The sequence below is a fragment of the Olleya marilimosa CAM030 genome (assembly GCF_000518485.1).
Lineage (GTDB): Bacteria > Bacteroidota > Bacteroidia > Flavobacteriales > Flavobacteriaceae > Olleya > Olleya marilimosa.
Window position 1 is genome coordinate 1 of record NZ_JADR01000011.1, and the last position, 57,671, is coordinate 57,671.

Below are 57,671 nucleotides of genomic sequence, written 5' to 3' on the forward strand. Positions count from 1 at the left end.
TTTAAAATGTTAGGCATAGAGGCAGATATATAAAACTTACTTGGTTTGTAAAAATATAATCCAGCTCCAATATTTGGAGTAACTTCATTAATATTTTCTGAGAAAAAAGGATCATTAGCATCTATTAAATCTAATCCTGCTAACCCAATATCATGAAACGTTGCTCCTGCTTTTAATCCAAACGCTAATTTGGTGCCTGTACCTACAGGAATAGTATATGAGAAATCAACATAAGCATTAGTCTCGCTTACTGGTCCTACCTCATCACTTATTAAAGACAGTCCTAAACCTACATTTTTACCAACTGGTGAATGTAGGGTTAGTGTTCCTGTAGTTGGTGCTCCTTCTAATCCAACCCACTGACTTCTGTAAAGTGCACCTATGGCAACACCTTCTGTAGATCCAGCGTAAGCTGGATTGACCACATTCATGTTATACATGTACTGTGTGTACTGTGGGTCTTGTTGGGCTTGTACACCTATAAACACTAGGAATACGATATATATTATTTTTTTCATCTGTTGTCTTGTTGGTTTCTAGTTAGTTTATCTGTTTATATATACCCAAGAGGCTTTTGTTTTGTTTCCTTGATACTTCATTACATAGTAGTAAGTTCCAACTGGTAACTCGTCACCTGCGTTAGATTGACCTTCCCATTCGTCTACATAATTTGTTTTAGAGTAAACTAAAGTACCATTACGGTTGTATATCTCTAAACTTTGTACATCAAAACTACTTAAATCAAACTTGTCATTTAATCCTGGTGATACACCTGGAGAGATACCTTGTGGTATCGTACAGTTTTCTAACTCTACTACAGTGACAAACTCTGATTTAGAACATCCAGTCTCAGTGTATGTTACTTCAATTTCATATTCTCCTGCTGTTAAAACAGTGTTTAATGCTAATCCAGTTTGACCAACAATCTCAACACCTTCGTTATACCACTTGATACTTACTTCACTAGCTGTGTAATTCTCTGCTTGAGCAGTAATGGTTATTGGTGATGTTGCGTTTGGACAAACCTCATATGGCATGTCTAGATTAAATGTTGTTTCTGGTCGTATTCCAAACAACAAGTCAAATGATGTTGTTTCAAAACATCCAGATTCATTTTCTACTCTGATATAAATCGTATCTGATCCTGATTGGTAGTTAAATGTATCTGTTATAGCATTTGTACTAGTTTCTGCATCTGATAAATCTAAATAGTAAGTAAATACTAAATCAGTCATCCCGTTTGCTAATACTGCTTCATTTGTTGTTAAATCATATTCAGCAATACCATCTTCATTATTGTCACAGCCTAAAAGGTCTTCAGGTGTACCAAGTATTGGTTTTGGTGCTAAATCTATATTAAATGAATCTACTTTAAAGCAACCAGTAACATTATTGGTTAATCTTATATAGACAATAGTTGGAGCCGAAGTATAACTTGTTGGGTCTGTTATAGGATCTACATCGTCAATAGCATTTGCTTCAGATTCATAATAGGTTATAGTGATGTCAGATTGACTTCCTAGTATGTCGTCTTCATTAATTGTTAAATCAAATACAGTGATACCACTGTTATCGTTATCACAAGCTATAATTTCAGGAATATCTCCAGTTTCTATATCCGGATTAGGGAAAAATTCAACTAAAATTTGATCGGTATAAAAACAAGCTGTGCTTACGTCAGTAAAAGTAATATCTACTTGATATAGTCCTTGTTCTGTAACAACTAAAGAGGTTCCGTTTTCTCCAGCAATTGGTTCTGTAATTCCGTCTGCAACAGCATACCATGTTATGGTTGCGTTTGATGGTGGAGCAATTCCTAAATCTAAAGTTACACTATCGCCTTCACAAGTTGCTAATCCATTGCTAATTAATATGTCATTTCCAAGATCTATATTTCCAATATCAAAACTACTGGCTTCTAAAAATACAGCTGAGTCGTAAATCGTATCACCATCATCTGCAATAACCAATTTAATACTGTATGGATTATTTGGTATCACTACAGAGGTTGCAGTTAATGGTACTGTTCTTCCAATAAAGTTGGTTGGATTAGTAATTGCTGGTAATCCTCCTGCACCATAATAAGAATCAAATAGTGTTGGGTTGGATGAAGCACAACCATTATTATAGGCGTCGTCTCTTATTGATAGTACTGAAACTGGATCTGTTGTGCCAGGTATTACAGCAAGGTTAGTAACGATACCTGTATTTAGGTCTGTTAATAAAAATGCAAATGCATCAGAGAATCCACATTGGAAAGTTCCATATTCTTCAGCTGCAAAAATAAAATTAAAAGACAGCTGATCAATTAGCGGTGTAAATTCAAATTCTATTAATGACGCGTTGTTAGATCCTCCTGCAGGTACATCATCTCCAGGATTACCATCTAAATCTGTGTTTATAAAAGCTTCAAGATCTGCATCTCCTGGCCAAGAACCTCCACCTTCACTTAGGACACCTGTTTCTGGACCTGGTGCATTTAATACGTTTCCTGTAGTCATAACAATACCACTTTGGAAAGGGAATGAAGATCCGTTTGCTTCAAAATATCCAATACCATTAGTTGTTCCAAAGTCAGTACCAGTTGACCAAGTAACGTTGTTAATTAGTGCACAAGGCGAATTTACTAATACATCTGTCACTAATTCTTGTACTGTGTATTGTGTGTCGTTTGTTGTTATTGGTGGCGGAATTGTAAATACACATAAATCAAAGTTTACATTTTGAAATGGAATATCTCCATCGGTATAAATTCTGATATAATATGTGTTGCCAATGGTTAATCCATTTGCTATACTACTGTTTGTAGCTTCACAATAAATATTGGTTAAAGAATCACAATCAGTCCCTTCATATAAAGCATGATTTAAATTAACTGTATCTCCTATGATATTACTAATGTCAATTCCGTGATCAGTTGCTATAGCATCAAATTGAAACCAAACGTCATCATTAGCTGTTCCTGTACAAATATTAGCTTGAGCTGATGTTGTCGCTCCATATAATGTAGCACTTGTTGTATTAGTACAATTCTCGTCTGCGTTTGGTGTGACCATAATAGCATTTAAACAATCATCATTTGCTGGAGGGCAAACAGGAACATTTAAGGTGTTACTTGTAATAATACAATTAGTGTCATCCGCATTAGCTACTGTAACTATTACATCTGTATCTAAAGGATATGGTCCCATTGTTACAATACCAGTATTCATTACGTTTTGTAAAGGTGTACTTTGATTGTCAGTAATATCTAAACTTGCAGCATCTCCAATACTAGTAATATCAACATTTACAAAAAATTGATTGTTTCCTGCACTACAATCAGTGGTTGTAGAGAAAGCTACATCAGGATTAATACAAGTTGCACAATTTACTGTAACGGTTAGTGGTGTATATCCTTGAGAACCACAATCAAATATGCCATCTGATTGAACTGTAAATGAAATAGTATCTCCTGAAGACTGATAAGTCAATCCTGAAACATCTCCATTATTTCCATATGGTGTTAATACGTTAAGATCTGTTGTTCCGTCTGTGTCAAATACGATTAACTCATCCCATCCTTGTTCTACTTGACCAGAGTTAAATGTAATATTTAATGGTGTACCATCCGTAGAACTAAATGTAAAGATGTTTGTGTCATTACTTTCATAACAGTAGTTAATTGTTTGTGGTCCATCTGTTGCACAATCTAAAGTAAAGTTGAATTGTAATAATGTTGAAAAGGTAAATGGTCCTGCCCATGTGCTTGTATTTGCACCACAAACGGATTGTATATACACTTCATAATCCGTCGCAGGATTTAACCCTGTCTCTGAAATTGTTGTTGTAGTTACTAATGTGCCTGAAGTAGGTATTCCTGTTCCTGCTGGTTGTAAAACATAATTCCATTCTGATTCTGTTCCATTAGATGTCCAAGAAATATCTGCAGAAGTTTCAGTAATTGATGTTGCAGTTATGTTACTTGGTGCTATGCAAAAGTTTCCACATGCTTCTACTCGAACTTGATCGATTGCCATGTCACTTTCAAAAATATCACCAGTACCTACATAGCTTATTTCAATATAAATAACTTGACCTAAATACGCATCTAAATTAACTCCAATTGGTACCCAAGCTTCATCTGCAGTTGTTTGATAATCACCTGTCCATGTGTATTCTGAAGTAAATGGACCAGTTTGTGAGGTGCTAACACCAATATTTAAGGTTCCCATATTATCTCCAAATGCATGCATCCAAAAGGATAATTCTGCACCATCAACAGCTGTAGATAAGTCTATAGCTGGAGTAATTGCTGAGGCTACGTTAGTTGTATTACCTGATCCTTCATATTCAAGGTGTGTCCCTGCATTTCCGTCCCATGTAATATTAGGGCCTGTTCCTGTAGAATTTCCATTTACAGTTGTAATATCCCAATTTCCATTGGTGTCTGCAAAAGTCGTTCCTGTCCATCCTGAAGGCACATAGTTAGTGTCATTACCAAAATCTTCTGTAAATATAAAAGTAGATCCTCCAGTACTACATGTTACACCAACTGGAGCAGGTGGAGGCGTATTTAATGTTGTAAAGTTTATTGGTCCAGCCCAAACACTAAGTCCGTTTCCGCAATCTGCAAGAATATAAACTTCGTTATCTGTACTTGCTGTCAAACCAGTTATAGTGTAAGGATTGGTTGTAATAGCTGTTCCTGATCCTGTTGGAGTACCTGTTCCTGCTGGTTGAACTACGATTTCCCAATTGGTTTCTCCATTATTAGCAGTCCATGATATGTCTGCAGTTGTGTCTGTAACTGCATCAACAGTTAAGCCCGTAGGTGCAACGCAAAAATTACCGCATGTTTCAACTCTAACTTGGTCAATTGCCATATCACTTTCAAAAGTATCTCCTGTGCCTACGTAGCTTATTTCAATGTAAATTACTTGACCTAAATACGCATCTAAGTTGACACCAATTGGTACCCAAGCTTCATCTGCTGTTGACTGATAGTCTCCTATCCAAGTATACTCTGAAGTAAAAGGACCAGTTTGTGAGGTGCTAACACCAATATTTAAGGTTCCCATATTATCTCCAAATGCATGCATCCAAAAAGATAGTTCTGCACCATCTACTGCTGTAGATAAGTCTATAGCTGGAGTAATTGCTGAGGCTACGTTAGTTGTATTACCTGATCCTTCATATTCAAGGTGTGTTCCTGCATTTCCGTCCCACGTAATATTTGGGCCAGTTCCAGTAGAGTTTCCGTTAACGGTTGTAATGTCCCAATTACCATTGGTGTCTGCAAAAGTAGTTCCTGTCCATCCTGATGGCACATAATTAGTATCATTACCAAAATCTTCAGTAAATATAAATGTAGATGTTCCACTTGCACATGTTACACCAACTGGAGCAGGTGGAGGTGTATTTAATGTTGTAAAGTTAACTGGTCCAATCCAAATACTATAACCTTCCGTTCCGCAATTTGCTCTTACATAAACTTCATAAGGTGTACTTGGTGTTAATCCAGTAGCCTGATAAGGTGCGTTTGTGGATGTAATTACTCCATCTGTTGTTGGTTCTCCAGTTCCTGCTGGTTGTACCCAAATTTGCCATTCTGTTTCTGTTGCTCCAGCATCCCATGTAATATCTGCAGTTGAGTCTCCAGTTGCAGTAGCTACTACAGCTAAAGGCTCTGGGCAAGAAGGTATAGCTCTTACTTGAAAATTATCAACAAAAACATCGTTATCGTTAGTATCATCAACAGTTCCCTCTGAAGCTCTAATACCAAACTGAGCAGTTGTTCCTGCATAAGCAGTTAAATCTTGTACTACATGTGTTCCTGATGCAGGAATAACTGAAGTAGAATCAAACGTTTCTAATACAGTCCAAGTTGTACCACCATCTGTGGTAATTAATAGTTCTACAGTGTCATCTGATCCTAACGTTCCAGCAGTAGTAGTACTACCAAATGTCATTACAGCAAAATCAAATTCTACTTGATAAGGAACACCAGTTAAATCAAATTCAGGGCTTAATAACCAATCGCTTTTTGCTGCTAACCATAAGTTAATTTTATAAGCTCCTGTAAATCCGTTATTAATAAAACCATCATTAACCCAAGAAGAAGTACCTAAGTCTGTAGGACCTGTTGTTGCGTCTCCATTATCTGCAACATCCCAACAGTTAGCTGGAATAGTTGTAAAATCTTGTAAGTAATCAGGTGTAAATATTGCACAGTCCGTAGTAAAAGTTATTGGGCCTGTCCAAATGCTAAAATCTGAACCACAATTTGCTCTAACATAAACTTCATAATCTGTTGCAGGTGATAAAGTGCTATCAATATATCCTGTATTTGTTGATGTAGCTGCTCCTGAACCTGTTGGAACTCCTGTTCCTGCTGGTTGAATTGCTACTTCCCATGCGTTTTCTGTTCCGCCAATGGTCCAAGATAAATCTACAGATGTTGCTGTTGCAGCATTGATAATAAGGCCAGAAGGGTTAGGGCAACTAGCATTATATATGGTTATATTATCAATTAACCAGTACCATGCCCAATCATCAGCATCGTTGTAAATAAACCTTACTTGCATGTTAGCATTAGCATAGGCTGTAATATCTATGTGTTGTTGGTCAGGTGTATTAAAATTACCTGCTGACGCTGTTTGATTTAATACTTCAATCCATGCTGCACCATCATAAACTTCTACGATTGCATTGTCTGCTCCAATGTTTCTATAATATTGATCAAAATCTAAAAAAAGTGTTGTTGCAGCAGAAGCATCAAAAGCAGGAGTTGTTAAAGTTTCTAATAATAACGTACCGTTTCCGTTTGCATCACTATCTACAATTGCTACATTACTTCCGTTTAAGCTATTGCCTGTTCCTTGTTGTCCAGAAATCCATGAATCACCAGTTGCACCACCAGCATCTGTAATGGTCCAAGTCGCTGGAATGGAGGTGTCAAAATTCTCTTGTAAATAAATCTGTGAATTAGCTTGCCATCCTATTACAAAAAATAGCAATGCTAAAATGAACGTAGTTTTTTTCATTTTAATGAGATTGGGTGTTAGTTTAATTTTTAGAAAAATCTTGCGAAAAACACAAGTTGGTCATTTAAAGGTATACTTTTATTAAGAACATTTTAACACAGATAGATATAATGCATTTTTTTTCGATGAAAAGCGCATTAATTGTTAAAATTGTAGGATTTGTATATGGTTTTTAAATTTTTATTTAGAAATTATTACATTTCTTTTGATTTCGTTGCCATATTCATCGATAACAACTAGCAAATGTTCTCCAATTTCAGGCTTAATTGCGATATCATGAATATCTGTAGTTTGACCTATGTACGTTTTGTCGATATACCAAAAAAGAGTGCTATTTTTTTTAGAATGTGCAACTTTTAAAACTAGTTCGTTTATAGTTTCATTAAAGTCTTTAGGTAAATAAATAATGCTTTCATTTTTAGGATAAATAAATTGCATTGTGACTTCATTTTCACCTAAACAGTCAAATCTAAAATTAGGAAGAGATTTATAAAAAGGATTCTTTTTTTTATAATAGTATTCCATTAAAGGAGGTAGTGTAAACCAAGACTGAGTGTTAATGTCATTTAGATCCTCACAAGAGGTATTAACTTGATAGGTGTTTGTTTTATCTAAGTGTATTAATTTATGATAAGGACAAGGTTTTGTTTTTAGACCACTTAATTGTACATGTTGAAGTTGTGTATCAAAACAATTGACTGATGCCCTGTAACCGCTAAGACTACATATTTTAATTTCTTGCATTTCATCAAAGGGTTTTTTAAACCATTGGCTATTTGGAAGCGCATCAAAAACATCAAATAAAATTGGAGCTGCAGATTGTACACCTACTAAACCAGGTCTGCCTTCTCCATCTGCATTACCTACCCAAACACCAACAACATAATCTTTAGTTGTGCCAATTGCCCAAGCATCTCTAAAACCGTAGCTAGTACCTGTTTTCCAGGCGATTTGTTTTGAATTGTCAAAAAACTCCCAATTGTCATCGCCTTCTGGTCTGTTTACTTCTTTTAAGCTTTGATAGGTTAGATAAATTGAAGCTGCATCAAAAAGTTTTTTTTCAGTTGACTTTTTACCAAAATCAATGGTTTGCGAGTCATAAAAAGTGGGTTCGCAAAATTCATTAGAAAAATACTCGCTTGAAGTGTCGTTAAAATGATTAATGGTCGAAGAAAATGCTGCATAACTTTTACATAAATCCCATAAATTACTTTCGGCTCCACCTAAAATAAGTGATAATCCATAATGATTAGCGTTATAGGTTATGTCTTTTAGTTTTAAATCTTTTAGATAATGATGAAACCTATCTAATCCAAATTCTTGTAGCATCCTAACTGCAGGAACGTTTAAAGATCGAGATAAGGCACGTTTAGCTGGAACTGCTCCATCAAATTCTTTATTAAAATTTTCTGGTGAATAATTACCAAATTGAGATGGAATATCTGCTACTAATGTGTTAGGTAAAATATCTCCTGCATCTAGCATTGCAGCATATAAAAAAGGTTTTAAAATACTACCAGTACTTCTTGGTTTATTAATTATATCTACATTTTTTTGATGAGCTTTATCTGTTGGACTATTGCCTACATAGGATAAAACCTTTCTTGTTTTAACGTCTAATACTAAGACTGAAATGTTGTAAATTTCATTTTGCTTTAACACGTTATAGTGATTGGAAACAATAGCGTTTACTTGTTCCTGAAGTTGTTTGTTTATTGTTGTTTTAACCCGTTCACCCTTGTTTGTTTTGGATATAGTTTGTAATAAGTGAGGTGCTGTTTGTGGTAATGCATATGGTTTTTGTGGTAAGCCTTCAGCTAAAGAAAGATTATAGGTTAAAGAGTCAATGCTTTTATTATCTAATAATTTTTTTAATAGCCTATTGCGTTTTGCTAATAATTGTTTTTGATTTTTACCTGGATAAATTAGACTTGGTGCATTGGGTAATACAGCTAAAGTTGCACTTTCTGCCCAAGATAAATCATTAGCATTTCTATTATAATAACGCCAAGAAGCAGCATCAATACCAACTACATTTCCTCCAAAAGGTGCGTGACTTGCGTAAAGCGTTAATATTTTTTCTTTACTATATCTAAATTCTAGTCTAGTTGCTAAAATAATTTCTTTAAGCTTTTCTAGATAGGTTCTTGATTGTCCTTTTCTTGATAATCTAATAACTTGTTGGGTGATTGTGCTTCCGCCTCGTTTTATGTCTCCAGAATTTAAATTTTCTTTTAAAGCTTTAATAATAGATATAGGATTAAATCCAGGATGTTTATAAAAATAATCATCCTCAAAAGCAATGATACATGTTTTAAATTTTCCCGGAATACTATCGCTTTCCGGAAAACGCCACTGTCCATCTTTTGCTATTTGAGCTCCTAATAGTACATTGGTATTACTTGTTATAACTGTTGCTGTGGGATCTTTAAAAAGAGTTTTTGGTAAACAAAAAATATAAGCAACTAATAGCGCAAAAAGGACTGTTAATTTTTTAAAATGAGTTTTAACCAAAGGTTTAATCCTATACATGAGCAATACAAAAAGTGTTTAGTTGCTTTAATAATTGTGAATTTAAAAAAATACATCTATACTTGATAATATTATCTTAATTTTAAACGTGAAAAACAACCGTCTTACTGCTACTACCATTATATTTTTATCTGTATTTTTTTTAACTCAAAAAGCTATAGGGCAATTAGGGTTTTGTAATGGAAATTCGGGAGATGCTATTTTTAATGAAACCTTTGGAATAGGAACAGGTCAAAGTGCACTGCCTATAGGAACTACAACGTATACCTATGCTAATGGATCAGAGCCTGAAGATGGTTTTTATACTGTTAGCAATACCTCTAATTTTTTTGATTGGTTTATTTTAGAAGATCATACCGAAGGAGATACTAACGGGAAAATGTTAGTAATAAATTCTGATTTTACATCTGGCGAATTTTATAGAACAACAATTAGTGGGCTATGCGTTAATACATCTTATGAATTTTCTTCATGGTTAGTAAATTTAACACCATCCACAGGGTTTTGTGGTGCAGGAGCCATACCTATAAATGTGAGTTTTGAGATTTGGGATAGTACAGATTCTAATTTATTAGCTTCTGGTAGTACTGGAAATCTAGGTAGTTTACCAGCTCCAGAATGGTTACAATATGGATTAGTTTTTCAAACACTTCCAGGTCAAACCTCTGTTATTTTAAAAATGAAAAATAATGGTGTTGGTGGATGCGGAAATGATTTAGCTATTGATGATATTGTTTTTAAAAGTTGTGGTGATAATATATCAATAGCAGATCCATTAACAAATAACATGGTAAGTTTATGTAGTAGTCAAACACCTTATAGCACGTCTTTATCAGTAACGCCAGATAATAGTGTTTTCAGTACGCATTTTTATCAATGGGAAGAAAGTATAGACGGAATTACATGGACAGATATTATTGACGAAACCACTCAAAATATAACTATAAATGGTATAACAGATACTAGGTATTATAGAAGTAAAGTCGCTGAGTCTTTTGCAAACTTAAATAATGACTTATGCAATATTGTGTCAGAAGTTTTTCAGGTAGAGGTAACACCATTGCCACCAACTCCAACACTTGCGTGTTGGGAAACTGCTACAATAAATAATACAACTTGTTCATGGGATATAGTTGGTACGCAACCAATTCAGCCTATTGTAGCATGCTGGGAAACAGCGATATTTGACACTACAACTTGCACTTGGGAAGTTTCTGGTACGCAACCATTACAGCCTTCAGGATTACAATGTTGGGAAACCACTACATTTAATACTACTACATGCGAATGGGATATTATTGGTGACCAACCATTTAATGAGGAGGCTGAATTTGTAATTTTATGTCAAAATGAAACGATTACTTTACAAGCCACCACAGATATAATTAGTCCAACATATACTTGGGATACAGGTCAAACGACTTCGTTTTTAGAAGTAGATGCTTCTGGCATTTATACAGTAGAAGCAACAGATGGTTGTTTAACTACCATTATAACTTTTACTGTAGCGCAATTAGAAACACCATTAATTGAGTCTGTTACTTCCAGTGGAAACGATATTGTGGTAAACACAGGCAATACTGGTGATTTTGAATATTCTATAGATGGTATTAACTATCAAAATACAAATGTATTTTTTAATGTTGAAGGTGGCTTGTATACTATTTATATTAAAGCCAATGGATGTAATGATATAGTGACAACATTATTTTTACACTTTTACATACCACAATTTTTTACACCAAATAACGATACAAATAATGATACCTTCGATTTAAAAGTAATCCAATATTTTGAGTCTTCAGAAGTATATATATATGATCGTTTTGGTAAGCTTTTAAAAAGCTCAAAAAATAAACCCTTTTCTTGGGATGGTACATTTAACGGAAGTCCAATGCCTACATCAGATTATTGGTATGTTATAATAATAAATGGTCAGCGTCGAGTTGGACATTTTACTTTAAAACGGTAAGGGTTTCTGCGAAAGCAGTATTATAAATTTAAAGTTTTTAATACAGATTTAAGTTCGGTTTCTTTTTGCGTGCCAATAATAAATTTACTTCCATTTTTAAGTGTGATGGAAAGTCCTTTGTTGCCTTTTATATTATAAACTGTCCCGTATTTAGTCCATAGTCTAATTCCCCAACCACCAACAAAACCATAGTTTACAACTTCCATGGTTTTAACATCTTTTAATTTAATCTTCTTTTTTACAAAAGGAATAAAAGACATTCTAATTTCGGAGTGGTCTATTTCTGTTTTCAAACGAATTAATCCAAAAAGCCCAATGACCAAAAAAAAGATTATTGTAAATGTAATTAGACCTTGATTAGATAAAGGTTTGTCACCAAAACTTTGACCAATAATTAGTTGTTTATAAACACCATATACTGGTATTAATCCAATACCAATTAGTAATACCCAAAGCCACCATTGGTTAAATTTTTGTACTTCTTTAAATTTCATAATACTAGTTTTAGGTATTAAAATATTCCCACTTTTGTGGGAATATTCTATTTTTCAACTTCAATCCATTGACCTTTATTTCTTACAAAAAACTTGTTGTCATACATTGCTTCTGCTTGTAATCCTGGTAAATAATATTGACCTAAATACGAAGCATTAAGCATAACATTAAATGTGTTAGTTTTTTTAGGACCCAAGTCAAAATAAAAATTAACACGATCGTCTCTAATATCTGTAAACCTAGCTTGACTTGAAGTTGAAGCTCCAAAATCTGTAAAACGTGTATTTACAATTTCCCAACCTGACGGAAAAATTTGTGTTAAAGCAATATCATTAACGTTATAGTCTTTAGTATTAGTTATTTGTACTGTTGCAACAAAATCTTGACCTTGTTGTAATTTAGAAACATCAATTTTGTTGCCTTTTAAATCCTTGTATATTACACTTGTAGTAAGACCTCTTTGTTCTGCTAATTCTTGTCCTAATGGTAGCTTACCAGAATTTAATACACGCACGTAAACTATGTTTTCTTTGTTGTTTTTAACGGTTATACTGTTACTACCATAATTAACTCTTAAAGTACGTTGTGCAATAGCATTTTTAGTATCTATTGTTTCGGTTTTACCATTAATTGTGTAGCTTAATTTCATTGCTTTTCCGCCATTAGCATTAACCATTTTAGCCATAGCTAACAAACTGTAAGCAGTAGTTTGAGTACTCATCCAACGTTGACTAGAAAGGTCTTTTGCAATAGTTTCAGATAAATCTTTAACACGTTTGTCTTTGGTTAAAATCATAGTTTCTAAAGCCATAGCTCTGTTTCTGTCAACAGATCCATAGGTGTAATAATTATATTTTTGTGGCTTAAAGTTAATATTTGCAGTACTTGACACTTGGTTACTGGCTTCGGTTTGACCAGCTAAAGCATAAGCAGCAGCTAAACGCCATTTGGCTTCGTTAGAAATTTCTGAAAATTCGCGTAAGCGATTCATAGCACTTAAATCTGGACTTCCTGCTAGCGCTAATGTGTATAAACGATAGGCTTGTGCTAAGTCCGAGTTGTAAGTTCTGTAACTTGGTCTCCAACTTTGTGCAGCTTGTTTTTGGTATTTTATCCAGTTACTTTTAAAGGTTAATGGTAATACAAAACCTTTTTTCTCTGCTTCTAATAAGAAATGTCCAGCATAACTAGTTCCCCAATCATTAGCGCTATTTTCTCCAATCCAATAGCTCATACCTCCATTTGGTCTTTGAAAATGACCTAAACGTTTGATTCCGTTTTCTATGTTAGTTTGTATTTCTTGTTTTTTATTGAAAGATAAATCAAAGATGTCTTGCAAGAATAACTGCGGAAATACACTTGATGTGGTTTGCTCTACACAACCATGAGGATATTGGACTAAGTATTGTAGTCTTCTAGTAAAATCCATTGGAGGTAATGTTGAAAACTCTACACTAGCGCTATTGGTTCCTGCCACACCAAAAGTACTAAAGTCTATGGTTTTAGTGGCATTTGGATCTAGCGTCGCATCTAAACTTGTCGATGAGATTGGATTTACGTTTTCAACATCAATTTCTACTTTATAAGTTGAAGATTCACCATTTCCAGTTGCAATGACTTCAACAGTATTGATACCTTTTGCTTTGCTAACATCTAACTCAAAATAAGCCATTTGCTCATCTGGACGTGCAAAGGTTAGCGCTTTAGTTTGGTCTCCAACAACTGTAATTCCGCTGCTTAATTTTAATTTAACAGAAACGTTTTTTACATTAGGTTCCATTGTAAAAACAGTAACAGGTAGTGTTACCTTTTCTCCTGGACTTAATTTTCTTGGAAGCGTTGCTAAAACCATTAATGGTTTTTTGACTTGTACAGATTTGTCAGTGCTTCCGTATGCTTCAGTTGTGTTATTACCTGCAACAACCATTGTTCTAACTGCGCCAACGTAATTAGGCATTTTTATTTTATGTGTTTTTCTTCCGCCAGCTTCTAACTTAAATGGTCCTAAAAATTTAACTACAGGTTTAAATCTGTTAGCTTTTTTGTTTTTTCCATCAGCTGCACTTCCATCTCCTCCAATAGCAAAAACTTGTTCTATACTTCCGCTATATGCACCAACAACATCATCAAAAACGTCCCAAGTTTTAACGCCTAAAGCCTCTCTAGCATAAAAGGATTGCCATGCGTTTGGTGTTTTAAAACGTGTTAAGTCTAAAAGACCTTCTTCCACCATAGCAATAGTATAAGTCATGGCTTTGTTATTTTTTTCTGAAACAAATACTTCAAATTCTTGTTCAGGTTTTAATACGCTTGGCATTCTTATTTCTGGCTCTAATTTGGTATTTGGATCTTCAACCAATAACGGAATTACACCAAATAAGCGTAACGGTAAATCGTTAGCAGTAGATGCATGTGGTTGTAACAATGAGATATTAATAAATACGTTTGGAGCCATCTGTTTAGTAATTGGAATGTCTACAGTCGTTTCTCCTTTTTTAGTTTTTACCCATTTAGTTTGTAAGACTTCAGATCCGTTTTCTATACTAACTAATGCGCGACCTTCTGTACCTGATGGGAATGTGATTTTTGCAGTTTCGCCAACATTATAGTGTTCTTTATCTGCAGCAAACACTAACATTTTTGCAGCTTCCTTATCTCCAGAAGGTTGGCGTTTCCACCAGTCTTTATAAAAGTATGCAGTGCGACCAGTCATGTGACCAGATACAGGGTCTTTTATGGTAATATAATAACGACCACCTTCGTTTTCTGGAACTTTAATATTAAAGGATGCTTTACCGCTTGCATTGGTATTTACCTTACTGTTTAAAAACGGTTTATGGTAGCTGCTTGATGTATATTGTGATAGGTTGTCGTAAGACGAGTTCCACCACCAACGCCATTCTATTTTATAGACTTTAATTTCTAAATTATTGCGCTTAATTGGTTTGCCTTGATCGTTTACGGTTACTAAATCAAACGTATGATTTTCGTCTGTAAAAAAGGAGCCATAAGCTTTTCCTTTAGGTGATTTTAAACCAACAAATGAGTTGTATGGAGCGTAAGGCTTGGTGAAAGCATCCATTGAAAAATCGCCTCCGTTTTCAAAAGCGCGAATTAAAAATTGTGCATTAAGCATACCTGGAGCCTCTTGACCAATATTTAAGTTTTTAGTGATATCTGCTAAACCTTCGGTATCCACATTACCTTCAAAGATAGTAACCTCTTCTGTACTAAAGTTTTTGGATGGATCTATAAATTGATAGTCTTCGTAATTTTTAAAACTAGAATAAGAGGTGCTAAATTTTGCTTTAATTTCGGCTTTTACATTTTTAGCAGGTGCACCATGTAGCCAGTTTACAGCTAGTTTTCCGTTTAAAGGTGAATTGGATTTAAGTATATCGTCTTCAAAGTCTATTTTAATTTTAAGTCTATTTGGTTTTACAGTTTCGACTTTAAGTCCTTTATAAAATGTTGCTCCTCCAACGCTAATTTTTGCATTCCAGTTTCCTGTTTTGTCTTCAGTTGCTGTTGGAATGTTAAATTGGTAAAAATTATTAACACCTTGATTGCTTATGTTTTTATAGGCTAGTTTACCGTTAGCATCGGTTACTTCTAATTTTACTGGATGTCCTTTTGGTAGCTTGTTTGCTATGTCATTTAGCATAAAAGTTAAATGAATAGAATCTCCTGGTCGCCAAACACCTCTTTCGGTATAAATATAACCTTTTAGTCCACGTTGTAATGTTGCTCCTGAAACATCAAATTTACTGAGTGATAGCGAGTTTCCGTCGCGTAATTTCACGTAAGTGTTATTATTACCTTTAGACACTATTGCAAAAGCAGCTAACTTATCTGTTTTTATTTTTGCTAATCCATCGTTATCGGTATTAGTGGTTGCTAATTCTTGTTGTTGGAAATTATATAATATCACTTTTGCAGCAGGTTCTGGATTAGTGCTAAGTATATTTGTTACTGCAAAATGGTAGGTGTTACCAGCTCCTTTTTTTACTATAGCACCTAGATTAGAACCAATTAAGTTTTGCGAAATAACCTTGTTATTGTAATAGGCATCGTGGCATGGATTGTTGCGCTCTCTCCAATTATAATTATTGTCGCGATAGCTGTAAGTGATATTGTCCCAATATTCTTCTTCTTTTAAATCTTCATCTTCTGTGGATGTGTAAGTATAATCTCCACCACCATAATAATAGTCGTCTTCATAATAGTAGTCATCCTCATAATAGTCCTCTTCATCATTGTTACTGATATTTGCATTAGCATCACAGTCGTACAACGAGTATGCTTTTTTATAATCCAACTCTACGCGATAAATTGCGCCTGGATCTGATTTTATATATTTAGAAAGATCAATACTATAGGTTTTCCATTTTCCATCATTTTCTATTGGGTTTTCAATTAGTTTTATGGTGTGTTTAGCAATACGACGACCAACACGTCTTATTTGGTTTTGATTATTACTTTCAAGAGTATTGTCCTGTAAGAATTGTAAGATATTATCTTCAAAAATTTTAATTATTCTAACATCTACAGCGCTTAAGTTTACAGCTTCAAAATTGAATTTTAACTCTTGCGAATCTGGTAAAATTACACCACTATTAATTAGTTTAACTTGAGGTTTGACGTCTTCAAAAGCAATAGTCTCGCTAAATGGTGTTTTTAGTTTGTAATCGTCCACGTTTTTTATGCCTTGAAAAACATCGACTTGCACATTACCTGTAATTTTAGATTCTGGATAGGCTTTTAACACGTTTCCGTTTACAATAAACTTAGGGTTTTTGCTATTTTGGATGGTGACTAAACCATCAAAATTTTGTTGCTTTTTAATTGGGTCAGAAAAGTTAATTGATAAATATTGTTCTGGTGTCTGAATAACGTTTACAGACATGATTTTAAAATTGTTTTTTCCAGGAATTGGAAATGTATTTTCTCCAGAGTTGTCTGCTTTTATTGCTTTACCATTCCATTTAATTAAGATTTCAGAATCATCAACTAAACGGTTAATACTATCTATTTTAAATTCAAAATATTTTGAAGGTTGACTCTTTTCGTTCCATTCAATTTTTAAGTCTTTTCCTTTTTGCGTTGCGCTAATTAGTTGTTTGGCTTGTTGTAACGTAATAATGTCAGATGCTTTTGCTACACCTAAAAGATATTGCCACTCTTTAGAGTAAGATTGTAAATCGTTAGTTTCAATAACAAAATTTGGAGTAATAGTTTTAAACTGAAACGTATAGCTGCTAAATTGTTTTGGAAGGTCTTTGTATAATTCGCCTAAACTAATTGTCGCTGCATATTCTGTATCTGGTTTCAGGTTTTCATCAGGAACAAATCTTAAGGAGTGATCGTTTATTACAACAATTTTTCCTTCAACGTAAGGTGAAATTTTAAACACATTTTTATCTAGCACTTGGTCAGGCTCCCAACCGTCTACCACTTTTGCTAAATTAATATTAATATTATCTGCTACAGACACACGACCCGAAGTTGTATAACTTATATAATCTCTAAATTTAAAAAGGTTATCCGTTTCAGTGACTTCTTTTTTACAAGAAGCAGCTAGAATAAACACAAAAAATAAGATTGATAGCGATTTTAATTTCATGGTAAACAGTATTATGTATCGTTTTATAGATGTAAGATCAGTTTTTGAGAAAAAAACGTGATATTTGGTTTTTATATCAAAAACTGATGTTAAAGTTATATCAAATTTTGAATTTTAAGGCATTAACCACACACAATTATTAATTAATTTTCGTCTCTTTTTTTTGAATAAAAGCTTAACAGTATTATAAGACAGGACGTATTTTAAAACGAAGAAATATTAGTATATTCGCTAAAAATTAAATAATTCGTAAAAATTAAAGAAATATGCAAGCAGTTTCAACTGATTTCGGAATAAAAGAAGCTTTACAACAGTTAGGCTTAAAAGATATAAATGAAGGGACTTCAACTGGGTCTAATAATTTTGGAAGTGGAGATTTAATCGCTTCATATTCTCCTACTGATGGTAAATTAATAGGAAAAGTGTCTACAACAACTAAGGAAGATTACGAAAAAGTAATCACGACAGCTACTGAGGCTTTTAAAAGTTTTAGAGCAATGCCTGCACCACAAAGAGGTGAGATTGTAAGACAATTTGGTAATAAATTAAGAGAATTAAAAGAACCTTTAGGGAAGTTAGTCTCTTACGAGATGGGTAAATCTTTACAAGAAGGATATGGAGAAGTACAAGAAATGATTGACATCTGCGATTTTGCAGTAGGATTATCAAGACAACTTAATGGACAAACAATTCCGTCTGAACGTCCAGGACACGTAATGCGCGAACAATGGCACTCTTTAGGTGTTGTTGGTATAATCTCAGCATTTAACTTTCCTGTAGCAGTTTGGGCCTGGAACACAGCTTTAGCATGGGTTTGTGGTGATGTATGTATCTGGAAAGGATCAGAAAAAGCACCACTTTGCTCTGTAGCTTGTCAAAATATAATTGCAGAAGTTTTAAAAGACAACAATTTACCAGAAGGTATTTCTTGTATTATTAATGGAGACTACAAAGTAGGAGAATTTATGACAACAGATCATAGAATACCATTAATATCTGCAACAGGATCTACTAGAATGGGACGTATTGTTGGAGCAACAGTAGCAGAGCGTTTTGGAAAATCTTTATTAGAATTAGGAGGAAACAACGCAATCATTATTACACCAACAGCAGATTTAAAAGTAGTTGTTCCAGGTGCTGTATTTGGTGCAGTTGGTACTTGTGGTCAACGTTGTACATCAACTAGAAGACTAATTATTCACGAATCGGTTTACGATAAAGTAAGAGATGCAATTGTTGGAGCTTACGGTCAATTAACAATTGGTAATCCTTTAGATGAAAAAAATCATATTGGACCATTAATAGACAAAGACTCAGTAAATACGTATTTAGCTGCAATCGAAAAAGCAAAAGCTGAAGGAGGTAACGTACTAGTTGAAGGTGGTGTTTTAGAAGGTGAAGGTTATGAGTCTGGTTGTTATGTTAAGCCAGCTATCATTGAAGCAGAAAATAGTTTTGAAATTGTACAGCACGAAACATTTGCACCAATTTTATATTTAATGAAATATTCTGGTGAGGTAGAGAACGCAATTGCTGTTCAAAACGGAGTAGCACAAGGTTTATCTTCTGCAATCATGACTAACGAAATGAAAGAAGCAGAAAAATTCTTATCATTTGCAGGATCTGATTGTGGTATTGCAAATGTAAACATTGGGACTTCTGGAGCAGAAATTGGTGGTGCTTTTGGAGGAGAAAAAGAAACAGGTGGTGGACGTGAGTCTGGATCTGATGCTTGGAAAGTATACATGAGAAGACAAACAAACACAGTAAATTATTCTGACGAATTACCTTTAGCTCAAGGTATTAAGTTTGATTTATAATAAATAGGTTTTCGCTTTCGCGGAAATTAAGCCACATCGAAAGATGTGGCTTTTTTTTTGTTTTAAGCTAACTTTTTACGTCGTTGGTCGATTTTTAATGGTCTATATTTCATTTAGTTAAGATAAATGTTAAAAGATTTTTAATTTTTTAATAACTTGATAGTCATTAACTTAAAACCAAACCATAATGAGTAAAAAAACCGGTTATCTTCTGGGTATTTTGCTGACTATTATCTTGGGTACAATTTTGTGCTGGTATTTATGTTGTAAACCATGTCTTGAAGCAGATAAAGTTGCTATAGATAATACAACAAATACAGAAGATGTTTCAGTAAAAACAGATCAAAAAACAGCAACCATTAATGCATTTACAATAAAAGATGTTAATGGTGATTTAGATTTTCAAATTAATGATAATTTAAACTTTAAAACCTCAAGCCCTTTAATTATTGATTCTATCACATCCACTGTGGATGAAGGCGCAAGTAAACTTATCGCATATTACAACAGTAATCCTGATAAATTATTAAACATCTATGGTCATTATCGTAGTGATGAGGTTAATAACTCTGTATTTCCAAATTTAGGTTTAGCACGTGCCAATGCTGCAAAAAATTATTTTGTATCAAAAGGGATGGCTTCAAAAATTATAAACACCTATAGTACATTGGACGATGACTTTAATGCAGATACAAATGGTGTAATGTATGGACCATTAAGCTATGAGGTTAAGACTATTACAGCTGGAGACACAAGTATAGCAGATGATATTAAAAATTTAGGAGACGCTATAAAGGCAAATCCTTTGATTTTATATTTTGATACTGCTCAAGCCACAATAAACCTGTCGGATGATCAAAAACAAAAAGTATCAGATATGGTAAGGTATACAGACAAGGTTGATGGTGCATTAATTAATGTCACTGGATTTACTGATAATACTGGAAGTCGATCTACTAATATAAAATTAGGTCAAGGTCGAGCCGACTTTACAAAACAATATTTAATACAAAACGGAATTGATAGTAGTAAAATACAATCTTTTTCAAAGGGACCAGATTTACCAATTGCTGATAATGCAACTGAAGACGGTCGCGCAAAAAACAGAAGAGTAGAAGTAACCATTAACTAACAAAAAAATAAAATTATGAATGTATTATTAGCTTTAAGTATTCCTTGCTGGTTAATACCATTATTAGTAGGAGTGATATGCGCAATTTTGGGCTATTTATTAGGACGCTTATTAGGTGGAGGCAGTCAACAAAACAACACAGATTTAAATGTTTATAAAAACCGAATTAGCAAATTAGAAACCGATTTGGCAGCTTGTAAAGCAAGTAAAGATAGCGTGTCACGATCGTCTGGAGCAGGCAATACTGCAACTTCATTTACCTCAAACCCACCAGCATCAACAACTACTACTAAAAAAGAAGCTACAACTAGTGTTACACCAGTAGTAACTAATCTGACTGACGCGTCTAAAGCGTCTGCAATTACTTTTGATGCAGCAGCTGCTAAATTAGCATTAGGTAAAAAAATAAAGGAGGACGATTTAACTGTAGTTGAAGGTATTGGACCAAAAATTAAAGAGTTATTCCATAGTCATAACATTACTACCTGGACTGCTTTAGCAGGTTGTACAGTCGAAAAATGTCAAGAGGTACTTAAAAGTGGAGGGAAACGATTTGAAATACACAAACCAGGCACTTGGCCTAAACAAGCAGATTTGGCTGCAAAGGGATTGTGGCAAGAGTTAAAAGATTGGCAAGACCAATTAGATGGAGGAAAATAATAATTGTCTTAATAAATCAAAAAAGCCAATATTTACAATTGTAAATATTGGCTTTTAAAGTAATTTAAAACCTTATTCAATGCCGAAACTTTATCGGGAGAATCAAGGTTTTTGTGTTAATTAATGGGTTTGCTATTGCATAATAGCTGTATTAATTAACTATTTATAGTTATTATTTAAGTATACTTTAAACAACAACTTTAATCTTAATTGTATTTTACTTTGCGTAAAATACGCAAGACGTCTTTGTACTTTCTGTATATTTCTGGAAGCGGTTTTAAATAAGGTTTTGCCTCATTTAATTTGTCCAAAGCTTCGTGAAATAAATTCAGATAACATATAAGATACGTATCAGGTAGGTTGTTTAGATCTTTTGTTTCGTTATTATTTAAAATTTGTCCTTTTTTTAGTTTTTCTAAAATCGAATTGTTGCTATTGTATATGTGGTGTAACACCTTTTTATCAAATTGTGGTGGGTTAAAAATTAGGGTAGACTCTATGTTATAACTAGCATTGTCATTAAAATTAATAACTGTTTTTTCTAAAGGATAATATTTATAAGAATTTTGAAGTCCTAGTTTTAAGTATTCAATAATTGTAAAAGAATCTTGACTAAATGTAATTGAAACCTCATCTAAAGTTGAAAAAAATAAACGGACTTGCTCATTAATAAGTTCGATGTCTACTCTAGAGTAAAATGTTTCATCTTTAATTTGTTTTTTTTCGCCAGACCAACACAGTACAAAGTATTCTTTAAAAACAATATAATTAGGGTTGTAGTCTTGGCGTTTTTTCATAAAATCAAAAACTCCATCTAAAGTATATTGTATGTTGTTTTGTGCGTGATTCTCAATAGCTTCTACAATCTTAGAGTTTACATCTTGTATTTTGCTGTTAAATACTTTAGGCATACTAATGCTACCATCTCTAAAAAACACTGATCCACCGTAATATTTCCAGATGTTTTTTCTAAGTGATGTCAAACCATTATTGGCACGTATAGTAACTAAGCCTACGACTTTATGGTCGGGAAGATGTGGAAACGGAATATTTTCGTATTGTACAATTGGAGGATTGGTTAAATAAGCGTTGATTAAGTTTTGGATTTTAGAATCGTCAAAAAAATCAACGCCAATTATTGTATTGTCTTCATCCTCTACACCTATAACTATGTACGAGTTGTTTTTTGGGTTAGAATTGGATAAGGCGCAAACGTGCTTTAAAAATTTGGCTTTACCTTCTTTTTGATTAATATCAATTTTTCGCTTTTTATCATAAAAACTATTCTCGTCGTTATGCGCAAGTAAGTTTTTAATAAGTAAGCGTTTATTAATCATGATTTATTCTTTTTTTACAATTGTTGAGGTTGCTTGAGCTGTACAAAACATTAAAACATCTGCAATATTAACATGTGCTGGACGTGATACTGCAAAATAAATGACTTCTGCTAAATCCTCTGGTTGTAAAGCTTTGTAACCTTTGTAAACACTATCGGCTTTGGCGTCTCCTTTAAATCTTACTTTGGAGAATTCTGTCTCGACCAAACCAGGATTTATGGCTGTGACTTTAATGCCAAAAGGATTTAGGTCAATACGCATGCCTTCTGTAAGTGCAACAACAGCGTGTTTGCTGGCACAATACACATTGCCCTTAGGGTAGACTTCTTTTCCTGCAGAAGACCCTATGTTAATAATATGTCCTGATTGGCGTGCTGTCATTTGTGGTATAATGGCTTTGCTAACGTATAGCAATCCTTTTACATTAATGTCCATCATAGCATCCCAATCGTCTAAATCACCATCTTGTATTGGGTCTAATCCATGCGCATTTCCTGCGTTATTTACTAATATGTCAATATGTTTAAATGTTTCTGGTAAGCTGTTAATAGCATCAAAAACAGCTGTTTTATCACTAACGTCAAAATTTAAAGTGTGTACATTAGTTTGTTTTTCTAAAGCTTTTTCAATGGTGTCTAATCTTTCTTGACGACGTCCGCAAAGAATTAAGTTAATGCCTTGTTTTGCAAATTCATGAGCTGTTGCACGACCTATTCCGCTTGTGGCTCCAGTTATTAATGCTGTTTTATTCATGTAATAATGTCTTGTTAAGCAATTATTTGTTTTAGTTTTTTGATCTTGTTTTAAGGTACTTTATGTCCTTGACTAGCGACTAAAATTAAAAACCAATCTTCTAATTCTAGATTTATGTTAGTTGCTGCTATTGCGTCAGATAACCTTTGGCTGTTTGTTGTGCCAACTACAGGTGTAATATTTGCAGGATGTTTTAATATCCAAGATAAAAGTAATTGGTCTTCTGATGCATTGTATTTTTGCGATAAAGCTCCTAATTGTTTATGTATACGTCTTGTTTGTTCTGTGTCTTCTTTAAATGTTATACCTAATGGAGACCAACACATTGGTTTAATATTATGTAATTGCATATGGTCCAATGTGCCATCATGCATTGCTGTGTGTTGGGTTAAAGAAAACTCGATTTGGTTTACAGCAACGTCAACTTTTTTTGAAAGTAAATTGATTTGTGATGGTGTAAAATTAGAGACTCCAAATTCTTTTATTTTACCTTGTTGTTTAAGCTTTTTAACAGCTTCTTCTACTTCTTCAATTTGCATTAAAGGACTTGGTCTGTGTAATAATAATAAATCTAAATAGTCCGTTTTTAAGTTTTTTAAGGATTGCTCTGCAGACCAAATTATGTAGTCTTTACTGTAATTGTAATGTTTTACTTTTAATTGTGGACGTGCATTGCCAAGGTATTCGATTCCGCATTTGGATATTAACTGTATTTGATCTCTGTTTATATTACTTTCCGCGAAAGCGTTACCAAACTCAGCTTCTGTTGTGTAATCGCCATAAATATCTGCATGGTCAAATGTAGTAATCTGATTATTAATACAATGGTGCATTAATTTGATGTATTCAGTGTTACTTAATTGTTTTCCCCATTTTCCCCAAGTCATGGTGCCTGCAATTACTTGAGAGTACTTGTTTTTTGTCATAGTTTAAAATCTTCAATAAAAGTAAAGCATAAATTACTCTTAAAAGTCTAATAAACACCCTATTTTTAACCAATTATTAACACGATTGCAATAAAAAAATTAACAATTTGCAACACTTGAATTAAATCATAGATAGTTCATTGCCTTTAAAAATATTACATAATGGAACAAACAAGTACGATTGATATAAAATCGATTAACGAGAAAATTGAAAAGGAAAGTGCATTTGTAGATTTACTAATGCTTGAAATGAATAAAGTTATCGTTGGACAAAAACATATGGTCGAGCGATTATTGATTGGACTATTAGGACAAGGTCACATTTTATTAGAAGGTGTACCTGGTTTAGCAAAAACATTAGCTATTAATACATTATCTCAGGCTATTGATGCTAGTTTTAGTCGTATACAATTTACACCAGATTTATTACCCTCTGATGTTGTTGGTACCTTAATTTTTAATATGAAAGAGAATGATTTCTCTATCAAGAAAGGACCAATCTTTGCTAATTTTGTGTTAGCAGATGAGATTAACAGAGCACCTGCAAAAGTACAATCTGCTTTGTTAGAAGCTATGCAAGAAAAGCAAGTGACTATTGGAGACGAAACGTTTAAGTTAGATAAACCATTTTTAGTAATGGCAACTCAAAACCCAGTTGAGCAAGAAGGGACTTATACATTGCCTGAAGCACAAGTGGACCGTTTTATGCTTAAAACAGTTATAGATTACCCAAAACAAGCCGAAGAGCAGTTAATTATGCGTGCTAATTTAAAAGGTAATTGGGACAAAGTTAATCCTGTAGTGTCTGTTGCACAAATCTTAAAAGCTCAAGAAGCAGTTAGAGAAGTTTATATGGACGAAAAAATTGAAAAATATATCCTAGATATCATTTTTGCGACACGTTATCCAGAAAATTATAAACTAGCAGATTTAAAACCATTAATTAGTTTTGGTGCTTCACCACGTGGAAGTATTAATCTAGCAACAGCTGCAAAATGTTATGCATTTATTAAGCGTCGTGGTTATGTAATACCAGAAGATGTGCGTGCTGTAGTGCATGATGTGTTACGTCACAGAGTTGGAATTACCTATGAGGCTGAAGCCGAAAATGTAACCTCTGTAGATATTATTAATAAAATAGTTAACGAAATTGAAGTTCCATAATGGAGTTATTACTATTTTTTTAATTGTAAACTCAAGACTGCACACTGCATACTTAAAAAATGGATACTAAAGAATTACTAAAAAAAGTACGAAAAATAGAGATTAAGACACGTCGTTTGTCTGATCATATATTTGGAGGAGAGTACCACTCGACCTTTAAAGGTCGTGGTATGACTTTTTCTGAAGTAAGACAATACCAATATGGTGATGATGTAAGAAACATAGATTGGAATGTTACTGCACGTACCAATCAACCACACATTAAGGTTTTTGAAGAAGAAAGAGAATTAACCATGATGTTAATGGTTGATGTCTCTGGATCAGAGTTATTTGGTACAGAAAACCAATTTAAAAGTGAAATTGTTACCGAAATTGCTGCAACCTTAGCCTTTTCTGCTACTCAAAATAATGATAAAATTGGATTGATTTTATTTTCCGATCAAGTCGAATTATATATACCACCCAAAAAAGGACGTTCTCACGTTTTACGAATCATTAGAGACTTAATAGAATTTGAGCCTAAAAGCAAACAAACTAATATTGTTGAAGCTTTAAAGTTTTTACGTAGCGTGATGAAAAAAAAGGCGATTGTTTTTATAATGAGCGATTTTATTGCAGACGACTATCAGCAAACGCTTAAAATAGCTGCTGGAAAGCACGATATTACTGGGATTAGAGTTTTTGATAAACATGAGGCTAGTATTCCTAATTTAGGAATGGTGCAGATGGAAGATGAAGAAACAGGCGAGTTAATGTTGGTTAATACAGGATCAAAAACAGTAAGACATAATTACGCCAAATTTTATAACCAGAAAGTAAATTACTATAAAGATAGTTTTGCTAAATCTGGAGCAGGTACTTTAGCTTGCAGAACAGATGAGAGTTACGTAAAAAAACTATTAGGCTATTTTAAAACTAGAGGATAATTAATTATAGTAAAGTAAAAACTAGAAAGTGAATACAAAAATAAATTATAATAGGTTTGGTACAATAAAGGCTGTAAGTATAGGTCTTATTGCTTTTACCTTTTTGCTTTTCCCATTCATTTCTTTTTCACAAGTTAAAGCGTCAATTGACTCTACGTCAATTAAAATTGGCCAACAGATTACTTACAAGATTGAGGTAGAAACAGACACTGTAAATAGTGTGGTGTTTCCGGTTGGTCAAAGTTTTATGCCTTTAGAAATGATTGAGGCCTATAAAACAGATACAACAAAACAACAAGATAAATATACACTGATAAAAAAATATGGCTTAACCCAATTTGATTCTGGTCGATATGTCATTCCTAAACAAAAGGTAATTATAGCAGGAAAACAATACATTACAGACTCGTTGTTAGTTAATGTTAATAATATAGTTGTAGACACTACCAAGCAAAAACTATACGACATCAAACCAATGATAGCTGTGCAAAAACCAGCAAGTGATTGGTGGAAGTATTTGCTATTAGGGATATTAATTTTAAGTCTTATAGGTTTTATTATTTATTGGTTTGTTTGGCGTAAAAAACCACTAACAGAAGAGGAGCAAATTGCGTTATTACTACCTTATGACAGAGCAAAATTAGCATTACAAAAACTAGACGAAAGCAATTATTTAGCTTACGATAAGTACAAAGAATATTACTCAGAGTTAACCTTAGCTATTCGTAAATATTTAGACGAAAAAGTGTATGACAGAGCGTTAGAAAGCACTACTGACGAGCTAATAACCCGTTTAGAAATTTTAAGCGATGGTAATCAAATAGAATTAACTAAAGACCACATTAAAAAAATCGAATCGGTTTTAAAACGTGCCGATTTAGTAAAGTTTGCTAAATCTGCTCCAGATGTAGAGTTGGCAAAAATTGACAGAACAGTTATAGATCAAGAAATTGATTATGTTAAAGAGGCATTGCCAGAAGCTTCAGAAGAAGAAAAACTTTTAGATATAGAATATAAGAAACAACAAGAAAAAAAAGAGTTTCGTCAAAAAGTATGGGTTACAATAGCTGCTATTGTTTTTATGTTAGGACTAACATTTGCTGCTTTTAGCTACAGATACGGTTTTAATTATGTTGTGGATACCATTTTTCAAAAGGACACAAAACAATTATTAGAAGGTGGTTGGGTTGACAGTGACTACGGTTTTCCACCAATTACAATATCTACTCCAGAAGTTTTAAAGCGTGAAGAAGTAGCAATACCAGACGATTTAATCGATAAAATAAAGGTTTCTAATTTTGGATATCAGTTAGAAGATAAATTTACAATTGCTATTACTTCTACAGTGTTAAAAAGTGCGCCAGATCAAGAAAATGCACCTTCACCAGAAAACAATGTATTAAAGGCTATTGAAGATAATTTAAAAGCTATTGAAGCAACAGGAGGAAGAAATATAATTTCTAATAAAGATAAATTTAAAACACCAAATGGAGCAGAAGGTGTTAAAACATCCGGAACCTTTGACTATCCAATTGATGATGATAAACAGGATTATGTTAATGGACAATTTGTAATTTTAAGTTTTGCTAATAAAGATGTGACACAGCAAATACTAATAACCTATTTAAAGGATGATATTTATTTAGACCAAGTTGTAGAGCGCATTGTTGCGTCTATAGAACTTAATCAAAAAGAAGACTAATGTTAGACGGAATTACATTTTTAAATAAAGAATTTTTCTGGCTGTTACTAGCGTTACCACTGGCTATAGTTTGGTATGTATTTAAACACAAACAGCAAAACGCAGAACTAAAAATATCAAGTCTTAAAGGATTTAAAATTACTAATTCTTGGCTTCCAAAATTAAAGCATCTATTATTTGCTTTGCGTCTATTGGCTTTAGGTATTTTAATAGTTGCATTAGCAAGACCACGTACATCAGAGACTAACACAAAAACAAAAACGACTAGAGGTATTGATATTGTTATGGCAATAGATGTATCTGCAAGTATGTTAGCAAAAGACCTAAAGCCTAATAGGTTAGAAGCACTAAAAAATGTGGCTTCAAAATTTATAAAAGGAAGACCAAATGATAGGATTGGTTTGGTGGAATATGCAGGAGAAAGCTACACTAAAACACCAATTACTAGCGACAAATCCATTGTGTTAAACTCTCTAGATGATATTAAATACAATACCATTATAGAAGGTGGTACAGCAATTGGAATGGGATTAGCAACAGCTGTTAACAGACTAAAAGATAGCAAAGCTAAAAGTAAAGTCATTATATTATTAACAGACGGAGTCAATAACTCTGGTGTGTTAAATCCTAAAATTGCTAGCGAGCTGGCTGTAGAGTTTAAAATTAAAGTGTACACCATTGGTATAGGTACTAATGGTATGGCTTTATCACCTGTGTCTACGTTGTCAAATGGTAGATTTCAATATGACAGAGTACAAGTAGAAATTGATGAAGACCTACTTAAAGACATTGCAAAAGTTACAGGAGGACAGTATTTTAGAGCGACTAATAATCAAAAATTAGAGCAAATTTATACTGAGATTAATAAACTTGAAAAAACTGAAATTGACGAAATTAAATTCACAACTTATCAAGAACATTTTAGACCCTTTGTTTGGATTGCAGGACTAATATTGTTAATTGAGTTTTTAGTTAGAATAACACTTTTTAGAAGCTTTGTTTAAGCATAAATAATAAAGTAAAGTTGTCAAATAAAATTAAAATAGAAGTATAGTCTGTTTATCAATTAATGTAAACTAGCTTAAAACAAAAATAAATGTTTCAATTAGAAGAAAAAATATGGTTTTGGACACTACTGGTAATTCCGGTATTAGTGCTCTTCTTTTTATTGCTACTATTATGGAAAAAGCAAACGCAAAAAAGATTTGCAAACGCAACGCTTTTAAAACGTCTTAGTCCTAATAAATCAGTATTTAAGTCTGTATTAAAATTAGTTGTATTATGCTTAGCTTTTGCTAGTTTAACTTTAGCTTTAGTAAACCCTAAGGTAGGTACAAGTCTTGAGACAGTTAAACGCGAAGGTGTAGATATTGTTTTTGCAGTAGACGTATCTAAAAGTATGTTGGCAGAAGATATTAAACCAAATAGGTTAGAAAAATCACAACAATTAGTATCAAGAATTATTGATAAATTGGGTAGTGATCGTGTTGGTATTATTGCTTACGCAGGAAAAGCATTTCCGCAGTTACCAATTACAACAGACTACTCTGCAGCAAAAATGTTTTTGCAAAACCTAAATACAGATATGTTATCTTCTCAAGGTACAGCAATTAATGAGGCCATTAACCTAGCCAAAACATATTACGATGATGACCAACAAACCAATCGTGTATTAGTAATATTGTCAGATGGAGAGGACCATAGTGAAGCTGCTGTGCAAGTAGCAGAAGAGGCTAGTAAAGAAGGTATCAAAATATTTACAATAGGTGTTGGAGACGTCAATGGTGGTCCAATCCCATTAAGAAGAAACGGAGTGTTGCTAAATTATAAAAAAGATAAGCAAGGCGAAACCGTTATTACAAAACTAGACGAGGAAACATTAAAAAACATTGCTAGTCAAGCAAATGGAGTATATATAAATGGTGCTATTACAGACAAGGTGGTAAGTCAAATGTCAGACATTTTAAATAAAATGGATAAAACCGAATTTGAAGCTAAGCAAGTGGCTAATTTTGAAAGTAGGTTTCAATGGTTTCTAGGTTTAGCTATCTTGCTACTTTTTATAGATATTTTCTTATTAGAAAGAAAAACAGCTTGGCTGAAAAAATTAAATCTATTTAACGAGAATTTATAAAACCCTTAACATCAACAATTGCAAGCCTTTAGTATATTTGCGAGTTATTTAATTTCAATGAAACACTTTTTAACATATATATTTTTATTGGCATCCATAGCAATCTTTGCTCAAGATAATACGGAAGATAAGGCCCTAATTAAACAAAAGTTAGAAGCACAAGGTTTTACTGCTCAAGCTAATGATTTGGCAAATAATGATGATTTTGTAGCTGCCGAAATGGAATACCGTAAAGCACTATCTTTACAACCAAAACAAGCAGCAGGAGCCTATAATTTAGGAACTCAGTATTTCAAAAAAGGAGATTTTGACGAAGCTTTATACAGACATCAGCAAGCAGCTAAAAATGCTACGTCTAAAGAAGAAAAACACAAAGCTTTTCATAATATAGGAAACATCCTAATGGAAGAAAAAAAGTGCAAAGAAGCGGTTGAAGCATACAAAAGCGCTTTAAGAAACAATCCGTCAGATGATGAAACACGATATAACTTTGCATTAGCAAAGGAGTGTGCAAAACAGCAAGAGGACGACAAGCCTCAGGAAGACGATAAAGACGGAGAAAACAACAAGGATAAAGATCAAAATAAAGACGAAGATCAAAAAGAAAATAACGAGAAAGAGCAAGAAGATAAAAATAAAGAGGATCAAGGAGAGCAAGACAAAAAAGAAGGAGATCAAGATAAGGATGAAGATGGCAATCCTAAAGATGATCAACAAAACGATCCAAAAGAAGGTGACCAAAAAAACGAACAAAATCAACCACAACCAGGTCAAATGTCACCACAGCAAATTAAAAACTTGCTTGAAGCCATGAATAACCAAGAGCAAAAAGTACAAGAAAAAATTAATGCAGAAAAGGTTAAAGGCGTAAAACAACAAACAGATAAAGATTGGTAACTAACATTTTATATTGTATTAAATAAATGAAATTACTGAAACACATATGTATCCTTTTATTAGCCTGTACAACAAGTTTTACTTTTGCACAAGATGAAGATACGGTTCAGTTTCAAGCAAAAGTTAGCAAGAAAAAATTAGGCTTAAACGAGCGTTTACGTGTTGACTTTCAAATGAATAAAGATGGTGATAATTTTGTACCACCTAGTTTTTCAGATTTTATTGTGGTTGGAGGACCAAATCAATCGGTTAGTAACTCTTGGAATGGTAAAACAAGACGTTTTACTAAAATTTACAGCTACTTTTTGGCACCTAAACAAATGGGTACCTTTTCCATAAATCAAGCTAAAATTGAGATTGATGGGCAAGAGTATAAAACATCACCAATAAGTATTACAGTTACAAAAGCTATTGAAAAACCTGAAGATCCAAACGATCCAGATTATATTCTACAAGAGCACATTCATTTAGTAGCAGAGGTTTCAAATACTAATCCTTATTTAAATCAACCTATAAGCGTAGTTTATAAATTATACGTTTCGCCAACCGTTGGAATTAGTAATTACAGAGAGATACAAAGTCCAGTGTACAATGGTTTTTGGAGCCAAAGTATGGATGACCAAAGGATAAAAGCCCAAAACGGAACTTATAAAGGCGAAGATTATAGATTTGTAACATTACGTAAAACAGTATTATATCCTCAAAAAACTGGAAAATTAGTTTTAGAGCCATTAAGTTTAGATCTAACCATTGATGTGCCAACCAATAGGCGTGACATATTTGGTAATCGTATCATGACTCAAGCACACAGAACAATTACTGCAAATGTTAGAACAATAAATGTGAAGCCTTTACCAGAAGAGGGTAAACCAGATAATTTTACAGGAGCAGTGGGAGACTTTGTTTTTAATTTGTCAACAACAAAAAACAGTCTTAATGCTACCGAGTCTTTACAGGCTAAAATTGAAGTTTCTGGTCAAGGTAATTTAAAATTATTTGAGTTGCCAAAGTTAACAACGCCAAGCACTTTAGAGGTTTACGAGCCAGAACACCAAGAAAATGTTAGGACAAACATGGCAGGTATGCAAGGTAAAATTTCAGACCTATATACTATTGTGCCTCAATATAAAGGTAAGTTTCCGATACCTTCAGTTAGTTTTTCTTATTTCGACTTAAAAACCGAGACTTATAAACAAATTACCTCTGATGAAATAGTAATAAATGTATTAGAAGGACCAGTTTATGCAGAAGCGGATAATAAATTACCTGTATCTAGTAATGGTAAGCAACCAGTAGTTTTAAACGAAAATCAATTCGCATTTATTAAAACAGATTCAAACTTCACAACTATTCAAAACGATACTTTTTTAAATTCGACTGTATTTTGGACAAGTCTTTTAGGTCCTTTACTAGCTATTCCATTAGCATTATTTTACAGAAGAAAAAGAGAAGAGCGTTTTGCAGATGTAACAGGAAACAAAAAACGTAAAGCAGATAAATTAGCTAAAAAATATTTAAGCGAAGCTAAAAAAGCATTAGGTCAAAAAGAAGCCTTTTATGTTGCGCTAGAAAAAGCATTGCACAACTATCTTAAAGGACGACTTAATATTGAAACCTCTGATTTAAGTAAAGAAAAAATAGCAAATTTACTATCAGAAAGACAAGTAGATAATCAAGTTATTCTTGCGTTTGAAGCGATTTTAGAAAATTGTGAATTAGCAAGGTATACGCCAATTACAAACGTTACAATGCAGCAAGATTATGACAAAGCAGCAACAACAATTAATTTAATAGACAAACAGATCAAGTAAAATTAGCAGTTAATTAAATCTGATGTTTAAAAATTATTAAAGGCATAAAATATTAAGGCAGAAAGAGATTAAATGAAACACTTACTTTACATATTATTTTTTTTCATAGGAAACTTAGTTGCTCAAAATCAATCCACTTTTGAGCAAGCCAATGCATTATATACAGAAGGTAAGTTTGAAGACGCAATAACAAAGTATCAGTCCATCTTAGATACTAAGCAACACTCAGCAGAGTTATATTATAATTTAGCCAATGCACATTATAAGTTAAATAACATTGCACCAAGTATTTATTATTACGAAAAAGCACTACAGCTTAAACCTAACGATAGCGAAATATTAAACAATATTGCCTACGCAAAAAACATGACAGTTGATGCTATACAAGAGGTTCCGCAATTAGGCTTGTCAAGGATTTTTAATAAACTTACTAATGCATTTGCATATGACGATTGGGCTAAAATATCTATCGCGTTTATTGTAATTTTTGTGTTATTATTTTTAGTGTATTACTTTATGGATAGTACATCTCAAAAAAGAGCAGCTTTTAGTGGTAGTATAGTATTTTTGTTTTTATCCTTAATTAGTTTAGGGTTGGCGTTTCAAAAACAGTCATTAGATAATAAAGACAATCCAGCGATTGTATTCGCTCAAAAAAGTGAGGTAAAGACAGAGCCTAACAGTAGTGGATCTGAGGCTTTCGTATTACATGAAGGCACAAAAGTGCAAGTGTTAGATACAATTAACGACTGGAAAAAAATTAAATTAGCAGACGGTAAAACCGGTTGGATTATGTCTAACGACATAAAGTTGTTAAACAATTTTTAAATATTCCTTAACAATAAAATCGTTCTTTAGTTATATATTTGTCTTTCTTAGTTAGATAAATATGCACAAAAAGATAATTTCCATCTTCTTTACAGTATTATTTTTGGCGCTTATAACAGCTCCATCAATAATTATTGCTATGGATGATACTGTGGATGTCTCTGTGTTTTATAGTTTATCAGAAGAAGAGGAAGAACACAAAAACTTAAATTTAGCTTTTGTATTAGAAGACATGGAAGATGCCTTTTATGAAGCCTTAAGTATCAATAAAAATTTAGGGTACCACTTTAAAACTTATCCTAAGCCACACCTTAATTTAATTTCTCCACCTCCCGAATTCATTTAATAATTAATTAGTCGGACAATTTGTCCATTTAAAAAAATTATTAAAATATTACCATTAAAAGCGTTTAATGGTACAAATGAATTTATTTATGTTTAAAACATTAAAAAATGACTTGCCAGCGAGTATAGTCGTGTTTTTTGTAGCATTACCTTTATGTTTAGGTATTGCTCTAGCAAGTGGTGCGCCACTTTTTTCTGGTTTAATAGCTGGAATAGTTGGTGGAGTTGTAGTAGGAGCTTTAAGTGGTTCTAAAATTGGTGTAAGTGGTCCTGCAGCAGGATTAGCAGCTATAGTATTAACAGCAATTGGAACTTTAGGAGGTTATCAAAACTTTTTAGTTGCAGTTGTATTAGGAGGAATTATTCAAATAGTATTTGGTCTTTTAAAGGCAGGAATTATTGGATATTATTTTCCGTCTTCAGTAATTAAAGGGATGTTAACAGGTATTGGAATAATTATAATTTTAAAACAAATCCCTCACTTTTTTGGTTACGACGCAGAGCCTGAAGGAGCTGATAGTTTTATTGAAACTTCAGGAGAAAACACCTTTTCTGCAATATTAAATATTACAGATAATATAACTATGGGATCAATGGTTATTGGTTTAATAGGTTTAGCCATTTTGTTATTATGGGACAAAGTATTATCTAAAAAAGGTAAAATATTTCAAATAATACAAGGACCATTAGTAGCAGTAGTATTAGGTATTATATTTTATGTAGTTACACAAGGATCTAATTTAGGTATAGCACAAACACATCTAGTTAGTGTGCCAATTCCGGAGGACTTAGACTCGTTTATTGGGCAATTTAGCTTTCCAAATTTTGCTGCAATAACAGATTCGCAAGTATGGATTGTTGCTTTTACAATTGCATTAGTAGCAAGTTTAGAAACCTTATTATGTGTTGAAGCAACAGACAAAATCGATCCAAATAAAAACGTAACACCAACAAATAGAGAGTTGTTAGCTCAAGGAACAGGAAACATTATTTCTGGTTTAATTGGTGGACTTCCAATTACACAGGTAATTGTACGTAGTTCTGCAAACATCCAATCAGGAGGTCGCAGCAAAATGTCTGCTATTATTCATGGTTTTTTATTACTAATATCAGTAGTATTAATTCCTAAGTTGTTAAACATGATCCCTTTATCTGTTTTGGCAGCAATACTATTAATTGTAGGTTATAAACTAGCAAAACCAGGGTTGTTCAAAAAAATGTATGATATGGGATGGAAGCAATTTGTACCATTTGTGGTAACAGTTGCAGGTATTGTTTTTATTGATTTGTTATGGGGAATTGGTTTAGGATTATTAGTTGGTATAGTAGTAATATTAATTAAAAGCTACCAAAACTCACACTTTTTACATATTGAAGATAAAAGTAATGGAAAACATAAAATTAAAATGACTTTTGCCGAAGAAGTAACCTTCTTTAATAAAGGAGCAATTTTAAAAGAATTAGAGAGCTTACCTAAGGATACTTATTTAGAGTTAGATGTAAGAAAAACTAGATATTTAGATAACGATATTATCGAAATTTTAGAAGATTTTGCTTTTAAAGCTAAAGAAAGAAACATTGATATTCAATTAATATCAGAACGTGGTACTGTTGAAAATCCAGATAGTTTTATCGAGTTTTTTAAATTAAGACCAAAATCTGCTTAAATTTTAAATCATGAAAAACAATAAATATAAAATATTGTTGCTTTCAGATTTAAATAAGTCGGCAACATCAGAACTGATAAGTACAGTAAGTTTAGCAAAAATGTTAGATGGAGACATCACTTTATTTCACGTTAAAAAACCGACTGACATTGTAGAAAGAGAGAGCCAGTTATCTGCTATGCGATCTATTAATGAAGAACATATTTTAACCAATAAAGCTATTGAAAACCTAATTAAACCTATTAGTCAGGATTATCAATTAAATATTGGATATGATGTTGCTATCGGTAATATTAAACACGAAATTGAAGCATATATCAAAAACTATCAACCAGATATCATAGTTTTAGGAAAAAGAAAATCCAAAACGATTAACTTTATGGGAGATAATATTACAGATTATGTATTAAAAACACATAAAGGTTCAATTATGATTGTTGCACAAAACCAGTCTTTGCAACCAAATCAGGACGCAATGTTGGGTGTTTTAAATACAAGCGATCAAGCAGTAGATACTAATTTTATAAAGGAATTGATTGGTAAAACCAATCAACCTATAAAAGCTTTTAAAATCGTATCACAATTAGCACCAACACAAACTGTAGTTGATAATAAAACTATAGAATATGTTTTTGAAAAAGGAGATAATGCAGTAGACAATGTTTCAAAGTATGCATTAAAAAGCAATATTAATTTAATGTGTTTTGATAATGCAAAACAGCAAAACTCTAATACAAATATTAAAAATGTAATAAGTAAACTTAACGTTTCACTTTTACTAACAGGACAACAATCAACAATTCTACATAAGTAGTAATTAATAATATAAAAATATACAATAATGAAAGCACATACTAGAGAGACACAAGCAACAATGACGCCTCAAAAGGCAATAGATTTTTTAAAAGAAGGTAACCAAAGATTTCAAAATAATTTAAAAGCTAACCGTAACCTTTTAGAGCAGGTAAACGATACTAGTGATGGTCAATTTCCGTTTGCTACAATCCTTAGTTGTATAGATTCACGTGTGTCTGCCGAGTTGGTTTTTGATCAAGGTTTAGGAGATATATTTAGTGTTCGTATTGCAGGAAACTTTGTAAACGAAGACATTTTAGGTAGTATGGAATTTGCTTGTAAATTAGCAGGAACTAAAGTAATCGTAGTATTAGGTCACACTAGTTGTGGTGCTGTTAAAGGTGCTTGTGATCATGCCGAAATGGGTAACTTAACTAAGTTAATCCAAAAAATCACACCAGCTGTAAATGCAGTAACAGAGCCAAAAGACGAAAGTTTACGTACCTCTAAAAACTTAGAGTTTGTAGATGAGGTATCAAAGAAAAACGTGCATTTAACAATCGATAGAATACATGCTGAAAGCCCAATATTAGCAGAAATGGAAAAAAATGGCGAAATAAAAATCGTTGGTGCTATGTATGATATTAATACAGGAGCAGTAGATTTTTACTAGACAAATAATTTTTATGAGGATATTGAAAATGAAAAGGAATAAAATAATAGCAACACTAACATTTATGTTAGTGTTGCCTTTTTATGGACTAAGCCAAAATAGTGATTTAGGTAACTGGTTAATCTATATTGGTAGTAAAGAGCTTAAAAATGGATGGAATATTCATAACGAAGTACAATACCGTAATTACGATGCTGTAGGAGATTTAGAACAATTATTGTTAAGAACTGGATTAGGTTATAACCTAACCGAAAACAATAACAACCTACTACTTGGTTATGGGTATATATTATCAGAAAATTATGTTGGAGAAACAGATCAAAAAGTATCTGTAAACGAACATAGAATTTTTCAACAGTTTACAACAAAGCAAAAAGTAGGTGTGCTTAATTTAAGTCACCGTTACAGGTTTGAGCAACGTTTTGTAGAAGACGATTTTAAAATGCGATTTAGATATTTTTTAGGTTTAAAAATTCCGTTGCAAAATAAGGCTGATGGAAATAATCCATTGTACCTTTCAGCATATAACGAGATTTTTTTAAATACTAAAAGTGAAATCTTTGACAGAAACCGTTTATATGGAGGATTAGGGTATCAGTTTTCTAAACAACTAAGATTAGAATTAGGATATATGAATCAGTTTTTTGAAACCTCAGGTAGAGATCAAATCAATATTATGGCGTTTGTTAATTTTTAAAACTCACAATTTACTGTTAATAATGGCTGATAGAATAGGCTAAACTTTTATTGTTAAGAAAAAATGTTAATTTAGTATAAACCCAACTATAAAGCTATGAAGAATTTTTTTGCCAACTTTAAAGGAGATGCATTTGGAGGTATTACAGCAGGTATTGTTGCTTTACCGTTAGCATTAGCATTTGGTGTTTCATCTGGTTTAGGACCTAGTGCAGGTTTATATGGAGCTATCTTTATCAGTTTTTTTGCAGCTTTTTTTGGCGGTACACCAACGCAAATTTCTGGTCCAACAGCACCAATGACAGCAGTAAGTATGGTTGTAATAGCTAGTATTATTGCAACGCATGATGGTGACGTTAATAAAGCACTACCATATATATTAACGGTTTTTTTATTAGCAGGTTTAGTACAAGTAGGATTAGGTGTTTTAGGCTTTGGAAAATATATTAAATACATACCATATCCTGTTGTGTCTGGTTTTATGACAGCTATTGGTGTTATAATATTAGTAACACAAATCTTACCATCAATTGGTTATTACCCAAAAGAAGATATAGAGTACGTAAACCAATTTAAGCCACAAGCCGAAGAGTTAATTTTAGAAAATATACTTAGGGAAGAGGCAGGAGAAGGCATTTTAGTTTTAGAAGATTTTAAAGAAACGATCAAAAGAGCTGGAGAGTTACAACCGGAAGACATTGCAAAAGAGTCTAAAACACTTGCTAAAACCGAAGCTTCAGGTGTGTTAGGTACTTTAAAAGTATTACCAAGAGCCATCCAAAATATTAATTGGTTAGAGCTTGTTTTAGCACTAGCTACCATTTTTATTGTATATGGTTTTAAACGCATAACCACTAAAATACCAAGTGCTTTGGTCGCTTTAGTTGTAGTGTCTGGAGTAGCCTATGGTTTTGGTTTAGGTTATCGTCCCATTGAAGAGATTCCATCAGGACTGCCTATACCTAATTTTGAAATTATTACAGGGTTTAGTTTTGCTAATATTTCACCCTATATTTTTACAGCTATAACATTAGCGTTATTAGGTGCAATTGACTCATTACTTACTAGTGTCGTAGCAGATAATATGACAAAAACCAAGCACAATCCAAATAAAGAATTAATTGGACAAGGTGTAGGTAATAGTATCGCTTCAATTTTTGGAGGTATTCCAGGAGCAGGAGCAACTATCAGGACTGTAGTAAACATTAACGCAGGTGGACGTACCAAATTATCTGGTATGATTGCAGGTGTAATGTTACTGTTTATCTTATTAGCATTAGGACCAGTTGCTTCAAAAATTCCAGCAGCAGTATTAGCGGGTATTTTAATAACAGTAGGTATTGGTGTTATGGATTATAAAGGTTTAAAAGCTATTCCTGCATTACCAAAGGATATGAAGATTGGACCATTAAAAGTTAGTTCTGAAGTATTAATAATGCTTGTTGTATTAGTCCTTTCTAGCGTTTGGGATTTAATTTATGCAGTAGGTATTGGTTTGGTTATCGCATCCCTATTGTTCATGAAAAAAATTGGAGACTTAACAGCACAACGTTCAGACGTTAAACCGTTAAAGGAAGAGGCTTGGTCAGACGAGACTAATTTCCCTGTAGCCTTAAAAGAAGAGGTGTTTATCAAACACATTAAAGGACCATTGTTTTTTGGCTCAACATCAGACTTTCAGCAATTAGCAAAACAAATTCCTAACACTGCAAAAACCGTAGTTATTAGATTAGGACGTATGCAGTATATGGACCAATCCGGATTATATGCAATGGAAGACGTTTTAGTAGATTTAAAAAAACAAAACATAAATGTACTGTTTGTTAACCTGTTAAAACAACCAAGATACATGATGGAACGTATTGGTATTATCCCAGAATTAATACCTACAGAGCATATTTTTAAAGACTTTAATTCATGCTTACATTGGATTAAAACTAATGTAAAAGATAAATATTAAGATAGTTAATAATGGATATCAAAAAAGTATTTGAAAATAATCAAAAGTTTGTAAAAGATAAATTATCCACAGATAAAGACTATTTTGAAAATTTAGGAAAAGGACAAAATCCAGAGTTATTATATATTGGTTGTAGTGATAGTCGTGTAACTGCCGAGGATTTAATGGGCTTAGGTCCAGGAGAGGTTTTTGTGCATCGTAATATAGCAAATATGGTATCAGGTAATGACCTAAGTGCCATGTCAGTTGTAGAGTATGCAGTTGTGCACTTAAAAGTCAATCATGTTGTGGTTTGTGGGCATTATGCATGTGGAGGCGTAAAAGCAGCTATGCAATCTGCAGATTTAGGCGTTTTAAACTCATGGTTACGTAACATACGTGACGTATATCGCATCCATAAAGACGAGTTAAATGCAATACAAGACGACGAAAAAAAATACGATCGCTTAGTAGAGCTTAACGTCAAGGAGCAGTGCGTAAATCTATTAAAAACAGCTGCAGTACAAAAAGCTTACAGAGATAGAGATCTAAAAGTACATGGTTGGGTATTTGATGTACACACAGGTAATCTTATTGACCTAAAAATAGATTTTGACCATTACCTACAAGATATAATGGAAATTTATCACTTAGATTAAACTCTAAACTTCAGATTCAGTAGTCGGTTCCTCTGGGTCAATTATAGGCTCTTCCAATAAAGGATCATCAGACTTAATAATACTAGGAAAAATCATTGGAGCTAATGATTTAACAGGAGCATACAAAACAGAATCCTCTATATCCTCCTCTTGCACAAAAGGGATAGTATTATTCATTTTATCAAAAACAATCAATAAAACACTCAAAATTAAACCAATTTTAAGCGCGCCAAAAGCAGCACCTAAAAGCTTGTTTAAAATCCCTAAAGACGCAAAATCTGCTAACTTTGTTAAAGCTTTACCAGCTAGACTAATCGTTAAAATTATAATTACAAAAGTAATGGCAAATGCAGTAGTATTTATGGTTTTTTCATTCCAGGACGTTTTATCCATCAAAAACTCGGCAACAAAATAACTAAAATGGATGGCACCATAAACACCAGCAATTAAAGCCACAATGGAGGCAAGCTCAACAAAAAGCCCTTTAAATAATCCACGTACTAAACCAAATAAAAGTAAAGCACCTAAAACAATATCAATTACAGCCATAAAGTTAGATTTTAGACAAATATAAATTAACTTTGCGACTTTAAAATTATTATGGCAAGAGACGAACAGTTAAAAGAGAGATGGCAGGAGATAGTTACTAAACTATCCAACCAATTTGCAGATGGAGACACACTAGACTTAGATGCAATAATTTATTTAATAGGTGTACAAGAATTAGGACAATTAGACCGTAAATTTAAAAAAGACCATAAGTTAGACCTTATGCATATTGCAATCTGTAAACTGCTAACACCTTATGGGTATTATGAGTTTGATTATGTAGACCAAGACGGTTGGCCACACTATATAGCAAAAGAAGAATTACCAAACCTAAAAGCAGGAGAACAAAGCATCTTAATGAAAGAAGCCATAGTAAACTACTTTCTAGAGACCGATTATATTAAATAAATTTTGGGCGTTACCCAAGGGTCGCGCTCTCGGCAGTCGCTTTTAATTTGCTTTAAGGCAAATAAAAGAGCTTCAACAAATGCCTCCATCGCTAACGCAAATCACGATAAAATTCATAAATTTGCCAATCATTTAGAAGATCATGATAGACAAGATAAAAGAACTTATAGCAGAAGCAGAAGCCTTTAAGGCACAAACCAAAGAAGAGGTTGAAGCGTTTCGTATAAAGTATTTAGGAAAAAAAGGATTACTTAATGACTATTTTGCCGAATTTAAAAACGTGGCAAACGACCAGAAAAAAGAATTTGGTCAAGTAATTAATACCCTTAAAACTACAGCTCAAAATAAAGTTAATGCTTTAAAAGAAGAGCTAGACAACAATACACAAGACGCAGGTATAAGTGGAGATTTATCAAGACCAGGAGAACCAATAACCATTGGATCGCGTCACCCAATATCTATAGTTAAAAATCAAATTATAGATATCTTTTCAAACATTGGATTTAATGTAAGCGAAGGTCCAGAAATAGAAGACGATTGGCACAACTTTACAGCACTTAACTTGCCAGAATACCATCCAGCAAGAGACATGCAAGACACGTTTTTTGTGCAAACCAATCCAGATATCCTATTACGTACGCACACAAGTTCTGTACAAGTACGATATATGGAAAACAATAAACCACCAATACGTACAATATCTCCAGGACGTGTATATCGTAACGAAGCAATATCTGCACGTTCACACTGTTTTTTCCATCAAGTAGAAGGATTATATATAGATAAAGACGTTAGTTTTGCAGATTTAAAGCAAACCTTACAATACTTTACTACAGAGCTTTTTGGTAAATCTAAAATTAGATTACGTCCATCATACTTTCCATTTACTGAGCCTAGCGCAGAAATTGATGTGTATTGGGGACTAGAAACAGAAACAGATTATAAAATCACCAAAGGAACCGGTTGGTTAGAAATTGGAGGTTGTGGTATGGTAGATCCAAATGTCCTTACTAATTGCGGTATAAATGCAGAAGAGTATTCAGGATTTGCATTTGGTGTAGGTATTGATCGTATAGCAATGTTATTACATCAGATAGGTGATATTCGTTTGTTAAGTGAAAACGACGTTAGATTCTTAGAGCAGTTCAAATCTGCCTTATAATAATTACTAAAAATGTTTAAAAGCCGACTGTTAATAGTCGGCTTTTTTTTATTTAACAACAATTTAACTTCGATTAGTTCGGTTTGTTCCGAACCAATAATATATTTGCATTATAAATTTTAAAGTTTAGATATGACTAAAGAAATCTGTAACAAAAAAATGGAGCTTGTAGAAAGACTAGGCGTTCATTTAGAAAGTAAAGATAGTTTAGCACCTGTTGCAGCACGTATAATGGCTTATGTGATTTTAACAGGGAAACGAGGAGCAACTTTTGATGAAATGGTAGAGGTATTATGCGCAAGTAAAAGCACCATTTCTACACATTTAAACCACTTACAAGACTTAAAAAAAATAGAATACTTTACCAAAACGGGCGACCGTAAAAAGTATTTTGTCATTAATAAAGATTCGGTATTAAATCATATTGATAATATGATTCAAGAATGGGAAATAGTAGAGGTACTACATCTTGAAATGAAAGCTTATAAAGAAGCCATAAACGAACATGTTACAGACGACGATGAGAAATTCGATTTAACATTTCATAACAATTATCTCAAATTTATTTCAAGTGCTTCTGCATCAATGAAAGAACTAAAAGACAACCTAATTAAAAATAAATTCAACCTTTAAAATAATGAAAATAAATAAAATAATTTCAATATTATCAATAGCTAGTATTTTTCTAGTTGTGATTAGCTGTGGTAATAATGAGAAAGCGCAAGCAGCTTCAGCACAACAGCAACAGGTTTTACCTTTTCCTGTAACACAATTACAAACAAAAACTGTAACAGGTTTTACTGAGTATCCTACAACTATTGAAGGTAAAGTAAATAGTGATGTAAGAGCAAAAACCTCTGGATATATAGAAAAGGTATACGTTGACGAAGGACAAAAAGTACGTAAAGGTCAAACCTTATTTAAACTAGAAACACAATCGTTAAGCCAAGATGCAGGTGCAGCTAAAGCACGAGTAAATGTGGCACAAGTTGAGGTTGATAAACTAGTTCCTTTAGTAGAAAAAAACATTATTAGTCCAGTACAATTAGAAACTGCTAAAGCAAATTTAGCTCAAGCTAAAGCTAATTATAGTGGTGTAACAGCAAATATTGGTTATGCGACAATTAAAAGTCCAATAGACGGTTTTGTTGGTGCCATTAATTTTAGAGAAGGTGCTTTAATTAGCCCAAATGATGCAACACCATTAACAACAGTTAGTCAAATAGATCAAGTATATGCTTTTTTTAGTTTTAATGAAGCACAATATATAGATCATTTACAACGCTCTGAAGGTCAAAACAAAGCAGAGCGTATTAAAAATTCGCCAGACTTAACTTTAGTGTTAGCTAACGGAAAAGAGTATTCCGAAAAAGGACGTATTCAAACCAGTACAGGACAGATTAACCAAAGTACAGGAACGATACAAATTAGAGCTGCTTTTGATAATCCAAACGAAATTTTAACCAACGGAAACAGTGGTAAAATTAAATTTCCAATAGAGTATAAAGATGCTATTGTTGTACCACAAACAGCAACTTTTGAGCAGCAAGGTAATATTATGATTTTTAAATTAGGAGCAGACAATAAAGTGGAAACTTCAATTTTAAAAGTTAAAGGAAAAGTAGATAATTTATATGTTGTTGAGTCTGGTTTAGAAGCTAACGATAAAATTATTATTTCAGGAGTAGGGAAGTTAAGAAACGGTATGGCAATTGCACCTCAGGACACGTCTTTTGAGGAAGCTATTAAACCAGTTCCAACTTTATTTAGAAATTAGATAACCACCAAACATATTTATCATGTTAAAAACATTTATTGAAAGACCAGTGCTTTCGACAGTAATCTCTATTATCATAGTTTTGCTAGGTGTTATTAGTATAACTAGCTTACCAATAGAGGAATATCCAGATATTGCACCACCTACTATAAAGGTGTCGGCAAATTATACAGGAGCCAATGCCGAGACTGTTTTAGAGAGTGTAATTGTACCTATCGAAGAGCAAATTAATGGTGTAGAAGGAATGACTTACATTACTTCTACAGCATCAAATACAGGTACAGCCGAAATTACAGTATATTTTGATCAAGAAACAGATGCAGATATTGCTGCGGTAAACGTTCAAAATCGTGTGGCTAGAGCGACACCTTTATTACCTTCAGAGGTAACTCAAACAGGAGTTGTAACGCAAAAACAAGAAACCAGTGCGTTGATGTTTATCTCAATGTATTCTGAAAACGAAAATTACGACGCTACTTTTATTCAAAATTACCTAAAAATTAATGTTATTCCTGCAGTACAGCGTATTAGTGGAGTTGGAGACGTTAATGTCTTTTCGCAACAAGATTACGCGATGCGTATTTGGTTAAATCCAGAAAAATTAGCGTCTTACGGTTTAATACCTTCTGATGTTTCTGCAGCTTTAGCTGAACAAAACTTAGAAGCAGCTGCTGGATCTTTAGGTCAAAATAATGGTGAATCTTTTTCATACACTTTAACGTATAGTGGTCGTTTTAAAGATGAAGCACAATACAGCAATATTATTATCAAAGCTTTAGGAAACGGAGAGTTTTTAAGACTTAAAGATATTGCAACCATAGAGTTAGATGCGCAATCTTATGCATCTAATGCCATGACCTTAGGAAAACCTGCGGTGTTTATGGGAATTTTTCAAACTAAAGGCTCTAATGCTCAAGAAATTATAGAAAACATTAAAACAACTTTTCAATCTATAGAGAAAGACCTTCCTGAAGGATTACATATTTCAATACCGTATGATACAAGTTTATTTTTAAACGCGTCTATAGAAAAAGTAATAAGCACTTTAATTGAAGCCTTTCTACTGGTATTTTTAGTGGTATTTATATTCCTTCAAGATTTTAGATCTACATTAATTCCTGCAATTGCAGTACCTGTATCTATTATTGGTACCTTCTTTTTCTTAAATGTGTTTGGGTACTCTATCAACCTATTAACGCTATTTGCTTTAGTACTCGCAATTGGTATTGTGGTAGATGATGCAATTGTAGTTGTAGAAGCGGTTCATGCTAAAATGGATGAAGGTGAACATAACCCTAAAAAAGCAACAATAACTGCCATGAATGAGATTTCTGGAGCTATTATTTCTATTACCTTAGTAATGGCTGCAGTATTTATTCCTGTTACATTTATTACAGGACCAACAGGAGTATTTTACGAGCAGTTTGGTGTCACGCTAATTATTGCCATATTAATTTCGGCTGTAAATGCCTTAACCTTAAGTCCTGCATTGTGTGCTTTATTATTAAAAGAACATAAAGAAGATGAGGAGTTGAAAGGTAAAGGACCATTAAAACGTTTTTACGCTTTATTCAATCGTGGTTTTAATGCAACGATTGATAGATACGGAAAATCACTACAATTACTATACAAAAGAAAATGGATTTCTGGTTTACTATTAGTATTAGCCATAATTGGTATTTTTTATGCAGCCAAAACAACACCTACAGGTTTTGTACCAAATGAAGATAGAGGAATTATTTTTGCTAATATAGAATTACCAGCAGGAGCCTCTTTAGACAGAACTAATGCAGTAGCTAATGAATTGTACGAAAAAACAAAAGATTTACCTGGAGTTACTGGAGTTTCTTTTATTAAAGGTAGTAGCTTATTAAGTGGTGCAGGTAGTAATTTTAGTATTGGATTTTTTGAATTAGAAGATTGGGACGACCGTAAAGATCCATCATTAGCATCTCAAGCCATTATTGGAAAATTGTTTGGTATTGCGGCTACCATACCAGAAGCAAATATTATTTTCTTTGCGCCTCCAAGTATTCGTGGTTTTGGTAACTCATCTGGTTTTGAAGTTAATTTATTAGATAAATTTGGAGGCGAGTTTACAGACTTGGATAAAGCCAATAAAGAATTTTCTATGGCTTTAATGAAACATCCAGAAATTAAATATGCAACATCGGCTTTTAACACCAATTATCCGCAGTATGAAATGGAGGTTAATGTGCCTTTAGCAAAAGAAAAAGGTGTTCCAATTAATAGTATTTTTTCAACATTACAAGGATATATTGGAGGTGTATACGCTTCAGATTTTTCTAAATATGGAAAACAATTTAGAGTCTATATTCAAGCTTTACCAGAAGACAGAGCAGATAAAGATGCTTTAAATAGTATGTATGTTCGCACAAATTCTGGCGAAATGACACCAATTACACAGTTTGTAACCTTAGAGCGTGTCTATGGACCTCAATCGGTAACACGTTTCAACCTTTTTAATTCAACCACAATAACAGGTGCAACAAACGAAGGTTTCAGTACAGGTGATGCCATTCGAGTGATTGAAGAAGAAGTTGCAAAATTACCAAGTAACTATACGGTTGCATATTCTGGTTTGACTAGAGAAGAGGTTAATGCAGGAAACCAAACGACGTTTATCTTTATACTAAGTATCTTATTTGTATACTTTTTATTAAGTGCGCAATACGAAAGTTACTTACTGCCATTTGCTGTAATATTTTCATTACCATTTGGTGTCTTTGGAGCTTATATTACTACTAAGTTTTTAGGATTAGAAAACAATATATATTTCCAAATTGCCTTAATCATGCTTATTGGTCTATTGGCTAAAAATGCCATACTTATTGTCGAGTTTGCTTTAGCCAGACGAAAAAATGGCGAGAGTATTGTAGACGCAGCAATCCATGGAGCCAAAGCGCGTTTACGTCCAATTTTAATGACCTCTTTTGCTTTTATTTTAGGATTAATGCCTTTAGCATTAGCTTCAGGTGTTGGGTCTGAAGGAAACAATTCGATTGGTTCTGGAGCAGCAGGAGGAATGTTAATTGGTACCATTTTAGGAGTATTTGTTATTCCAATCTTATTTATATTATTCCAATGGTTACAAGAAAAAGTTTCAAGTAAACCAGCAGTACAAACTATTGAAGATTAAAACAATGAAATCAATATTAAAACATAGAAACTTTAGTAAAGGCGCATTAATACTAGTAGTTGCATTAACATTACAAAGTTGTTTTGTAGCTAAAGATTATGTGAGACCAGATTTAGATGCTGAAACGCAAGCACTTTACAGAACCGATAATTTACCAACAGATAGCGTATCTATAGCAGATGTATCTTGGAAAAATTTATTTACAGACCAATACCTTCAACAATACATAGAAGAAGGTTTGCAAAATAATATGGATGTACGTATTGCTTTGCAGCAAATTTTAGCTGCTCAAGCTTATGCAAAACAAGGTAAAGCTGGTTATTTACCATCTGTAAGTGTTGGTGCAAATGCAACACACCAAGAGTTGTCAGAAAATAGTCAATTTGGAGCTTTATTTAGTGGTGGAATTGATACTTATGATATTACAGCTAACTTATCTTGGGAAGCAGATATTTGGGGAAAAATAAGAAGCAATAAGCGTGCAACACAAGCTGCTTACTTACAAAGTGTCGCAGGACATCAAGCAGTAAAAACACAATTAATTTCTAGTATTGCGAATACGTATTATAATTTATTAGCCTTAGATGCTCAATTAGAAGTGACTAAGCAAACTATTATAACTAGAGAAAGTGGTGTAAAAACCATTAAAGCTTTAAAAGATGCTGGACAAGTAACACAAGTTGCAGTAGACCAAAACATCGCACAATACAACAGTGCTAAAGCATTACAAGTAGATATTGAAGTTGCTATTTTTAAAACTGAAAACACGCTAAGTATTTTATTAGGAAAAACACCTCAAACTTTTGAAAGAAGTAGTTTAGATATCCAAAATATAGATCAAGATATAGTATTGGGTGTTCCTGCAACATTGTTAAGTAACAGGCCTGATGTCATGGCTGCAGAGTATGGTTTAATAAATTCGTTTGAGTTAACTAACGTCGCTAAAAGTAATTTATATCCTTCATTAACATTAACCGCTTCTGGTGGTTTAGAAAGCTTAGATGTAGACAATTTAATTAATGCCAATTCGATTTTTGCAAATATCATAGGTGGAATTACGCAACCTATTTTTAATCAACGAAAGTTAAAAACTCAAAGAGAAGTTGCTTTTGCACAACAAGAACAAGCGTTACTTAGATTTAAACAAACGTTGTTAGTAGCAGGAAGTGAAGTGTCTAATGCGTTATATACATATAAATCTGAAACTAAAAAGTTTGAGTTTAGAAAAAATGAAGTGGAAGCTTTACGTACAGCCGAAGCTAATTCTAACGAGTTACTTAAAAATGGTTACGCTAACTACTTAGACTTATTAACAGCTAGAGAAAGCGCTTTAAATGCGGAACTTAATATTATTAACAGCCAATTACAGCAACTAGTGTCTATCGTAGATTTATACGAAGCACTTGGTGGTGGATGGAGATAATGTTTTAATCTTAATGAAATGATAACCAAAGCAGAATTGTTAAAATGCGCTATCACTAAGTTTACCCAATGTGGTAGTAAACATGTGACTTTAGACGATTTAGCAAGTACGCTTGGAATTTCTAAAAAAACAATTTATACTTTTTTTAAAAACAAAGAAGACTTAGTTACTGCTAGTCTAGAGAGTTTGTTAAACGAGTATAAAAACGATATAAATAGGATTGTTAATAGCAATGGTAAAGATCCTATTTTGTGTGTTATATTAATTTACCAAAGAGGGTTTGAGTACTTAAAATATTTTAAGCCCTCTTTTTTATTTGGTCTAGAAAAATACTATCCAAAAGCTAATCTTTTATTTAATAATTTTATTGAACAATTATCTAATAAAACGGTTTATAATTTATTTAAACAAGCCCAAGATATTGGAAGTATAAAGCCAGATATAAATATAGAATTAGTTGTAAAAATCTACTTTTTTAGAGTGGATAATCTGCTTTTCAAGACAAACAACTTATTTGACTTATATCCTAAAGAAGAATTATTTAATCATTTAGTCATTTATAACATTAAAGGAATAGTAAGTGATGAATATTATAATCCTTATTTTGAATAACAAATAAAAAAAGCCTTAACAATTATGTTAAGGCTTTTTAATGTTTAGACTAAAACGGAGATTATTGTAATAAACTATAAACAAATTCTGGATAACCACGCTCTCCTGCGTTATTAGTTAAGGCTAAAAACTGTAACTTATAAAGGTTTCCATTTGCATCATTTACTATGTAAAATACATTTTCTTTTAATGAAGGAGAACTACTTGGTCCACCACTGTTTCTCCAGCTACTTCCAATGCTTCTTTGGTCTTCTGAGAATTGTGTATTGTCTACATCTGCAAGCGTAAAATTTTCATATGTTAACTCTGATTGCGTTTCAGTATCTATTACATATGCTTTAGTGCTTTGTTTTGCATTAGTAACAACAAAATCAGAATAAAAATATGGACCATAACTATCTGCACCTATAAATACTTCATCTGTAAACGTTGTAAAACTTAAGTCCCATGCTTCTTTTGTTGGTTCAATATTAATTTCGCTATTGGCATCAAAGCTAAAAAAGGTATAATTATAAGTTGTGTTTTTTGCAATGGTAACTTCCTGGTGTGTTGTATCATCTAAATCAGCATATTGTAAGATATAGTTTGTGCCATCTTGCAATACTCTAACTTTTTTCCAACCTCTCTCGTCATCTGTAGTGTCAATACTTCCTGTTGCAGGAGTTTCTGTTCCGACAGTATAACCCAAGTTTACTAGGTATACTGGATTATTTGCATCTGTTGCTGTAATAGCAGAAAATGCAGTACCATTTAACGCTCCATTTGGCGCATCAACATATTGCATGCTTGCTTGGTTATAAGTATTGGTTTTAACCATAGGTTGTAAATCTATAACTTCTTGACTTGTAGAAGTTACAGCATCAATATCTGTAGTTGATAATTGAGCAGCTGCCATTGCTATTGTTCCATTTATAACCACTCTAAATTCTGTACCAGAGTAAAAACCTAAATCCCAAGAGTCACGTTGTACGCTTGTGGTTGTATTTGTACTTAAATCTACAAACACTTGATTTTGTTGGTTTGGACCACCAACTGTTGGTGCTATTGCTGCTCCTTCTATAACAACGTTTATTGGTTGTAATGGTGTATTATCGTCATCGCTACTACAATTAGTAAAGACTAATGCTGTCATGCAAAGGGCTAAAGTAAAAAGTCTGTTTTTCATTTTATTGGTTTTTTAAAAATTTAAATTATATAATAGTTTTAGGTAATATGATCGACCGTAACCTAGTAATAGGCTACTGTTATTTGTACTATGTGCTCCTGTTGTATTTGCACCATTAATAGCAACGCTAGTGACATCCAATAGGTTTCTACCACCAACTGTAGCTTGTAGTTTGTTATTAAAAAAGGATTTTTTTATGGACGCATCCATCCAACTGTAAGCAGCTGTGTTATATTTTTTAAAGGTGTTATTTCCGTTAGTATCTGTTCCCTCTGCTATATAGTTTTGTTGTTTTCCGTTATGTTTTAATAGGACGGTTAAAGCAGTGTCCCATGTTTTTATTAAATAGGTAGCACTTGTGTTAAGTTGTAAGGCATATAAAAAGTCGTTTTCAGCATTGACTTCATCATTCATTATTCTAGACACGCCTTGTAATGTTGCACCTAAATTAAAGGTCCAATGGTCTTGTTTTATAGTGTTTTCTGTTGTTATTCCAAATAATTTATAGGCATCAATATTGATATATTGGTATTGTAGTGGAGAAGGATTGACTAAGGCTAGTTCAATCTTGTCTTTTAGCTCTATGTAACTTAATTTTAAATTGTTAGTAAGTGTTGTGTTTCCAAACCAACTACGCTTTTTAAGATTTAAAAAAGTAGAATAACCTTGTTCAGGATTTAGGTTTTGGTTACCTCTTACGTCGTGATTAGAATCTACAAAATAGTAGTATAATTCTTCAAAATTTGGAGTTCTGTAAGACGATCCAATACTGGCTCTTAATTCATAACCTCTATTTAGCAAATATCTTGCACTAAATGACCCTAGAAATTGCGATTTAAATTTTGAATTATACTCATAACGCAACCCAGGACGTAAGGACAATTTGTTTGTTAATTTAAATTCTGAAGAAGAAAACACTGCATAATTGTTTTGCTTTTGGGTTTTATCTTGCTGTGTTACGTCACCTGTAGCTTGTGTGTCAAACCCTTTTATAAATCTAGCTTCATAACCCAATTGATAATTATAGAAGTCATGTTTTGAAAGGTTGTTTATGGTTCCTTTGGAGAAAAGGACATTGCTAGATTGATAGGTTTCATCCGTTTCATTATTTTTATTTTTAGTTAAAATAAAGTAGTTAAATTGGTTTAAATCGCGTTTTTGTGTTTGATAAGATATGGACGCATTGTAATTTGCACCAGAGTTTAATGATCCAATAATATTGAAATTGTTTACAAAACGGTTGGTTGTAAATATTTTATCTGTTGCAGATGGATTGCTAGTTTGTGATTGCACATTAATATTGGCTCTAACTGCAGCATCGTAGTAGTTTAAATCTTCATTAAAAAACTCAAATTTGTAAAATAATCTAAATTTATCGGCAGTATAATTAATACTAGCCTTAGAGGTTAATTGTGTTTTTGGTAACCAATCATACCCTCTTAATCCATCATTGATATAGTGGTTTTGACCTTTTTTATTATTAAAAAAACCAGCAAATTGGTTGCGGTTAAATCCAATTTTTGCAGACCATTTTTCGTTAAAATTATGTCCAATATTTAATCCTTGGATATGTCTACCTTCATCAAACAAAGTGTATTCATCGCTAACGGTTTCTTCTTGTATAAACGTTTGTATTTCCCAGTTATGGTTAACCGTTTTTTTTGTAATTATATTAATTACACCAGACACAGCGTTAGCACCATATTCTACTCCCATTGCACCTTCAACGATCTCAATACGTTCAATATCGTCTAAATTTATTTGCGTTAAATCAATATTATTACCAACACCATTATCGCTTACTAAAGGTATATTATCCACAAGAATATTAAAATACTGAGCATCTAAACCAAAAAAGGAGATTGTTGATCGTCCAGTCTGTGCACTTGGTATGATGTTTAGATTAAGGTTAAAATTTAACAAGTCTGCTAAATTATTTGCAGCTTGCTGATCTATTTTTTTTCTATCAATAACAATAACGTTATGCACAGATTTTTTAATCGATTGTGGATTGTATTGACCTGTAATGACAACTTCATCAAGCTTTTGGACTATTGTGGTGTCGTTGACAATAGCTTTGTTTTTTTGTGCAGTTGTTATTCCAACTAAAAAAAAAGAAAAATAAACCGTTAAATATTTTTTATTTAGAATCATTCTTGATTAAATTTGCTGCAAATATAAACGTTATTTTAATTCAGTCTAAATAAGAACAATCTTTTTTCAAATAAAAAAAACAACCCATTTAAAATGAAACATTTAACAATTTTATCTATAATATTTTTAGTATTTACGGTTACAATCAATGCTCAAAACAAAAAAAAGCAAGACCAAGAAGCAATTAAAAGCATGTGTGGCTGTTATGAAGTAACCTTTAATTTTGCAGAGACTTTTAACTTTAGTCAAGACTCACTATATAAACCCTCAGAAACTAAAGTAGATAAAGGTTTAGAATGGGCTCAATTAGTAGAGGATAGTGATAACAAAATTTCGATTCAGCATTTATTACAGGTTGGAAGCCCAGAGTCTCCATATATTGTAAAACATTGGAGACAAGATTGGTTATTTGAAAACACAGATTTTTATATGTATAATGGTGACAATAAATGGACTTATGTGTCAAAGCCTAAGAAGGAAGTTAAAAATCAATGGACACAAAAAGTATATCAAGTAGATGATAGTCCACGTTATGAAGGCTCTGCAACTTGGGTACATGTTGATGGGAAAAGTTTTTGGGAAAATACAACAACAGCACCTTTACCAAGAAGAGAATACACAAAAAGAAGTGATTATAACATCACTTTAAGAGGTAATAGACACGAAATAACAAACACTGGTTGGGTACACGACCAAGATAATGATAAAGTGTTAAGAGAAGAAGGTAAAGAAGACGTCACTTTAGCTAAAGAAAAAGGTTATAACACTTATGTAAAGGTAGACGATAGTAAATGCCAAGCAGCACAAGATTGGTGGAAAGCTAATAGTGCAAAATGGGTTAAAGTCCGCACAAAATGGGAATCTGTTTTTGCAAGACATCAAGATTTAGCTTTACAAGTTAAAGTGGATAATAAAGTATTATATAAGTATTTATTTGATGATGAAAACTATTCTACATCAGACCAAATAAATCCATTAATCGAAAGTTTTATAATAAAGTAAAATATAATTTAAATGAAAAAAGTAATTACAGTTTGCCTACTACTAATTAGTATGACGCTTAGTGCTCAGGACAATGTTTTTTTAGGTAGAGGTTTTTGGGGACCATCAGTAACTATTCAAGATGTTAAAACTAAAATAGCAGAAGGAAATAACCCAGCACAATTAAATGAAAATAGTTTTGATCCAGTAGTTTACGCTATCTTACAATCTGCACCAAATGATGTTATTAAATACATACAATCATTGGATGGTAACGATGTTAATAAGTTAACACATGATGGTCGTACGTATATTTTTTGGGCAGCGTATATTGGTAATGACGCTATAATGGAATACTTTATTAGCAAAGGTGCTAAAACAGATATTTTGGACAACCATGGATATACACCTTTAAATTTTGCTGCTAATGCAGGACAAACAAACATCAAAGTCTATGAGCTTTGTATAGCAAATGGTGCAAACTTAAAAAAAGATTTAGACCATAATGGTGCTAATGCTTTACTATTAGCAGCTCCAACCAACATTACATTAACCAATTACTTTGTGTCTAAAGGCTTAAGTCTAAAAAGTGTAGATAATAATGGTAACGGAATTTTTAATTATGTTGCTAAAACTGGTGATATAGAATTGCTAAAAGGCTTAATGGAAAAAGGATTAAAAGGTACAGATCAAGCTTTTATTTTTGCAAGCCAAGGGACTAGAGGTAAAACTAATGGATTGCCTGTTTATAATTATCTAGAAGGTATAGGTTTAAACCCAAATACTAATTCTCCAGATGATGTATCACCTTTACATAATGTAGCAGCAAGAAGTAAAGATTTAGAGGTTTTAAATTATTTTATTGAAAAAGGAAATAGTGTAAACGCTGCAGATAAAAGCGGTAACACACCTTTTTTAGATGCAGTTAGACAAAATAATATCGAAGTAATATCTGTGCTTTTACCACAAGTTAAGAATATTAATTATGCTAATAAAAAAGGAGAAACAGCTTTAATGCTAGCCCTTCAAAATAATACTGCAGACGTGGTAAAATTAATATTGTCTAAAGATGCTAGAACAGATCTTGTGGATACCTACGGAAACAATTTGGCTTATTATTTAATTCAATCTTTTAGCCCAAGTAAAGAGAAAGATTTTACAGCTAAATTACAGCTTTTAGAAACTAAAGGATTTGAGTTTACAACACCTCAAAAAGATGGTAATACATTATTCCATTTAGCTTTAGATAAAAATAATGTAGACTTTTTAAAACAAATCAATCAGTTTGATGTGGATGTAAATACTGCAAATAACGAAGGGTACACACCTTTACATTTAGCAGCAATGAAGGCTAAGGATAATACGCTTTTAAAGTATTTAATAGCTATTGGAGCAAATAAAAAAGCAACCACAGGTTTTGAAGAAACTGCATTTGATTTAGCCTCAGAAAACGAAATTTTAAAGAACAAAAAAGTAGCATTAGACTTCTTAAAATAAGATATAATGAAAAACATAAAACTAATTTTCAGCATAGCTATTCTTAGCATAGCCTTGTTTTCTTTTACAACAATAAATACATCTACTAAGTACAAATGCATGGTGCAAATGACCAATTATGTTGGCGAAGGTGCTTATGTAGTCATCTCTTTAATAAATCCTGATGGGCAATATGAAAAAACATTATATGTTCAAGGAGATGATGAGGAGTGGTATAATGACATTACAGAATGGTGGAAATTTCAAGGTAAAGTCAGAGCAGATATTGATGCCTTAACAGGAGCTACAATTTCTGGAGGAGAACGTGCTATAAGTGTAATCCAAATCGAAGATTCTAAAATAGATGCAGGTTACAGTATACGTTTTGAGACTGCAGTAGAGGATCAAGAATATTACACAAAAGATGTCCAGTTTTTACTAACTTCAGAAAGTGTAAAAAGTAAAACAGAAGGCTCAGGATTTATACGTTACGTACGTTTAATGCCAAATTAAACCCATATTTATGACCCTTTCTATTTGGAGATATAGTCACCTTACACTAGCTATAGCCTCATTTGTATTTGTTTTTCTGGCAACAATAACTGGTATTGTTCTTGCATTTCAGCCAATATCAGAGCAGATGCAACCCTTTAAAATAGAAAGTGTTAATCAGTTGGATGTAGACCAAACGATAACGACGTTTAAGAATAAATATCCCGAAATTATTAATATAGAAGTAGATGCAAATCAGTTTGTGTCTGCTTCTGTAATTACTGCAGATGGTACCTCGTTAAATGGTTATTTTAATCCAAAAACCGCTGCTTTTTTAGGCGAAAAACCTGAAATTTCAACCTTTTTTAAATTTACTACCAATTTACATCGTTCGTTATTTTTAAAAGGAATAGGACGCTTTTTTGTAGGTTTAGGCTCGTTTTTACTATTCTTAATAGCAATTACAGGTTCTATTTTAATTATTAAACGTCAAAGCGGAATTAAGCGCTTTTTCGCAAAAGTGGTTAACGAGAATTTTTCGCAATATTGGCATGTGGTTTTAGGAAGATTATCCTTAATTCCTATTATAATTATCACGTTAACAGGTGTGTATTTGTCACTGCTTAAATTTGATTTAATATCAGAAAAAAAGCAAAAACACACTGTTGATTTTCAAACTACAGCTTTCGCTGAAAAGCAGCCTGATACAAATATTTTTAATACCACACGATTAACTGAAGTTGTCAATTTAGAGTTCCCTTTTTCCGAAGATGAAGAAGACTACTACATCTTAAAGTTAAAAGATAAAGAAGTCTTGGTCCATCAATATTCTGGACAAGTTTTAAGTCAGGTAGACTATCCGATGGTTACATTTTTATCTAACCTAAGTCTAACATGGCATACAGGTAAAGGTAGTATCGTTTGGTCTATAGTATTATTGATTGCCTGTCTTAATATTTTATTTTTTATCTATTCTGGATTTAAAATGACCATTGAAAGAAGAAAAAACAAAGCATTGCCTAAAAATAAATTTACTAAGGATAAAGCTGAGGTTATAATCCTGGTAGGCTCAGAAACAGGACAGTCTTATACTTTAGCTACAGCGTTTTATAAGGGAGTAATAGCTAGTGGTAAAACGGTTTACATATCAGATTTAAATAGCTATACTACGTATAAAAACGCCAAGCAACTTGTTGTATTTACTTCCACATATGGCGAAGGTGAAGCACCTATTAACGCTAAAAATTTTATTACGCTTTTAAAAAGTGCGCCACAAGAGCAAACTATAAATTATGCAGTTGTTGGTTTTGGGTCTTTAAAGTATAAAGCATATTGTAAATATGCCCAAATGGTGGATGCTAGTTTGCAATTACACCCCAATTTTACACCTAATCTGCAATTGCAAAAAATCCATAACCAATCGCAATCTATTTTTAAAGATTGGTTACAACAATGGAATACAGTAGTTGGTACAAATGTTAGTCTAGTACTAGATAATCCAGCAATAAAAACTAAAAAGCAACAAACATTTAAAGTCATAAATAAAACGTTATTAAATGTTGACAATACGTTTGTATTACAGCTAAAACCTACCAAGAAAATTAATTTTAAATCTGGTGATTTGTTAGCTGTGTACCCAAAACAAGATGGAATAGAAAGGCTTTACTCGATAGGTAAAATGGACAATCAAATTGTTATAAGTGTCAAAAAACACGAGTTTGGTGTGTGTTCTACTTACTTTAATACATTACAAAAAGAGGACGTGGTTAATGCCATAATAAAACCTAATCCTACTTTTAAC

41 protein-coding genes (1 of these 41 running past the window's edge) are annotated in these 57,671 nt (G+C 32.8%); 30 read left to right on the forward strand and 11 right to left on the reverse strand.

The annotated features are described in order from the left end of the window. The 3 genes from M890_RS0112890 to pbpC all read right to left on the reverse strand — a co-directional run. On the reverse strand, positions 1-518 hold a 518-nt coding region (locus tag M890_RS0112890; RefSeq protein WP_028283933.1), incomplete at its 3' end, for a PorP/SprF family type IX secretion system membrane protein. Between the two features lie 27 nt (positions 519-545). Beyond that, a complete protein-coding gene (locus M890_RS0112895; RefSeq protein ID WP_028283934.1) occupies positions 546-7,025 on the reverse strand; it encodes a choice-of-anchor L domain-containing protein in 6,480 nt (2,159 codons plus the stop codon). Positions 7,026-7,205: 180 nt separating this feature from the next. Further along, the gene (pbpC, locus tag M890_RS0112900) at positions 7,206-9,557 is read right to left on the reverse strand and encodes a penicillin-binding protein 1C (RefSeq protein WP_028283935.1); all 2,352 of its coding nucleotides are present in this window, start codon (positions 9,555-9,557) and stop codon (positions 7,206-7,208) included. Between the two features lie 88 nt (positions 9,558-9,645). Between pbpC and M890_RS16165 the strand changes: the two genes are divergently transcribed. Then, on the forward strand, positions 9,646-11,529 hold the full coding sequence (locus M890_RS16165; protein ID WP_051437533.1) for a T9SS type B sorting domain-containing protein: 1,884 nt from the start codon (positions 9,646-9,648) through the stop codon (positions 11,527-11,529). Positions 11,530-11,549: 20 nt separating this feature from the next. On the opposite strand, the gene M890_RS0112910 is transcribed toward M890_RS16165, so the two are convergent. Further along, complete coding sequence (locus M890_RS0112910) at positions 11,550-12,023, reverse strand: hypothetical protein (RefSeq protein WP_028283936.1); 474 nt, start codon at positions 12,021-12,023, stop codon at positions 11,550-11,552. A gap of 47 nt (positions 12,024-12,070) precedes the next feature. Then, positions 12,071-17,647: an alpha-2-macroglobulin family protein gene (locus M890_RS0112915; RefSeq protein WP_028283937.1), complete on the reverse strand. Its 5,577-nt coding sequence runs from the start codon at positions 17,645-17,647 to the stop codon at positions 12,071-12,073. Positions 17,648-17,913: 266 nt separating this feature from the next. Between M890_RS0112915 and amaB the strand changes: the two genes are divergently transcribed. The 3 genes from amaB (at position 17,914) to M890_RS0112930 (ending at position 21,259) form a co-directional block, all read left to right on the forward strand. Continuing rightward, positions 17,914-19,467, forward strand: a complete 1,554-nt coding sequence (amaB, locus tag M890_RS0112920; RefSeq protein ID WP_028283938.1) for an L-piperidine-6-carboxylate dehydrogenase — start codon at positions 17,914-17,916, stop codon at positions 19,465-19,467. A 187-nt stretch (positions 19,468-19,654) separates the two neighbouring features. Next, positions 19,655-20,599 (forward strand): OmpA family protein, encoded by a 945-nt coding sequence (locus M890_RS0112925; RefSeq protein WP_028283939.1) that lies wholly within the window; start codon positions 19,655-19,657, stop codon positions 20,597-20,599. Positions 20,600-20,614: 15 nt separating this feature from the next. Continuing rightward, positions 20,615-21,259 (forward strand): helix-hairpin-helix domain-containing protein, encoded by a 645-nt coding sequence (locus M890_RS0112930; RefSeq protein WP_028283940.1) that lies wholly within the window; start codon positions 20,615-20,617, stop codon positions 21,257-21,259. A gap of 206 nt (positions 21,260-21,465) precedes the next feature. Here the strand turns inward: M890_RS0112930 and M890_RS0112935 are convergent, their stop codons facing one another. The 3 genes from M890_RS0112935 to M890_RS0112945 are packed head-to-tail and all read right to left on the reverse strand — an operon-like array spanning position 21,466 to position 24,275. Beyond that, positions 21,466-22,596 carry an ATP-binding protein gene (locus tag M890_RS0112935; RefSeq protein ID WP_028283941.1) on the reverse strand — a complete coding sequence of 377 codons (1,131 nt, stop codon included), beginning with the start codon at positions 22,594-22,596 and terminating at the stop codon, positions 21,466-21,468. Between the two features lie 3 nt (positions 22,597-22,599). Next, positions 22,600-23,349, reverse strand: coding sequence for an SDR family NAD(P)-dependent oxidoreductase (locus M890_RS0112940; protein ID WP_028283942.1), 750 nt, complete (start codon positions 23,347-23,349; stop codon positions 22,600-22,602). Positions 23,350-23,399: 50 nt separating this feature from the next. Further along, positions 23,400-24,275, reverse strand: a complete 876-nt coding sequence (locus M890_RS0112945) for an aldo/keto reductase (RefSeq protein WP_028283943.1) — start codon at positions 24,273-24,275, stop codon at positions 23,400-23,402. Positions 24,276-24,437: 162 nt separating this feature from the next. Between M890_RS0112945 and M890_RS0112950 the strand changes: the two genes are divergently transcribed. From M890_RS0112950 to M890_RS0113020, 15 genes are all read left to right on the forward strand, one after another. Next, the gene (locus M890_RS0112950; protein ID WP_028283944.1) at positions 24,438-25,439 is read left to right on the forward strand and encodes an AAA family ATPase; all 1,002 of its coding nucleotides are present in this window, start codon (positions 24,438-24,440) and stop codon (positions 25,437-25,439) included. 59 nt (positions 25,440-25,498) lie between these two features. After that, a complete protein-coding gene (locus M890_RS0112955) occupies positions 25,499-26,365 on the forward strand; it encodes a DUF58 domain-containing protein (protein ID WP_028283945.1) in 867 nt (288 codons plus the stop codon). 28 nt (positions 26,366-26,393) lie between these two features. Next, positions 26,394-28,067 (forward strand): BatD family protein, encoded by a 1,674-nt coding sequence (locus tag M890_RS0112960; RefSeq protein ID WP_232219153.1) that lies wholly within the window; start codon positions 26,394-26,396, stop codon positions 28,065-28,067. Further along, on the forward strand, positions 28,067-29,071 hold the full coding sequence (locus tag M890_RS0112965) for a vWA domain-containing protein (protein ID WP_028283947.1): 1,005 nt from the start codon (positions 28,067-28,069) through the stop codon (positions 29,069-29,071). Before M890_RS0112960 ends, M890_RS0112965 begins: the two co-directional genes overlap by 1 nt. Positions 29,072-29,163: 92 nt before the next feature. Then, positions 29,164-30,201 (forward strand): VWA domain-containing protein, encoded by a 1,038-nt coding sequence (locus tag M890_RS0112970; RefSeq protein WP_028283948.1) that lies wholly within the window; start codon positions 29,164-29,166, stop codon positions 30,199-30,201. 57 nt (positions 30,202-30,258) lie between these two features. Next, positions 30,259-31,098 (forward strand): TPR repeat aerotolerance protein BatC, encoded by an 840-nt coding sequence (locus M890_RS0112975; RefSeq protein ID WP_028283949.1) that lies wholly within the window; start codon positions 30,259-30,261, stop codon positions 31,096-31,098. Between the two features lie 26 nt (positions 31,099-31,124). Further along, on the forward strand, positions 31,125-32,909 hold the full coding sequence (locus tag M890_RS0112980; protein WP_028283950.1) for an aerotolerance protein BatD: 1,785 nt from the start codon (positions 31,125-31,127) through the stop codon (positions 32,907-32,909). Positions 32,910-32,981: 72 nt separating this feature from the next. Further along, positions 32,982-33,737, forward strand: coding sequence for an SH3 domain-containing protein (locus M890_RS0112985; RefSeq protein ID WP_028283951.1), 756 nt, complete (start codon positions 32,982-32,984; stop codon positions 33,735-33,737). A 61-nt stretch (positions 33,738-33,798) separates the two neighbouring features. Beyond that, positions 33,799-34,083, forward strand: coding sequence for a hypothetical protein (locus tag M890_RS0112990; RefSeq protein WP_028283952.1), 285 nt, complete (start codon positions 33,799-33,801; stop codon positions 34,081-34,083). A gap of 88 nt (positions 34,084-34,171) precedes the next feature. Continuing rightward, the gene (locus tag M890_RS0112995; RefSeq protein WP_028283953.1) at positions 34,172-35,749 is read left to right on the forward strand and encodes a SulP family inorganic anion transporter; all 1,578 of its coding nucleotides are present in this window, start codon (positions 34,172-34,174) and stop codon (positions 35,747-35,749) included. Positions 35,750-35,759: 10 nt separating this feature from the next. After that, positions 35,760-36,563 (forward strand): universal stress protein, encoded by an 804-nt coding sequence (locus M890_RS0113000; RefSeq protein WP_036597600.1) that lies wholly within the window; start codon positions 35,760-35,762, stop codon positions 36,561-36,563. Positions 36,564-36,590: 27 nt separating this feature from the next. After that, positions 36,591-37,217: a carbonic anhydrase family protein gene (locus M890_RS0113005; RefSeq protein ID WP_028283955.1), complete on the forward strand. Its 627-nt coding sequence runs from the start codon at positions 36,591-36,593 to the stop codon at positions 37,215-37,217. Positions 37,218-37,245: 28 nt separating this feature from the next. Further along, on the forward strand, positions 37,246-37,914 hold the full coding sequence (locus tag M890_RS0113010) for a DUF2490 domain-containing protein (RefSeq protein WP_028283956.1): 669 nt from the start codon (positions 37,246-37,248) through the stop codon (positions 37,912-37,914). Positions 37,915-38,010: 96 nt separating this feature from the next. Then, positions 38,011-39,873, forward strand: a complete 1,863-nt coding sequence (locus M890_RS0113015; RefSeq protein WP_028283957.1) for a SulP family inorganic anion transporter — start codon at positions 38,011-38,013, stop codon at positions 39,871-39,873. A gap of 11 nt (positions 39,874-39,884) precedes the next feature. Beyond that, positions 39,885-40,511, forward strand: coding sequence for a carbonic anhydrase (locus M890_RS0113020; RefSeq protein WP_028283958.1), 627 nt, complete (start codon positions 39,885-39,887; stop codon positions 40,509-40,511). 3 nt (positions 40,512-40,514) lie between these two features. Here M890_RS0113020 and M890_RS0113025 read toward each other — a convergent pair whose 3' ends face one another. Continuing rightward, positions 40,515-41,060 (reverse strand): CvpA family protein, encoded by a 546-nt coding sequence (locus M890_RS0113025; protein WP_028283959.1) that lies wholly within the window; start codon positions 41,058-41,060, stop codon positions 40,515-40,517. Positions 41,061-41,111: 51 nt separating this feature from the next. Here M890_RS0113025 and M890_RS0113030 point away from each other — a divergent pair, with 51 nt between their 5' ends. The 7 genes from M890_RS0113030 (at position 41,112) to M890_RS0113065 (ending at position 49,602) form a co-directional block, all read left to right on the forward strand. After that, positions 41,112-41,468 carry a hypothetical protein gene (locus M890_RS0113030; RefSeq protein WP_028283960.1) on the forward strand — a complete coding sequence of 119 codons (357 nt, stop codon included), beginning with the start codon at positions 41,112-41,114 and terminating at the stop codon, positions 41,466-41,468. Positions 41,469-41,610: 142 nt separating this feature from the next. Beyond that, the gene (pheS, locus tag M890_RS0113040; protein WP_028283961.1) at positions 41,611-42,630 is read left to right on the forward strand and encodes a phenylalanine--tRNA ligase subunit alpha; all 1,020 of its coding nucleotides are present in this window, start codon (positions 41,611-41,613) and stop codon (positions 42,628-42,630) included. A gap of 132 nt (positions 42,631-42,762) precedes the next feature. Then, positions 42,763-43,263: a GbsR/MarR family transcriptional regulator gene (locus M890_RS0113045; RefSeq protein WP_028283962.1), complete on the forward strand. Its 501-nt coding sequence runs from the start codon at positions 42,763-42,765 to the stop codon at positions 43,261-43,263. A gap of 4 nt (positions 43,264-43,267) precedes the next feature. Beyond that, positions 43,268-44,407 carry an efflux RND transporter periplasmic adaptor subunit gene (locus tag M890_RS0113050; RefSeq protein WP_028283963.1) on the forward strand — a complete coding sequence of 380 codons (1,140 nt, stop codon included), beginning with the start codon at positions 43,268-43,270 and terminating at the stop codon, positions 44,405-44,407. A 22-nt stretch (positions 44,408-44,429) separates the two neighbouring features. After that, positions 44,430-47,567: an efflux RND transporter permease subunit gene (locus M890_RS0113055; RefSeq protein ID WP_028283964.1), complete on the forward strand. Its 3,138-nt coding sequence runs from the start codon at positions 44,430-44,432 to the stop codon at positions 47,565-47,567. Positions 47,568-47,571: 4 nt separating this feature from the next. Beyond that, positions 47,572-48,990 carry an efflux transporter outer membrane subunit gene (locus tag M890_RS0113060; protein ID WP_028283965.1) on the forward strand — a complete coding sequence of 473 codons (1,419 nt, stop codon included), beginning with the start codon at positions 47,572-47,574 and terminating at the stop codon, positions 48,988-48,990. 18 nt (positions 48,991-49,008) lie between these two features. After that, positions 49,009-49,602 carry a TetR/AcrR family transcriptional regulator gene (locus tag M890_RS0113065; RefSeq protein ID WP_028283966.1) on the forward strand — a complete coding sequence of 198 codons (594 nt, stop codon included), beginning with the start codon at positions 49,009-49,011 and terminating at the stop codon, positions 49,600-49,602. 61 nt (positions 49,603-49,663) lie between these two features. Here the strand turns inward: M890_RS0113065 and M890_RS0113070 are convergent, their stop codons facing one another. Continuing rightward, positions 49,664-50,767, reverse strand: coding sequence for an HmuY family protein (locus tag M890_RS0113070; RefSeq protein ID WP_028283967.1), 1,104 nt, complete (start codon positions 50,765-50,767; stop codon positions 49,664-49,666). 12 nt (positions 50,768-50,779) lie between these two features. Beyond that, complete coding sequence (locus tag M890_RS0113075; protein ID WP_028283968.1) at positions 50,780-52,921, reverse strand: TonB-dependent receptor plug domain-containing protein; 2,142 nt, start codon at positions 52,919-52,921, stop codon at positions 50,780-50,782. 93 nt (positions 52,922-53,014) lie between these two features. Between M890_RS0113075 and M890_RS0113080 the strand changes: the two genes are divergently transcribed. The 4 genes in view from M890_RS0113080 to M890_RS0113095 are tightly spaced (at most 12 nt apart) and all read left to right on the forward strand, a layout consistent with a single transcriptional unit that may run on beyond the window. Beyond that, positions 53,015-53,923: a DUF6607 family protein gene (locus M890_RS0113080; RefSeq protein ID WP_028283969.1), complete on the forward strand. Its 909-nt coding sequence runs from the start codon at positions 53,015-53,017 to the stop codon at positions 53,921-53,923. A 12-nt stretch (positions 53,924-53,935) separates the two neighbouring features. Beyond that, entirely contained in the window at positions 53,936-55,399 is a 1,464-nt protein-coding gene (locus M890_RS0113085; protein ID WP_028283970.1) for an ankyrin repeat domain-containing protein, read from the forward strand. A 6-nt stretch (positions 55,400-55,405) separates the two neighbouring features. Beyond that, entirely contained in the window at positions 55,406-55,891 is a 486-nt protein-coding gene (locus tag M890_RS0113090) for a DUF2271 domain-containing protein (RefSeq protein ID WP_028283971.1), read from the forward strand. 10 nt (positions 55,892-55,901) lie between these two features. Continuing rightward, positions 55,902-57,671, forward strand: partial view of a PepSY domain-containing protein gene (locus M890_RS0113095; RefSeq protein WP_028283972.1) — the 5' portion only. 423 nt of this gene lie beyond the right edge of the window; 1,770 of the gene's 2,193 nt are visible here — the first part of the coding sequence; it begins with the start codon at positions 55,902-55,904; the stop codon falls past the right edge of the window.

What these genes read in the sequence shown, in the direction of transcription:
- M890_RS0112895 (WP_028283934.1), bottom strand. Translation starts at nt 7,025, where the DNA reads ATGAAAAAAACTACGTTCATTTTAGCATTGCTATTTTTTGTAATAGGA.
- pbpC (WP_028283935.1), bottom strand. Translation starts at nt 9,557, where the DNA reads ATGTATAGGATTAAACCTTTGGTTAAAACTCATTTTAAAAAATTAACA.
- M890_RS0112910 (WP_028283936.1), bottom strand. Translation starts at nt 12,023, where the DNA reads ATGAAATTTAAAGAAGTACAAAAATTTAACCAATGGTGGCTTTGGGTA.
- M890_RS0112915 (WP_028283937.1), bottom strand. Translation starts at nt 17,647, where the DNA reads ATGAAATTAAAATCGCTATCAATCTTATTTTTTGTGTTTATTCTAGCT.
- amaB (WP_028283938.1), top strand. Translation starts at nt 17,914, where the DNA reads ATGCAAGCAGTTTCAACTGATTTCGGAATAAAAGAAGCTTTACAACAG.
- M890_RS0112925 (WP_028283939.1), top strand. Translation starts at nt 19,655, where the DNA reads ATGAGTAAAAAAACCGGTTATCTTCTGGGTATTTTGCTGACTATTATC.
- M890_RS0112930 (WP_028283940.1), top strand. Translation starts at nt 20,615, where the DNA reads ATGAATGTATTATTAGCTTTAAGTATTCCTTGCTGGTTAATACCATTA.
- M890_RS0112935 (WP_028283941.1), bottom strand. Translation starts at nt 22,596, where the DNA reads ATGATTAATAAACGCTTACTTATTAAAAACTTACTTGCGCATAACGAC.
- M890_RS0112940 (WP_028283942.1), bottom strand. Translation starts at nt 23,349, where the DNA reads ATGAATAAAACAGCATTAATAACTGGAGCCACAAGCGGAATAGGTCGT.
- M890_RS0112945 (WP_028283943.1), bottom strand. Translation starts at nt 24,275, where the DNA reads ATGACAAAAAACAAGTACTCTCAAGTAATTGCAGGCACCATGACTTGG.
- M890_RS0112950 (WP_028283944.1), top strand. Translation starts at nt 24,438, where the DNA reads ATGGAACAAACAAGTACGATTGATATAAAATCGATTAACGAGAAAATT.
- M890_RS0112955 (WP_028283945.1), top strand. Translation starts at nt 25,499, where the DNA reads ATGGATACTAAAGAATTACTAAAAAAAGTACGAAAAATAGAGATTAAG.
- M890_RS0112965 (WP_028283947.1), top strand. Translation starts at nt 28,067, where the DNA reads ATGTTAGACGGAATTACATTTTTAAATAAAGAATTTTTCTGGCTGTTA.
- M890_RS0112970 (WP_028283948.1), top strand. Translation starts at nt 29,164, where the DNA reads ATGTTTCAATTAGAAGAAAAAATATGGTTTTGGACACTACTGGTAATT.
- M890_RS0112975 (WP_028283949.1), top strand. Translation starts at nt 30,259, where the DNA reads ATGAAACACTTTTTAACATATATATTTTTATTGGCATCCATAGCAATC.
- M890_RS0112980 (WP_028283950.1), top strand. Translation starts at nt 31,125, where the DNA reads ATGAAATTACTGAAACACATATGTATCCTTTTATTAGCCTGTACAACA.
- M890_RS0112985 (WP_028283951.1), top strand. Translation starts at nt 32,982, where the DNA reads ATGAAACACTTACTTTACATATTATTTTTTTTCATAGGAAACTTAGTT.
- M890_RS0112990 (WP_028283952.1), top strand. Translation starts at nt 33,799, where the DNA reads ATGCACAAAAAGATAATTTCCATCTTCTTTACAGTATTATTTTTGGCG.
- M890_RS0112995 (WP_028283953.1), top strand. Translation starts at nt 34,172, where the DNA reads ATGTTTAAAACATTAAAAAATGACTTGCCAGCGAGTATAGTCGTGTTT.
- M890_RS0113000 (WP_036597600.1), top strand. Translation starts at nt 35,760, where the DNA reads ATGAAAAACAATAAATATAAAATATTGTTGCTTTCAGATTTAAATAAG.
- M890_RS0113005 (WP_028283955.1), top strand. Translation starts at nt 36,591, where the DNA reads ATGAAAGCACATACTAGAGAGACACAAGCAACAATGACGCCTCAAAAG.
- M890_RS0113010 (WP_028283956.1), top strand. Translation starts at nt 37,246, where the DNA reads ATGAAAAGGAATAAAATAATAGCAACACTAACATTTATGTTAGTGTTG.
- M890_RS0113015 (WP_028283957.1), top strand. Translation starts at nt 38,011, where the DNA reads ATGAAGAATTTTTTTGCCAACTTTAAAGGAGATGCATTTGGAGGTATT.
- M890_RS0113020 (WP_028283958.1), top strand. Translation starts at nt 39,885, where the DNA reads ATGGATATCAAAAAAGTATTTGAAAATAATCAAAAGTTTGTAAAAGAT.
- M890_RS0113025 (WP_028283959.1), bottom strand. Translation starts at nt 41,060, where the DNA reads ATGGCTGTAATTGATATTGTTTTAGGTGCTTTACTTTTATTTGGTTTA.
- M890_RS0113030 (WP_028283960.1), top strand. Translation starts at nt 41,112, where the DNA reads ATGGCAAGAGACGAACAGTTAAAAGAGAGATGGCAGGAGATAGTTACT.
- pheS (WP_028283961.1), top strand. Translation starts at nt 41,611, where the DNA reads ATGATAGACAAGATAAAAGAACTTATAGCAGAAGCAGAAGCCTTTAAG.
- M890_RS0113045 (WP_028283962.1), top strand. Translation starts at nt 42,763, where the DNA reads ATGACTAAAGAAATCTGTAACAAAAAAATGGAGCTTGTAGAAAGACTA.
- M890_RS0113050 (WP_028283963.1), top strand. Translation starts at nt 43,268, where the DNA reads ATGAAAATAAATAAAATAATTTCAATATTATCAATAGCTAGTATTTTT.
- M890_RS0113055 (WP_028283964.1), top strand. Translation starts at nt 44,430, where the DNA reads ATGTTAAAAACATTTATTGAAAGACCAGTGCTTTCGACAGTAATCTCT.
- M890_RS0113060 (WP_028283965.1), top strand. Translation starts at nt 47,572, where the DNA reads ATGAAATCAATATTAAAACATAGAAACTTTAGTAAAGGCGCATTAATA.
- M890_RS0113065 (WP_028283966.1), top strand. Translation starts at nt 49,009, where the DNA reads ATGATAACCAAAGCAGAATTGTTAAAATGCGCTATCACTAAGTTTACC.
- M890_RS0113070 (WP_028283967.1), bottom strand. Translation starts at nt 50,767, where the DNA reads ATGAAAAACAGACTTTTTACTTTAGCCCTTTGCATGACAGCATTAGTC.
- M890_RS0113075 (WP_028283968.1), bottom strand. Translation starts at nt 52,921, where the DNA reads ATGATTCTAAATAAAAAATATTTAACGGTTTATTTTTCTTTTTTTTTA.
- M890_RS0113080 (WP_028283969.1), top strand. Translation starts at nt 53,015, where the DNA reads ATGAAACATTTAACAATTTTATCTATAATATTTTTAGTATTTACGGTT.
- M890_RS0113085 (WP_028283970.1), top strand. Translation starts at nt 53,936, where the DNA reads ATGAAAAAAGTAATTACAGTTTGCCTACTACTAATTAGTATGACGCTT.
- M890_RS0113090 (WP_028283971.1), top strand. Translation starts at nt 55,406, where the DNA reads ATGAAAAACATAAAACTAATTTTCAGCATAGCTATTCTTAGCATAGCC.